Genomic DNA, 57,671 nt, shown 5'->3' on the forward strand with positions numbered 1-57,671 from the left:
GCAGCACGTTGCCGACGCGGCAGGGGGTGCAGTATCCGCAGCTTTCGTCGCAGAAGAACTCCATGAACTCGTTGGCGATCTCCAGGACGTTGCGCTTGGGGCCGAAGATCATGATCGAGCCGCCGGTGGCCAGATCGTCGTAGCAGATAGTTCTGCCGAACTCGGCCTTGCCGACCATCTGTCCGCTGGGCCCGCCGACCTGGACGGCCTGCGTGTCTTCAGCGCCGGCCATCTCGAGCACCTCCGAGAGCTTGACGCCGAAGGGGACTTCATAGACGCCGGGCATCATGCAGTCGCCGCTGATCGACAGGAGCTTGGTTCCGGGCGAGCCCTTGGAGCCCATCTGGGCGAACCAGCCCGGACCCTTTTCCATGATGCGGGCGGCACAGCAGAAGGTCTCGACGTTGTTGACGGTCGAGGGGCAGCCCATGTAGCCCTTCTGGGCCGGGAACGGCGGGCGGGTCTTGGGGTCGCCGCGCAGGCCTTCGCACGAGCTGATCAGCGACGTCTCCTCGCCGCAGATGTACGCCCCGGCGCCCATCTGGATTCGGATGTCGAAGTCGAAGCCCTGCTTGCCGGCGATGTTCTTGCCCAGCAGCCCCTTGGCCCGGCGCTCGCTGAGGGTGCGCTCCAGCAACCGCCGCAGGTAGGCGTACTCGGCCCGCAGATACACGATGCCTTCGCGGGCGCCGATGGCGTAACCGGCGATGGTCATGCCCTCGAACATCAGGTCGCTCTGCTCGGTGAGGATCACGCGGTCCTTGAAAGTGCCCGGTTCGCCTTCGTCGGCGTTGCACAGGACGTACTTGGTCGCCCCTTGGGCCCCTCGCGTGAAATCCCACTTCATCCCGGTGGGGAAGCCCGCGCCGCCTCGCCCGCGCAGTCGCGAGGTCTTCATGTCGCGAATGACTTCCTGGGGCGTCATGGCCACGGCGTTGCGAATGGCCGCTCCGGGCTCCATGCAACCGCAGATGATCGGTCCGGCCTTGCGGATATTGTTGATGACCATCGAGTGGACGAGTTCGTCGGCGTTGTTTCCGTCGCCCAGTTCGTGCTTGAGTTTGAAGTACTCGGCGCCGCCTTTGAGCTTGGCGGCGATCTCGCGGGCCATGTCGGTGTTCATTCTCGTGAACACCTCGTCGTTGACCAGGCAGGCGGGGGCCTGGTCGCTCATGCCGATGCAGGCGGTCCATTCCAGGGTGATGCGCCCGTCGGGGGTGGTCTGGCCCATCTCGATGCCCAGTTCCTGGCAGAATGCCTGGGCGATGCGGTCGACGCCTTTGATCTTGTCGATGACGTCGTTGCACAGGCGGATGACGACCTGGCCTTTGGGGCGGCTGGACAGGAACGAGTAAAAAGACACGACGCTCTCGACCTCGATGCGCTGCGTCGACAGCTCGCCGGCGATGAGGTCCATGGCCTCGCTGGTGACGCCGCCGGTCTGTTCCTGTACGCCGCGGACCACGTCCATCATCCGCGCGCGGTCATTGCCGCAAGAACGGCAGACGCTTTTGACGATGCTTTCCAGACTCTCGCTCATCGCAGTCCTCAGATTAATTGGTTGAGGTATCGTTTCGCACGTGACAGTCTGATAATAAAACAGGAAATCTATTCTAGCCACTAAAATCAAAGGTTCGCTGTGAAAAATTAAGGGCAACCACCTGTCGGGCATCAGGGCAACATTAACAGCGGGCGATTCGTCCGCATTTTCAAAGGGACCGCTGCGTCCTACGCTGGATCCGCTGAATGCAAATCTTTTGCATGTTTTTTCTTGTCGGATGAGACAAGGTGCCGTAAACTACGGCCCAGAGGTCCCTTTCGCGGCAATGCAGGAGAAGGAGCATGGACAAGAGCAGCATCCGTGTGCGCATGTCGGCAGTTCTATGTCTGATTGCAGCATTTCTAGCGATGGTTGCCGCCCCCGTCCGTGCCGACGAGCCTGTCATCGTAAGGATGGTCACCTCTGCCGTTGAAGACCTTGGGCTGCAGGAGGCAGGCGATCGAGGCCTGGTGCAGAACGCCGGGGCTACGTTCGCCTTGACCTATGGTTCTTTGCTCAATGCCAATCCCCAAGCCAAAGCCGCTTTCAATCTCGCGGCTGCCCGTTGGGCTGCGGTGCTGGGCGACGATGTCACTATCCACCTGACGCTGGATCTCGATTCCACGCTGGGGGCCAACGTGCTGGGCTCCACCAGTTCCGCGAAGTATTACTGGGGCTACACGGAAATTCGCGACATGATGGTGGCTAATGCCGGCGAGGTCAATAACGCTCGCGAGGCGGTATTGCTGCCGAATCTTCCCACGGCCGCGCAGTTTTCGGCCAAGGTGCCGACGGGCTGGGGACTCGACGGTTACATGTCGTTTACGTTGGCCAATTATCACGCTCTGGGGGGTACGGAGTTGCTGACGGCCTCGGATGGCACCATCAAGTTCTCGAGCAACTTCGCCTGGGATTACGACCCCAGCGACGGGATCGACGCCGACAAATACGATTTCGTGGGCGTGGCCATGCACGAGATGGGGCACGCGCTGGGCTTCATCAGCCATGTCGATTGGGTCGATTATATGTTCACCACGACCAATCCCGATTACAGGTTCATCGAACCGACGCCGCTGGACTTTTTCCGCTTTGCGGCCGCCGATGTTGCCGCGTCCGGGTTCGACTTCACCACCACCGCGCGATATCTGGCCCCTGGGGGGGAGCAGGTCTTTTACTTCGGCGATGGCATCGCTGAGCTTTCGACCGGTTCGGACTATGGCGATGGATGGCAGGCGTCGCACTGGAAGATGGGGAGTATGACCAACCTGATGGAGCCAGCTGTGGCTGCTGGACACCTGATGACCATCAGCCCGCAGGACCTGATCGCGATGGACCTGATCGGCTGGCAGATAATCCCCGAGCCGGCAACGCTGTCGCTGCTGGTCGCTGCCGCGATGGTCCTGCTGCGGCGGCGTCGGCGGGTCTGAGGGGATGCAAATCATCGCTTTTTTCTCTTGGCGCAGGGGCTATGGACGGATATATTCCCGCGCCAGAGGATAAGAGGATTCCCAGGAGCCGCGTTCTTCCAAGGAGATTTCGTCATGACACCCGTGAACGGATTCGCGCGCAACGTTTCATTATCGCTGTTGGTCGTTTTCGCCGCCTGCCTGCCGTGCGGGCACGCCCACGCCAACACCACCTTTGCCCTGACGTATGGCTCCGGGCTGGATTCCAATCCCGCAGCCAGGGCGGCGTTTGACCAGGCCGCGGCCAACTGGTCGGCGTTGCTCAAAGACCCCATCACTGTCAACATTCACGTGAACCTGACGTCGCTGGGCGGTACCCTGGCGGTTACCAATTCGATCTGGCATCTTGATGATTATTCGTCCATTCGCGACTTGGTTTCGGCCAACGCCGGAGAGGTCAACAACGCCCGCGAGGCGGCGTTGCTGCCTGCCTTGCCGACCAGCGCCGAATTTTCAGCTATCTTGCCCGTCGGCTGGAGCGTGGGCGGCATGTCCGTAACGCTAGCCAACTATCATGCCCTGGGCGGGACGTTGGACCAGGGCAAATTGGCCGGCGCGGTCGCGTTGTCGTCGGACATCGCCTGGGACTACAACCCCGCCGATGGCATCGGCGCCGCCCAGTTCGATTTCGTCGGTCTGGCCATGAGGCAGATCGGGCACGTGCTTGGGTTCATGAGCGACCTGGACTACATCGACGCCTACCTGGCGTATACCCCCGACTACACCATGCCGACGCCGCTGGACCTGTTCCGGTTTGCGGCCGCCGATGCGGGGTCGCCCACCTTTGACTTTACCAGCGCGGCGCGATACCTGACGCCCGGGGGCAGCCAGGTGTTCTATTATGGCGACGGCGTCGCGGCGCTATCCACGGGCTACTACAACGGCGATGGGGCGCCGGCGTCATTGTGGGAAGCGGGCGATATGTCCAATCTGATGGAACCGGCCGTGGCCGCCGGTCAACGGATGACTATCAGCCAGCAGGACCTGATCGCGATGGACCTGATCGGCTGGGACGTCGTGCCGGAACCGGCGACGCTGTCCGTGCTGGCGGCAGGTGCATTGCTGTTGATGCGTCGCCGTCGCAGTTGAATGCAGACCCTGGTAACTGAGCCCCTCCCCAGCTCCCCCGTCCGGAACGTCCGATAATACAGGTTATGTGTGGTTGTGGGGGGGGCAAGGTGCATGGATACGTCGGAATGGCCCGCGGGACTCGCCGCCCTGCGTCGCCAGAAGCGACCCTTGGTTGCGGCCGTGAAATGCATGGCACTTCCCCTCGTCAACGACGCCACAAGCAGCAGCTACGGCCGGCGTGATATGCGGGGCGGGAATTCGTCGACCACCTCCAGGCCGAGGTCGGCGATCATCTTGAGGTCTTCCTCGGCGCCGCGGCCCTTTGTCGTCAGGTAGTCGCCCACCAGGCAGCTCGTGCCGCCGGCGTAGAACATCCAGCTCTGGAGGTCTCTCAGGTTCAGCTCGCGTCCGCCGGCAATTTTGAGGTCGACATCGGGCATGGCCAGGCGGAAGATGGCGATGGTCGCCAGAATCTCCGACGGGCTCATGGGCGTGCGGCCGCCCATCGGCGTGCCGGGGATGGGGTGCAGAAAATTCAGCGGCGTGGCGTGCGGGCGAACCTCATCACGAAGGGTCATCGCCAGGTCGATGCGGTCGTCCCAGGTTTCGCCCAGGCCGAAGATGCCGCCGCAGCAGAGTTCCATTCCGGCGGCGCGGGCGGCGGCCAGGGTCGCCAGGCGGTCGTCAAACGTGTGGGTCGTGACGACCTGGGCGAACATCCGCCGCGATGTTTCCAGATTGTGGTTGTACCGAACGATCCCGGCGGCCGCCAAGTCCCGCGCTTGTTGGGGGGTCAACTCGCCCAGCGCGGCGCAGCACCGGATACCCGCCCCCTCGGGCGAGCCGATCGCCGCGGCGGCCTCGACGACCGTCTGCAGGTCGTCGGCGGACGGGTGGCGTCCCGAGTTCACCACGCCGATATGGCAGGCCCCCCGCCGGTGGGCGGTTTTCGCCGCCTCGACGATTTCGCCGCCGGCGGCGCGATGCGACGGGCACTGAGTCTTGTAGCGCGACGCTTGCGCGCACCACTTGCAGTCTTCACTGCAGCGTCCGGTCTTGCCCGCCACAATCGAGCAGAGTCGCACGGCGCGACCGAAGCGGCTGGTGCGGACCTGATTGGCCCAGTACAGCAGATCGTGCAGATGGTCCTGCCACAGGCCCGCCAGCGTCGTCAGGTCCGCGCGGTCGAGCGGTTGGCCGGACAGCGACCTGCGGCCGATGGATGAAATCTGTTCGTTCAAGGGCGTCGCTGTCAGCGGAAGGCCTGCGCGAGGTCCACCGAGTCAAGCAGTTCGATGGTCCCTTTGGCGGGGTCCAGGGCGTAGGCGTTGAGGCGTCTGGCGTCGACGTCGATGAGATACAGCGCGTCGGCGCTCTGAGCCACCTGCCCCACCGTCCCGGCCATGCCGTAATAGCGAGCGAAGACATTTCCGGCCTGGGCGGGCTGGCTGGTCTGGACGAACGTGGACAGGACGATGGCGCTGAGGACGACGGCCGAGAGCACCAGCGAGGCAATCAGGATATTCTGTGGGTTCTTCATGGTTGTCTCCCTGGGGGTGTTATTGGGCGGCGCCGCGGCGGTAGTCGACGTTCAGGTCGCGAGTTCCTCGCAGCATGATCATCTGATAGCGTCCGCCGCGCGGGGCGGCCAGGCTCCAGGCGCGCATGGACCGCTTTGCCAGGTCCACGACGATCAGCCCTTCGGAGGCGATCCCGATGCGGGTCGTGTACATCTGGTAGTCCGTCGTGCGGAAGCTTTCCTGGGCCTGGGACGGTTGGGTCGGTCCCCAGATCACCGCCGCCAGCAATATCACATTGAGGCAGACCAGCAGGATTATCAACTTGCTCTTCATGTCGTTTCTCCAAAAGGCCCAGCCGCTTGGCGGTAGACGATCCATCGCCCGCTGAGGCGGCTGCGGTTAGTCCAGGTACGTCCGGCGCGCATCGCGGAAGACGACCGCGCACGTGGCTGCCAGAAGCACGACCGTGTAAAACGTCGCCAGCACCGGCCAGAATGTGCTGTAGAGCGGGGCGGTGATTCCGTCGGTGAAGACCCCCACCGCCGTCGTTGCCGCCGACATCGCCATCATAATCAGCGCACTTGCCATGGCTGCTCCCTTGCGGCCCCCCCCACTGCCGCTGCTGCACGAAACGCTACTGCCTGAATTATACAATCCCGCGCCGGTCATGCAATCGCATGCCCTGCGATTGCGCAGCGGCGGGCTAATTCTTCGCGATCACGCTGCGCACGTGCGCGGCCACCTGGTCTTTGGGAATGCGGATCTGCTCCAGGCTGTCGCGGTCGCGAACGGTGACGGTGCCATCCTGCAGCGTCTGACCGTCGACGGTGACGCACAGCGGCGTGCCTGCTTCGTCCTGGCGGCGGTACCGCCTGCCGACGGCGCCCTTCTCGTCGTAAAAGCTCGACAGCCCGGCGTTGCGACACGCGGCGTGGATTTCCTGGGCGATCTCGGGCATGCCGTCTTTCTTGACCAGCGGGAAGACGGCTACTTTGATCGGCGCCAGCCGCGGATGGAACCGCATGACCACCCGCGTCTGCATCTGCCCGTTCTCGTCCGGGGCCTGGTCTTCGGCGTAGGCCTCGCACAGGAACGCCAGCACTCCGCGGTCGACGCCGCCGGAGGGCTCGATCACGTAGGGAATGAACCGCTCCTTCGTCTCGTCGTCGAAGTACGTCAGATCCTTGCCCGAGAACTTCTGGTGCTGCGTCAGGTCGAAGTCCGTGCGGTTGGCGATGCCTTCGAGCTCACAGATGCCGAATGGGAACTCGTACTCGACATCCGCGCACGCGCGGGCGTAATGGGCCAGTTCGTCCTTCTCGTGATTGCGCAGGCGGAGCTTCTCGCTCTTGAGTCCGTGCCGCACCCACCACTGGTAGCGTGCATCGCGCCAGTACTCGTACCACTTGTCGGCCTCGGACGGGTGGCAGAAGAACTCGATTTCCATCTGCTCGAACTCGCGGCTTCGGAAGGTATAGTTGCGCGGGTTGATCTCGTTGCGAAAGCTTTTACCAATCTGCGCGATGCCGAAGGGCACCTTCATGCGGCTGGTGTCCATCACGTTCTTGTAGTTGACGAAGATGCCTTGTGCAGTTTCGGGACGCAAGTAGACCTTGCTGGCTTCGTCCCGCACAGCGCCAGCGTGAGACTCGAACATCAGGTTGAACTGCCGCGCCTCGGTCAATTCGCCGCCACAGCGGGGGCATTTGCATTTCTCAGGGTTCTGGTGGGCAACGAATGGCCCTTCGACCTTCAGGCGGTTCTGCTCCTGAAGCTGCGTGATCCGCCGGCGGATTTTGGAGTTGGCAGACTCGGCCAGCGCTGCAATCAGTGCATCGCCATGCAGGTCGGCCGCCGACTCCGTCATCGTCTCCATCACCACTTCGTCGGTGTCGCTGAGCAGCCGCACAAAGCCGATACTGTCCGCCCGGAAGCGGCTCTTGCATTGCTTGCAGTCTACCATCGGGTCGGCGAACCCGCCGACGTGGCCGGAGGCTTCCCAGACCTTGGGGTTCATGATGATCGAGCAGTCGAGGCCGACCACGTCGTCGCGGCGGCGGACGATGTCTTCCCACCAGGCGGCCTTGAGGTTGAGCTTGAGCTCGACGCCCAGGGGGCCGTAGTCCCAGAACCCGCCAATGCCGCCGTAGATTTCCGACGACTGGAAAATGAATCCCCGGCGTTTACACAGGGCGACCAGCTTGTCCATCAGTTCATTGCTCTGGTTGGCTTTATCCGCCATCGTCAGTCTCCAGTAGCACGGGCATCTTGCCCGTGAGTCGCATGGGCGTCTCGCCCATGCTCTTGCCGTATGGCATGGGCGTCTCGCCCATGCTCCCGTGTGGCATGGGCGTCTCGCCCATGCTCCCGTGTGGCATGGGCGTCTCGCCCATGCTCTCCGGGTCGGTCAGGGACACGCACAACGGAGTTGTGCGTGGCACCCGTCTCACCCGTGAAGCGAGGTATCATAGATGTAATACCAGCGTTCCACAAGAGCAGACGCGGCGGTATACTCCCTGAACCCTAACCCCTACGACCTAAGCCCTATGATCATCGACATCCACACCCACGCGTTCCCTGACGCCATCGCCCAGCGGGCCATCGCCAAGCTCGAATCGCTGGCAAGCTGGAAAGCCGTCGGGGCCGGCACCATCGCCTCGCTCGTGCAGTCGATGAACGAAGCCGGCGTCGATGCTTCCGTCATCTGCGCCATCGCCACCAAGCCCGACCAGGCCGCCGGAATCCTCGAATGGTGTCGCGGCATCCGCAGCGACCGGATCATCCCCTTCCCCTCGGTGCATCCCGATACGCCTGACGCCGCCGCCTGGGTCCGGCGATTCGCCGACGAGGGCTTCCGTGGAATCAAGCTGCACCCGATGTACCAGGACTTTGCAGCCGACGATGCGCGGGCCGATGCGATCTACGCCCAGGCCGCCAAGCTCGGCCTGCTGGTGACGCTGCATTGCGGCCGCGACATCGCCTTTGCCCCCGACGACGATCGCGCGTCGGCGGCTCGCATGGCGGCGATCCTGGCGCGGCACGAGGGCATCAAGCTCGTCTGCACGCACCTGGGCGGGTGGAAGAGTTGGGACGAGTCTTACGAGCACCTCGTCGGCCGCAATGTGTATCTGGAAACCTCCTTCAGCCTCCAACTTCTCGGAGCCCATCGCGCGACGGAACTGATCAAAGAACACGGCGCCGGGCGCGTGTTGTTCGGGACCGACTGGCCGTGGCAGAGCCAGTCGGCCGACATCGAGTTCATCCGCTCGCTGGAGATCCCCGAGGCCGACAAAGCGGCGGTCCTGGGCGAAAATGCCGCCGCACTGCTCTATGGAGTGCGGCAGCCTTAGCTGCCGCTTTTAGAGTTTCTACCCCGCCAACAACTCCCAAAGCGGCAGCTCTGGCTGCCGCACTCCATATTACGCCTCGCCGCCCAGTTTCTTGAGACCGCCGAGGATGATGTCGTGGATGGCGCTGGCGGCGCCGTCAGCGTCGTGGGTGTCGGTGATGTAGTCGGCCACTCTCAGGACGGTCTTGGGGGAATTGCCCATCGCCACTCCGACGCCGGCCCATTCGAGCATCCCGACGTCGTTGAGGTTGTCGCCGATAGCCATGACCTGGCTCTGCATGACGCCCATCTCGGCAGCGACCATTTTCAGGGCTTCCCGCTTGGAGACGGTGGCGTGGGTGATCTGGAGCAGAGGCCCCTCGGTACAGATGGTCATCTGGTGCGGATGGCGCAGTTCGATTTCCTTCTGCAACTCGACGAGGCGTCCCGGTTCGCCCAGCAGGAGCAGCTTGGTCGCCGGCTCGACGAGCCACGTCTCGACCGGGCCGATCTCGTGCGGGTGGAATGTCTTTCCGGCCATCACCGCCAGAGCCGGGTCGTACGGTTCGCTATACCAGCGATCGAGGATCTCGCCGGAGATGACAACCTGGGGGTACTCGTCGCGGGCGGCCTCGACCACCTGCCAGCACATTTCCAGTGCCAGCGGACGATGCATGAGGATGCGGTTGGACGGCGGGTCGAAGACCAGGGCGCCGTTGTAGCTGATGGTCGGGCTGTCCAGGTCGAGGTGGCGATAGATCGGCATGAGCGACCGCGGCGGTCTGCCGCTGGCCAGCACCACATGCACGCCGCCCTGCTTGCGGGCCATCCGCACAATCGCCGCGGTGGTGGCGGTGATCTGCTTGGCGGAGTTCAGCAGCGTCCCGTCAATATCAAGAGCAACCAGATGAATTCTCATGGTAATGACTTATCGGCAAGACCATAATACCACAGCCGCTGCATAGAACTATCGTGCGGGCCCGGCAGAAAAAAGCAGCTGTGCGGGAACCGCCGGCGCGGTCGAACGTCATACGTATCGGCAGTTAAACCCGACAACAGACAGGCGCACCCGCAAATTTTATGAGAACCGCCCGACACATTATTGCCGCCGTCCTGGTCGCAGCACTCTGTGCCGGGGCCTTTGGCAGAAGACTCCTCGTCGCCGCCGACGGCGATGTTCCCGTCTCATCGGCGGCGGGCGCAAAAGCGCCCGCCCGCCTGCACCTGCCGCAGACCCGGCGGGTCAACATGGTCTGGGAAACGTCCGACGGGGCCTCGTGCCGGTGGGACATCCAGGCGTCGGGGAATATCGGCCAGGGCGCCAACAACGCCTATAGCGGCGGGATGTACTGCCAGATCTGGGGCAGCAATCTCGGCGCACGCGGGTTTGCCTGGTCCAACGACGCCGGCGACGAGATCGAGATCGGTCCCAGCCAGATGAACAGCATCACCTTCAGCCGGCGCATCAAGGTCTACAAAGACCGCGGCTTGGCCCGCTGGCTGGAGATCTTCGAAAACAACAGCTCCTCCGAGGTGGTCGTGCCGGTGTCGATCTACACCTGCACCAACTACAACATCGGTCAGACCCTCACCAGCACCGGCGGGGCAACGTTCGGGGCGAAAGATTCCGGCTTTGTCACCCAGTCCCAGGGCGGGCCTAACGTTCCCTCGCTGCTGCACCTGGTGTGCAGCCCCAACGCCGACGTGCTGCCCAGCGTCACCGTGCAGGGCAACCAGATCTACGTGCGGTACAATCTGCGTATCGCGGCGGGCATGACGGTAGTGCTGTGCCACTTCGAGTCGCAGAACAATTCCACGACCGAATTGAGCAAGCTGATGAAAGGCTTTCAGATCCGCCCGGCCTTGCGCGACCTGCCCGAACCGGTGCGCAACCTCATCGTCAACTGGAAGACCGGCGGCGCCCTGGAAGGGCTCGACCTCGACCGCAGCACCACGGCAGACACCGTCATCGAGGGCAACGACGACCGAAAGTTCGGCACGATCCTGAACAAGAACTTCACCCTCCAGACGCTCTACGGCCCCGTCACGCTCGATGCGGCCAAGGTCGTCGGGATGGTCCGCCTGGGCAGCCACGGCGACCGCGTGCGCGTGGCGACGACCGACGGGCAGGTGATCTGCGGTCAGGCTCGCGACGCCGGCGGTCCGCAAAGCCTCTCGCTGGAACTGTCCGCCGGCGGAACGCTTGCCATCCCCATCGACCGTCTGACGGAATGGTCTTACCGCATCTCGAAGGCGCGCCCGCAGGAGAGCCCCTTCGCCGGTCCGATGGCGGTGCTGCGCAGCGGCGACTGCCTGGCTTTTGATGCCGCGGCCCTGACGATGAAGTTCCAGACGCGCTACGGCACGGTCGACCTGGAAGGCGCCACGCTGGCGTCGGTCGATCTGGACAGCGAAGACGGCGGCGTCCATCGCGCGATGTTCCTTAACGGATCGGTCGTCGGCGGGCTGCTGCTGGGCGATGAACTGACGCTGCCGCTGCGCCTGGGGCGCCCGTTGACGGTGCGTCGCGACATGATCAAACGCCTGGTCTTCGCCGAGGAAGTCCGGGAAAATCCCGAGCTGTCGCGGGCGGTCCTGACCAACGGGGACCAGCTCCTGGGGCGGCTGGAGACGCCCAAGATCGTCCTGGAAACGCAGTATGGTCCGGCCGAACCGCCGGCAACGAGCGTGATGTCGATGGAGTTCAGCAAGTCGCACGTGGGATGGTGCAAGACGCTCTCGTGGGACGGTTCCACGCTTCGCGGGCTGCTGAGCGAGCAGCGCCTGGCGTTCCGCATCGTGCCCGGACCGGTGCTCACCGTGCATGTCGGCCAGTTCGTCAGCATCCAGCGTCCAGCGGCGATTCCACCGGACAAGGTCGTTGCGGTCGTCGACCGGCACCTGGCGCAGCTTGGCGCTGAGAGTTACAAGGACCGCCAGGCGGCCCGCGAGGCCCTGATGCAGATGGGCAAGAACATCGTCCCGCTGCTCAAAGTCCGCCTGGGCAAGGCTTCCGATCCGGAAGTGCGGACTGCCCTCGAGGCGATCATCGAGTCACTCGGCGGCGGCGAAGAGCCCAACGCCCCACAACCGATGCTCATTCCGCAATGGGGAGTCCTCCAATGCGGTTGAGATGGCTGGCGACAATCGCTCTAAGCGCGTGTCTCTGCGCCCCCGCCGCGGCCGAGGAAACCGCCGACGGCATCCACCTTGATGGCGCCACCCAGCAAAGCAACTGGCCGTGGGTCGTCAACGACGGCGAGGGAAATCGCTGGGACCTGATGCCCAACGGTTCCATCGGCAACGGCAACGGCTCCAACTCCTACAGCGGGGCGATGTACCTGCGCGCTAACGGGTCGGAGTTCAGCGCCAATGGCACGGCCGCGCTGAGCAAGGACGGCCGCGAGATCGAGATCGGCCCCTGGTCCATCGGGTCGTTCAGCGTCTGGCGGCGCATCTATATCGACCCCAAGAGCGGCTACTGCCGGTGGATCGACATTTTCGAGAATAAAACCGAGCAGCGCCAGACCGTCACGCTGGACTATCGCAGCATGACCAACTATCCGATGACGCTGTGCCAGACGTCGTCGGGCAAAGTCGGCGCCCCGACGCCGCAGGACTGGGCGATCGCCACCGGCCACAACAACACCGGCGCCGAGGCGATGGTGCATGTGTACTCGTCGGAGTCGTCCAAGGTTCGCCCGCGCGTCACGTACAGCGCCGGCAGCAATCAGTTGCGATACGCCTTCAAGGCCTCGATCGGCCCGGGCAAGACCTTCGCCCTGTGTTTCTTCGAAACCCAGCACAAGCAGCACCCCCAAGCCGTCGCAGCGATGAAGGCGTTCGACCCGGCGGCAGAACTGCGGAAGATTCCCCTGCCCCTTCGGATGATCATCGCCAACATGGGCGCCCGCGTGCAGATGATCGGCCGCCTGGCCCTGCCGCGCGACGGGAAGAACGACCAGGTCTCCCTGGCCAACGGCGACCAGCTCATGGGCACGCTGCTCAACAAGACCTATTCCATCGAGACGATCTTCGGACGCCTGGACCTGCCCGCCGAGGACGTGGTCGGCATGGCCCGGCCCGCCGGCGACGACCCGCAGGTCATGCTGGCGCTGACGGACGGCCAGGTGGTAGCGGGAAAATTGCTCTCGGGCCCGCTGCAGTTGACAACCGTCACCGGCAGCAAAGTCAGCGTCGAGATCGACCGCCTGGCGTCGGCGTCATACCGCCTTTCAAACGAGAAAGGCGAGACTTTTCCCGCCCTGCCCAGCGTTGTCGTGCTGCGCGGCGGACAGCGCCTGGCGTTCAAGCCCCAAAGCGCCGACTTGACCTTTCAGACCGCCTACGGGTCCTTCAAGCTCGACCCCGCCGACGTGGCCGCCTTGCACATGGACACGCCCGACAGCGGTCTGCACCGGGCCGTCTTGACCAATGGCTCGACGCTCACGGGTCTGCTGACGGCCAAGAGCCAGACGCTGGCCCTGGAGCTCGAAAAGCCTCTCACGGTTGACATCGCCCTGATCGAGCAGATGCTCTTCAGCCGTGGGACGCCGGCTTCGGCGCCGCAGTGGCAGACGGCGGTCGTGCTGAGAAACGGCGACCGCCTCTTCGGGAGCATTGCCCAGGCGACAATCCCTGTGCAGACGGCATCCGGGTCGATATCGGTGACGCCCCAGGATATCGACCAGGCGCAGTTTACCGGCGACGAGCCCGCCAGCGTCCAGATCACCCTTCGCAGCGCCACCAGCGTCAACGGGCAGATCGCAATAGAGACGCTGCAGTTTGATCTGGGCTCAGGAATGAAACTCGCCCTGCCGGTGTCGCATCTGCGGTCGATTGCGGCTTCGAGGCAGACGACGCCCCCCGCTGCCGACTCCCCGGCCATTCCCGGAGACGATCTGCAGACCGAGACGCCCGACGCGACCCCGCCGACAAAGGGACTCCGCCGCTCAATCCGCATGAGATCCGCCACTCAGCCCGTTACCGTGCCCGCCGTGCCCAAGATCGGCGGATAGCGCCCTCGCTGGGTGCCATGGCGGCCGTTGTTCAGCCGCCATGTCTTCGAGCGGCCGGGTGGCATGGCGACACCAGTTTCACCGGGGTCGCCATGTTCGCTCAAGACATGTTTTTCAAGCCCCATGGCGACTCGCATAAAACAACAACGCGTGTCGCCATGCCACCCAACGTTTCTCTGAGAAACGGCAGCTACTTCCTTCCGCAGCAACTCTTGAACTTTCGGCCGGACCCGCAGGGGCACGGATCGTTGCGGTTGGGGGCGGCCGCCCCGGGGGCGGGACGGGCGGGCTTGGCGGCTTTGCCTTCGCCGGCCAGTTTCGCCAGCGGCGGTGTCTTGCCGGCCTTGATGTACTCGGCCATCTGCGCCAGGATCGGCAGGGCGTGCGTGAAGAACGCCTTGTAGCCGTCGCAGAAATGGTTTACGCGTGCCGGGTCCGTGCCGATGGGCATGTGGTGCTTGGGGCATCCGCCGCGACAGAACTGCAGGAACTCGCAGGCGCGGCACGTGGCGGGCAGTTCGGTCTTGAGCAAAGCGAACTCGTCGAGCATCGCGTCGCGCACGAGGTCTTCCATCGGGCGGTCCATGATATTGCCCACTCGCCACTGCTTGTAGACGAAGTGGTCGCAGACGTACAGGTCGCCGTTCCACTCCAGCACGTGCGCATTGGCGCAGCGATCGGCGTAGCAGCAGGTGCTGGCCTGGCCATAGATGATCTGGTGCAGCACGTTGTCGATCAGCCGCTCTGAAACGGTACCGACGTCGCGCGTGGCCCAGATCTCGAACACATCCAGCAGAAACCGCCCGAACTGTTCGCCCGAGCACGAGAACGGCGTCGGCCGACCGTCGGGCGTTCGCTCGAGGATCGGGATGAACTGCAGGTACGCCACGCCGCGGTTGGTGAAGTAGCGGTAGATGTCGCCGGCGTGCGGGGCGTTGGCGCTGTTGAGCGTTACCAGCACGTTGAACTCGACCTTGTGCTTTCGCAGCAGTTCCAGCCCCGCCCACGCGCGGTGGAAGGTGGGGTTGTTGGCCTTGTCGCGGCGGAAGGTGTCGTGCCACTGCGGCGGGCCGTCGAGGCTCAGGCCAACCAGGAACTTGTGCTCGGCGAGGAACTCGCACCATTCGTCCGTCAGCAGCGTACCGTTGGTCTGCAGGGCGTTGGAGATGGTCTGCTCGCCGAGATTGTACTGCGTCTGCAGATCGACGGCCTTGCGGAAGAAGTCGATTCCAGCCAGCGTGGGTTCGCCGCCCTGCCATCCGAACTCACACTGCTGGGGCTGGGTCTGGATGTATTGGCGCGTGTAGCTGTCGAGCACGGCGTCGCTCATCATGAACTTCGTCGCGTCGGGGTACAACTCGCGCGGCTTGGCGGTGTAGTAGCAGTAGCAGCAATCGAGATTGCACGTCCCGCACACGGGTTTGCACATGATGTTGAACGGGCGGATGATTTCGGACATGCTCGCTATTCTAGCATATGCCTATGGAGTGCGGCAGCCTTAGCTGCCGCACTCCATACTACTCATGGCGCAGGGCCTCGATGGGGTTGAGGTTGGCCGCGCGGAGTGCGGGGTAAAGGCCGCTGACCAGGCCCACCAGCACGGCCATCATGAACGGCACGACGAGGGTGGCCGGGGTGACGATGGCGGTGAAGTCGATCCATCGCTCGATGATCAACGGGGCGAATCGACCGATGGCGATGCCGATCAGCCCGCCGACTGTGGTGAGCATCACCGCCTCGATAAGGAACTGGGCGATAATGTCGCGCTTCTTTGCCCCCAAGGCGCGGCGGACGCCGATCTCGCGCGTCCGCTCGGTAACGCTGGCGAGCATGATGTTCATGATCCCGATGCCTCCCACCACCAGCGATACCGCCGCAATCACTACCGACATCATGTTCCACAAGTGCATCTGCTGCTTCTGCTGGGCGATCAGTTCCAGCGGGACGACCAGGTCATAGTCGCCGCTGTCGTGAAAAGCCGCCAGCAACCCCCGCGCGACGGCCGAACCCTCGATAACCGACTGCTCGTTCTCCATCTGCATGATGATCTGGCTGAGTTCAACCTTCTCGATCGTGCGGCTGAGGCCGGTGACGCGGATGCTGACGTCGCCGAAGCGGTCCTGGTCGGCCGTCAGCGGGATGATGACGTTGTTTCCCGCCTCGTCGGCGCGTCCGGCCAGCGACGGCGGCAGGCGGTCCATCACCCCCACCACCACGAACGGCTCGCCGTCGAGTGTGAGGACCTTTCCCAGCGGGTTCTCAAAGGCGAACATCCGTTCTGCGAGACTCGCCGTAACCACGCAGTGGGCCTTGTGCTCCTGCTTGTCCAGTTCCGTGATGAATCGCCCGGCCAGGATGTTCAGGCGGGCGACGTCGAGATACTCGGGCTCGGTGCCCACGGCCGCCACCGTGAGATTCTGCCCTCGCACGTGGGTGTCCCGCAGTGAGACGCGTGCCACGACGCAGCGCGTGATGCCCGGAACGCTTCCCGAAAGCCTCGGCACGTCGCTGCGGAGCAATCCATAGGCGTTGATCTGGTTGCGTTCGCGCGAGGACCCGCCGGCAGTCTGGTCGGGCAGTTTGATCGTGTTGATAATGATGTTGTTGCTGCCCAGGGCGCGCAGGGTCATCGCCGCCTTGTGGGCGGCGCCGGCGTTGGCGGCAAGCATGATCACGACGCTGCAGACGCCGATGATGATTCCCAAGGCTGTCAGGATCGAGCGCACCACATGCACCGAGAGGCTGTGCAGCCCCAGCATGGCGATGTCGGTGACCTTGTGGAGGGCTTTCATTGGAGGCAGTCCGTTTCGACGCGCCCGTCGCGCAGGCGGATGACGCGCTGGGCCCGCTGGGCCACGGCGTCTTCATGCGTGACCATAATGATGGTGCGCCCGCGGCGGTGCAGGTCGTCGAAGAGGTTCAGGATCTCCTCGGTCGTGCGCGAATCGAGATTGCCGGTGGGCTCGTCGGCCAGCAGGATCAGCGGGTCGTTGGCCAGCGCCCGCGCGACGGCCACTCGCTGCTGCTGCCCGCCCGAGAGTTCCCACGGGCGGTGGTTCATGCGGTTGCCCAGGCCGACCATCTCCGCCAGTTCGCGGCTGCGCGGATGGCGCTGGGCGCGTTTGACGCCCTGGTAGAACAGGGGCACCTCGATGTTGGCGGTCACCGTCAGCCATCGAATGAGATTGAAGCTCTGAAAGATGAACCCGATGCGCGTATTGCGGACGTCGCTGAGGCGGTTGTCGTCCATGCCCGAGACGTCCTGGCCGCCCAGAAAATACTGCCCGCCGCTGGGGCGGTCGAGGCAGCCCAGGATGTTCAGCAGGGTGCTCTTGCCCGAGCCGCTGGGGCCCATGATCGCCACGTACTGCCCCTGCGTGATGCGCAGGGACAGACCCTCCAGCGCCGCCACCCGCTGCAGACCGATGGAGTAGATCTTCGAAAGATCCTGTAAAACGACCAGGTCGTCCGGACCGGGTTGGCTTGCGATGGCCATCATGTTCCTCGCCCGGCAGGCTTCGATTTCGCCCCGGCCGGTTGGCTGGCCGGTTGCGAGGAAACGGCCTTGGCGCCCTTGCCCGAGGAGACATTCTCCGGCCGCGTCAACAGCACCTCGTCGCCCTCCTGGAGTCCTTTGCGGATCTCGACTCGCTGGTCGTTCATCAGTCCCTTGACGACGCTGACGCGTTCGATCTGCCCATTCCTGACCCGCCGGACGAAGTGCCCGCTCTGCCCGTCCTGCGTGAAAACAGCCGAGATGGGCACCGACATCGCGTCGCTGAGCCGGGCGAGAATCATCTCGACCTGGGCGCGCGTTCCGGGCTTGAGGTCGGTCGGGGCCTCATCGAACTCGACGATGATGTTGAAGACCTTCTCGCCGCTGGACAGCCAGCCGCTCTGGCTGTCGGGCAGGGGCGAAACATGCATCACCCGCCCGCGCAGAGCCGGTTTGCCCGTCTGCGTCCGCGGGGTGATCAGTGCCTCGATGCCCGGCTTGACGTTGCTGACGATCGACTCGAAGACCTTGGTCTCCACCTGCAGTGAGCCCATGTTGGGGATGATCATGATCTGCTGGCGCGGGCGGATCTCCTCCCCCACCGCCACCGTGACGGGATTGCGCCAACTTCCGCTGTCATAGACCACCAGCCCGGGGCGGTCGGCCTTGACGATCAGGTCTTTGGCGCTTTCCTCCCGCTCCTGGAGTTTGCTCTTGCGCATCGCCAGGCTGCTCTTGGCCGACAGCGCCTGCGACTCGGCGACGAGGCGCTTGGTGCGGCTTTCCACTTCCGCCCGCACCAGCGCCAACTGCGCGTCGGCGACTTTGGTCTCAAAGGTCCGCTTCTGGCGAGGGTAGTCGAACTTCAGCAGGATGTCCCGCGCCCACTGGGCCTGCTGCAAGGCCAGTTTGAGCCGCTCCAGGCCCAGGCGGTCGGCCTCGATCTCATTGGCGCTGTAGGGGCTTTTCAACGCCGGGTCGGCGTTGACCTTGAGCTTGAAATCCAGCTTCGTCTGGGCCAGCTTCAGGTCGCGCTGGGCGATCTGAATGTCGCTTTCGGCCTTGGCCTTGGCGATGGGCCATTCCCCTTCGAGGTACTTCTGCAAATCCTGTTTGGCGTCCTCGACATCCTGCTTGGCCGTGCGGACGACATTGTCGGTTTCCTTGATGCAGAGCTTGTAATTTTCTTCCGCGGAGATGTTGGCCGTTTCTGCCGAGGCCACGTCGAGCTTAAGGTTGTCGATGCTCTCCATCAGCTCCTTGCACTCGAAGACCACGATGGTCTGCCCGTCCTCGACGCGGGCTCCCTCGGCGACCACTTCCTTGATAACTACCGGCCAGCGCAATTCGTTGGCAATGACTTTTCGATTGGCGGCACGGATCTCGCCCGACTCGGTCACCGAGATCACCAGCGGGCCGCGCGTGACTTTCGTCACCGGTCCCAGCGACGCCGGACCCTCGACCGTCCTGCCCAAGAGCAGCCAGCTGGCGATGGCCGCCGCGGCGAGGACCGGCGCCAGCAGCCACATCCGCCCGCGCGACGCCGCGGCTTTACTGGCCGAGGTAGTCGTACCGCTGGCGGAGGAGGTCAAACCGGAAGGGTTCTTTTCGCTCATGAATCTGCCCTTTCTCGTCGACGGAAAGCAGGCCCAGGCCGGCCAGAAAATTCAACCGCGTCGTCGTGTAGCTTACCAGGGCCGACGTCAGCCCGTCCTGGGCGCTCCGCAGGGCGTCTTCGGCCTCGAGCACGTCGCGGGCGGAAGCCTGCCCCTCGCGCTGCTGCAAAGCCGCCAGCGTGCGCCGCCGCCGGGCGATCTCGACATTTCGCACCTGCAGGTCGTAGCTGCGCTTGTTCTGCAGCAGCGCGCGGTACGCCCCGCGCACCTGGACGCGAACCTGGTCCTCGAACTCCGCCAGCGACCGCTGCGCCTGGTCCATGGCGATCACGGCAACGCGGTACACGTCGCGGTTGGGCACCTGGTCGATGTCGTAGTGCAGCGTCATGCTGTTGACCATCGTGCGGCGGTTCCACTGGATCCTCTGGAACTTCCGCGGCTCAGTGCCGGTGGCGGACAGGTCCACCTCAACGTCCAATTGCGGCAGGAAGTTGTCCGCCGCCAGCGTCACGTCGCGCTGGGCGTCGCGATAGGCGGCACGCTGCACGGCCACATCCGGCCGGGCCGCCAGGGCCACGGCGATGGCGTCCTCTTCCTTGAGCCCCACCGCCGGCGTTCCGGTTTTGACCAAAGCCTCCAGCGCGCCGGGATAATCCAGCTCGACGTTCGTCAGGGCCGGAAGTCCCAGCGTTACCTTGAAGGCGTCCAGCGCGTCCTGGTAGCTCTGGCGGAGCTGCTGGTACCGCACCTGGGCGTTGAGGAGGTTCTGCTCGGCCTGGTCCAGTTGGATCCGCGAGACCTGCCCGCCCTCGACCAGCACCCGCGTGACCGCCACCGTGTTCTCCAGGCGCGAGATGTTCTCGATCTCGTTCTCGGCCTGGTCGCGCCGCTGGAGCACGGAGTAGTACTGCTGCACGATCGAGGCTGCGAATGTCTGGCGGAACCGCGCGTAGGAAAAAACGTTGATCAGCAAGTTGCGCTCGAGGCGGTACTGTGGTTCATATGCCACGCCATTCCACGCCCCGCGCAGCAGCGGCTGCGTCACGTTGAGGTTCAGCAGCGAGCCGATCGGTGTGCCCTTGGTGCCCAGAAAATCCGTCGCCAGGTCGAGCGATGCCGCCGCGACCACCACGCCGCCGGTCATCAACCGCTGCGTCAGCGTCGGACCGATGCCCAGCGCGCCGGCCTCGGTGGTGCTGCCCTCGCCGATGCGCGTCTCGGAGGCGGACCCGTCGATGGATCCGGCCAGCAGCGGATAGTCCCAGGACCGCCGCGAACTGGCCACACCCAGGGCATCGACGTAAAGCTGCTCCTTGCGGGTCTGCAGGTTCCGGCTGTTGCGGAAGGCGATCTGCAAGGACTCGTCAACGGTAAGCTGGCGGGGCTTGGGTTGGGCCGGGCCTGCCGCCTTGCCGTCGAGGGCGATCTGTCCGCCTTTGTCCTGGGTATAAGGGTCATAGGCGATATCGAAATCCTTCTTTTCGCCCAAGGCGCGTTTCTGTGCGGTGTCGACGGCGCCATAGGCGGACTTGTCGGCCTGGCTCACCCACCACTTGTGTCCACAACCGGCCACCGCCAGCGACAGAATCGTCAGCGTGAGGCCCCCGATGGCATTACCAGCATGGCACCGCATGTCCTGACAATTAAACCACTACGCAGAGCGTGCGACATGCGCCAAATTGTGAAATTTTCACGCGGGCGTGTTAACGGATCGCAGAGCAAGCATGACTGCTGCTGGGCTGAGACCATGGCGACCCGCTGCGCGTGTCGCCATGCCACCCGTCGGCTGCGTGTGTCGCCATGCCAACTATTTCTTCTTGCGGCGGTTCTTCTGTCCCGGGTGGCGGGCTTTCTTGCCCACGGATTGTCGGGGAGGCATGTTCTTGGCCTTGCGGGGCTTGGGCGCCTTGTCGACGCCCCCTGCCGGGGCCAAATCCAGTTGCCGCCGGGCCGGGTCGACGTTGGCGATCTTCACCGTGATGGCGTCGCCGATGCGGTACTGCCTTCCGCTGCGCTGGCCTCGAATCGTGCCAAACTGAAGGCTCACGTCCCACCAATCGTCGCCAAGGTTGTCCATGCGGATCAGACCTTCAGTCGCGAACGGGTGCAGTTGCACGAACAGACCGAAGTTCGTCACGCCGGTAACGACGCCCTCGTAGTTCTCGCCGACCTTATCGGCCAGGAACTGCAGCACCAGCACCTGTCGCAGCTCGTCCTCGGCCGCCTGCGCCCGCCGCTCGGTCATCGAGCAGTGGTCGCCCAGGGTGACCAGTTCGGTCATGTCCGCCTTTTCGGCGGGTTTTCCCTTGCCGCTGCGGCAGTACTGGGCGAAGAGGCGATGCACCGTCAGGTCCGGATAGCGCCGGATTGGGCTGGTGAAGTGGCAATAGTCCTCGCTGGCCAGGGCGTAGTGCCCCACCCGCTGGGGCGAATACCGCGCCTGCTGCATCATCCGCAGCACAGCGAAGTTCACCGCATAGCCGGCCGGCGTTCCGCGAACCGAGTCCAGCAGCGCCTGGATCGCGTGGCGATCCATGTCGGCGGGAATCTTGTGTCCGCAGGCGCGGATGAACCGCACGAGTTGCTGGTTGTCCGGCGGGTCGGGCGCAGGGTGTACGCGGCGCAGCAGATCGTACCCCCGCCCGTCCAGGACGGCGGCCACCGCTTCGTTGGCGGCCACCATGAACATCTCGATGACGGTGTGGGTATAGGCGGTGTCGGCCTCGGCGACGTCGGCGAGGCGTCCCTGCTCGTCCAGGACGATGCGGACCTCGGGCAGGTCCAGATGGAGCATGCCTGCTTCGCGGCGGCGCTGCTCGATCCTTCGCGCCAGTTCGGCGGCCTGCTGCACGAGGGCGACGACAGGCTTGGCATAGCCGCCGGTTTTGCCGTCGATAATGTCCTGGGCCTGCAGGTAGGTCAGCCGCTTGGTGGAGCGGATGAGCGTTTCTGCCAGGCGGGTTCCGGCGACGTTGCCGTCTTCGTCATACGTGATGAACGCGCTCTTGCAGAACCGCGGTTGGCCTTCCTGCAGCGAGCAGACGCCGTTGCTGAGGATCTCCGGCAGCATCGGCACGACGCGGTTGGGGAAGTACACGCTCGTGCCGCGTCGCCGGGCCGAATCGTCCAGCGCCGTGCCTTCGCGCACGAAGTGCGACACGTCGGCGATGTGGACGCCCAGGATCCAATGCCGCCCCTGGCGCTCGAGGCTGATCGCGTCGTCATAGTCGCGGGCATCGGGCGGGTCGATGGTGATGACGGTCTGCTCGCTGAGGTCCTCGCGGCCGTCGGGCGCGGGGTCGAACGTATCGACCGCCCGGCGGGCATCGGCCAGCGCGCCGTCGTCAAAGACATCCTCGATTCCGCTGGCGCGGATAATGCCGATGGTCTCGGCCTCGATCTGTCCGGTGGCGCCGAGGTTTTCGACGATCACGCCGGTGGGAAACTCGCCCGGACCGCCGAAGTTGACGATCTCGACGAGGACCTTGGTGCCCTTGGGCGGTCCGGCCGTGCCGACGTCCCGCACGACGATCGGAGGCGTGGTCTCCTTGCCCTCGGGCATGACGAACCAGGCCCCCTCGGTGGACTCCAGGGTTCCGACGTAGCGATTGCGGCCGCGGCTGACGATCTCGACGATCTGCCCTTGATAGACGGCCTGTCCGTCGCGTTTGCCGCGGCGCTGGGCCGTGGCGACGACGCGGTCGCCGCTGCGAGCGGTTCCGACGGCCTCGGCCGGCACGTACAAGTCGCCGTGAGCGTTGGGGGTGTCGGGGATGACGAAGCCGAATCCGCGCCGGTTGGCGCGGAAGATTCCGACGACGCGGTCCGTGATCGCCGGCAGGGTCAGGGCGCTGCCGCTGCCGAGCACGAGGCGGCCGTCGTCGCGCAGAAGCTTGATCGCCTCGCGGAACGCGTCGTATTCGACGTCGGCCACGCCCATCTGGTGAGCGAGCTGGCGCGGTTTAAGGGGGTGATAGTCTCTGCGTGACAGAAACTTCAGAATCGCATCATAGTAACGTTGAGGCATAAAACTCCATAGCGCGGGCGTCTAGCCCGCCAGCGGCATGGGCAATCCCGCCCATGCATTTTCTCAGCAGCAGGGCCGCACGGTCCCGCTGTTATTTAGTTTATCTTCTTCAATAGGACCAATAGAACGAATAGGACCTATGTTTGCACATACTTCATCGCCAAAAAATGCGACGCTCAGGTGGAGGGAGACCTGAGCGTCGTTCCTGGCCGCACTCTCGTATGCAGGTGGAGGGAGACCCGCACATTCAGGGTGCAGCGGACAGCTTAAGTCATGTCGCACATTGCCACTATCGGGCAAAATATCGCGTTTACTGCATGCTTTCCTGCATCTGGCCGGGACACATGCGGCGAAATACCGCGATTTTGCGCTCATTCACCACGTCGAATTCGATCGGATCGTCCCCTGAATCGCCAGCGGTGTCATCACTCTGCGAAAGGTACTCAAGGATCGCGTTGCGGTGCCTGGCCAAAACCTGGCGATGCGTTCGCGCACGGCTGACGCAGAGGGGTAACGAAGGGCACACGGCCATATAGCCGCCACTGACTTCCCGCCGTGTCAAGACACATAGCCTCATGCTATGCTCCTTTCCGTGCGGGGCACGCGCAAAGCGTGTCCAAGCCCCTTGGCTCCTGCAACGCCCAATATGCTACCACCGGTTCGGGAATTTGCAAGTTCAAAATCCCCGAAAGTCGGAATCTCTTGCCAAGGCCACCCCCCCCCGCCTGCTGTGCCAGTGGTCTATTGCGGAGTCTCGGGCGGCGGGGCCAGAGCGGGCATGCCGGCCGGCGCCGCACATTGCAGCCGCAGTTTCTTCATCTCGCTGCGGACGCAAAAGTCTTTGATGATGGCGATGATCGCTGCGATTACTAGTATCCCGGGGGTCGGCATGCTGCCCTTTGTCAACATTCCCAATGTAACCAAAATGAACAGGGGCAGAACGATCCAGTAAAGCACCCGATAGCCGGTCCGCAGATCAAGGGTGACGCTCTTGCCGCAATTGGAGCACAGGAACTTCTTGAAACCCAGAAACGTGCTCTGGCGCTCGGCAGTTGATCGCATGCGGCAGTTGGGGCAGAGGAACTCTTCCATCTTGGCCATGCGATTCTCCCGCAGAAGCAGTTGTGAAATAATGACAGCGGCGGAAGTATACCTGCCGGGCTTGGGTTTGAGAATAGCAAGCCGCGACTTTCTTTTGTGGACTGACCGGATTAGCATCTGCGGCGTAACGCTAATATTTCACCGCGGAGATCGCGGAGGTCGCAGAGGATTCAAAAGACTTACAAGCCATTTGCTTCTCTGCGGTCTCTGCGATCTCCGCGGTGAATAGCCGGGTCAATGCGAAAGAGCACAGCCATGCGATTTGAAAACGTGGAATTGCACAATGTCGCTAAACTCGTTCCGGCCGACAGTGGCGGGCATGACCTTCAGCGCGTACCTGACGGCGTGCGGTCGGTCATGAACGACTGGGGCAAGACGTTCACCCGCCATGGAGCTGGATGCGAGATCCGCTTCAACGTCGTCCCCGGCAGCGTCGCCGCGATCACGCTGCGGGTGACCGAGGATAACGTCATCCCCCCGCTGGCCAGCGTCTTCATGGGCGAGTTCTGCTGCAAGGTCGTCCATGTCGGGCGCGAACCGACAACCATCACGTTCGACCCGGCCAAACTGGCGGTCTATCCGGAGAAGTTGCACCGTGTCGCGGCCTCGCGGGCGGTGCGGTTTGACGCCGGCCTCGTGCGGATCTGCCTGCCCCACCTGCATGCGGTGCGGCTGCTATCCATCGAGGGGGACCTGACGCCCCCGAGGGCGGAGCAACTCCCCCCTCGCCGATATCTCGCGTATGGCTCGTCGATCACTCACGGCGCGTACGCCATCACGCCCGAGTGTTCGTACGTGATGCTGACGGCCAAGGCCTTGGGCGCCGACCTGATCAACCTGGGGTTCGGCGGCGCGGCCCGAATGGAACCGGAAATGGCCGCCTACATCGCCGGCCGCGATGATTGGGATTTTGCCACGCTGGAGATGGGTATCAACGTCGGCGACTGGTCGACGCAGCAGTTCCGCGACACGATCGAACCTTTCGTGCAGACGATCGCAATGGCCCATCCGGACAAGTGGATCTTCTGCATCGACCTGTTCACCTTCGAGGGCGACTTCAACCCCGATCCGCCGACGGCGGTGAGCTTCCGCCAGATCGTGGCCGAGACGGTGACCAAGATCAACGGCCCCAAGGTGGTGCATCTCGACGGCCGTAAGTTGCTGACCGATCCGCGCAACCTGTGGATGGAGCTGGTGCATCCCAGCGCGGATGGGATGTTCGAGATCGCCTCAAAACTCGCCGAAGCGGTGGAAAGCAGTTCGAAGGGCGAAGTTCGAAGATCGAAGCAGGAAGTGAAATAAAGCGAGCGGGGGAAACGAATCCGTTTCCACTCGCTCGCGGTGCTTCTGTGGTCAGTTTTTCGATCAGTTGCGTCGCCGGCGAAGCATCGCCAAGGCGCCCAGCCCCAGCAGCGCCATCGTCGCCGGCTCGGGGATGACGGCCCCAAAGCGGTCATTGAAGTCCACGTTCAGCGTAAACTGGCTGTAGGGGTCGGTCTGATATCTTTCGCTGTATGGCGAATACGTTGACACTTGGATCTGACCCGCCGCCTCGTCAAAAGTCATAAGGCGCATGTATCCGATGCCGTATGTCCCTGCCTGGGATGCGGTATAGTCCTGGTAGTTCGCCAGCAATTCATATACCGGCAAGCCCGCGTCGTTAGTTGAAATCTGTGTGCGTTCACCAGCGTTGGGCTGTGAGATATCCTTAATTGTGTGAACGTGCCCGCAGAGCACCATGAAAATCTGCGAGTTTCCGTCGACCAGATCTCGCCAGATACCGCCTGTAGAATCGGCGACTCCCCTGCTCTCCTCGTCCGCGTGGTCGACCCCGGCTTCTGTCATATACCCGTGGGTGGTAACAATAGTGGGTATGCCGGGATTGGCGGCCACCACACCTCGTGCCCACGCCAGCGTATCAGCTACCGCCTGCGCGCTAAGACTGCCCAGATTGGTGAGACTGATGTTCATGAACTTGCGGCCGCCCGCTTGGAAGAACTGGTAGGAGCTAAACCCGGGAGCGTAGGCGCCGCCATACCAGGGCAGCCCCGTGAAGTGAGAACTTCCCAGATAGGTCCAGTAGTTGGCGCTACCATACATGTCGTGGTTGCCGCCGACGGTTGCCCAAGGCATGATGTTGTCAAGAGCATACAAACCGTCATTCTTGCCGGGCGTTGAATAGACGGCATTTGTAAAGATCGAGGCATCGGCCCCGCTGCTTCCGAAGTCGCCTTCGTGAGTGGTGAAGACGATATTGTTGGTTGTGGCATGATCATAGATCCACTGCACCTGGGCGTGGAAAGGGCTGCCCTGGCAGTTTTGGGAATCGGGAAGAACCGCGATCGTAAACGTCTCGGCCGAGGCGCCGACCGCTAAGCAGAAAAACAACACTGCGGAAGAAAACGCTTTGAACCTCATCGATACAGCCTCCGTTGCTTGGTTCGCGGTCCGGCGGACCGACGAACAAATCCGGCAAGCACCGCCTCCACGGGGCCTGCTATTTGGCCACCCTCCAGCCAACCTCACGGTTGCAGCGGCCGTAAATCAGCAATAATAAGATATCATCAATTTGCCTCCTGTCAATCTTTTCTTGGCGGCAAACCGTGGCCCGGGTGTTGGCGATTAAGGCAAAGGTCTCTTGGTCAGTTGCGGCGCTTGCGAAGCATCGCAATCGCGCCCAGCCCCAGCAGCGTCACCGTCGCCGGTTCGGGGATGGCAAAGACGATACTCTCGATCTGGCTGTTGTCCATGCGGTACGTGTTGAAGGTGAGCGATGTGGACGTCATGTCGAAAATGCCAAACGAGTAGGTCGACTCACTGTAGACGACACCGGGACCAGTGGTGGGCACATACAGAGGCGCGCCGAACGAACCTAGAACCATGTACTCGATGCCGTCAACCAACGAGTGCTGGTAGAAGTGCGAGTCGCCCGAAAGCACCATATCTACCCCGTTGGGCTCAAAAATCGCGTCGGCCATGTCCCTGAAGTCGGCATCGCCCTTATCGCCCCAATAATCTCGCCAGGCATAAGGCGGGTAGTGCGAGACCACGATCTTCCACGTTTGGGTCGATGCGGCTAGATCAGCGGCCGCGAAATCCCATTGCGCACTGCCCAAGCCATGCGGAATCATGCTGTTGAGGACCAGAATATGCGCGTCGCCGTAGTCGAAGGAGAAATAGTCCGGATCCCCGGTGGGCGATTGAGTGAATGCCTTCGTGACGCTGCCCCACGTTTCATGGTTGCCCACGGCGTTGACCCAGGGGGTCGTGGCGTTTAAGGCAGCCTGGTTGGGCTGGAACCATTCGGCGTTATAGGAAGCCCGTGTCGCATAATGGGCGATGTCGCCGCCGTAAACCATCATCTTGGGCGCATACGAGGCAATAAGCCCTGCAATGGTGTTATGGGCGGAATTGCTCCCCGCACGGGAGTCGGCGGCATAACCCCATCGCACACTTGTTCCGGCCAGAGGAGCGGTCCAGAAGGAATAGTCGGCGCTGACGGAGGAACCCTGCGTCACCCGATAGTGATATTCGGTGTTGGGCAAAAGCCCCGTGAGCTTAATATTATGCACGTACGTCGGCGCGTCGGTCGCTTGGGTGTTCTCGGTGGTGGCCGTCATTCCATACGAGGTGGTTGTGCCGAATTGCACGGTCGCCTCGATCGTGTCGGTAGCCTCCAGCGACACGTACACGCTGTCTTTCGTGACGCCTGCGACCCAAGGCGTGGGATAGGCCGCATCCGCCAGACATGCCGAAGTTAAAACCAGAAGTGTCAATGGGCATAAAAATACAAATCTGCTCATCACATTCCTCTCCTTATCAAGGATCGCTCACTTGGTACGTCGTGCCGCACAATTAATATACCACATGCTTGCACTTCATTAAATATCGAAGATGAAAAACAGAACCGTCATTTCAAGAGTTTCTCTCTGGCAAGCCGTGGCCGGGTTTGTTGGCGTACAGCAGATAGTAGGTCACCGGGACCACCACCAGCGTGAAGACCGTTGAGGCCAACAGGCCGAAGATCAGCGCCCACGCCAGGCCCGAGAAGACCGGGTCGGTGGCGATCGGCAGGGCCGCCAGCATCGACACCCCCGCCGTCAGCAGGATCGGGCGCAGGCGCACGACGCAGCTTTGCACGATGGCGTCTTTGAGACTCGCCCCGCGAGCCAGCGAGAGGTGGATGAAGTCCACGATGATGATCGAGCCGCGGGTCACGATCCCCGCCAGGGCGATCATCCCGATCATCGCCGTGGCGGTGAAGAATGTCGGCGTGGCGAACCCGCCGACGCTGCCGCCGCTGACGACGTTCAGCAGCCAGAAGCCCGGCATGATTCCGATGATCGTCAGCGGAATCGCCATCATCACCACCAGCGGTATCGCGAAGCTGCGCGTCTGGTGCACCAGCAGAATATAGATCGCGATCAGCGCCGCGATAAACGCCAGGCCCATGTCGCGGAACACGTCCAGCGTCACGTCCCATTCACCCTCGCCGCTGAAATTCACGTTGATGTCGGAAGGCACCGACCAGGCGATGCCCCCGCCGTTGGACAGGTATGATCGAGACCCCATTGGGCGCGGCAGGCCCGAGGCCATCGCTTCACTGCTGGTGCCTTTACGGCGGTCTGTCTGGATATCCAGCACCGCCTCGGCCGGCGCCCGCCCGGCCATCTCGGCCAAAACGTACATCACCGGTCGCAGGTTCTTATGGTAGATGGTCTGGTCGACAGCGGCGGCGTCCCATCGTCCCAGTTCGGCCAGAGGCACCATCGCCCCCGAGGCGCTCTTGAGCGAGACGTTGGCCAGGTCCTGCTCACTGGATCGCAGCTCTCGCGGCAGGCGCAGATCGATCGTCAGCGGATTGCGTTCTCCGCTTTCCTGCACGGTCCCCGCCGTAGCGCCGCCCAGGAGCATCTGGTGCGTGCGGGCGATCTCATCTACCGAAATGCCGTTGAGCGCCGCCTTCTGCTGGTCGGGCACGAACCGCAGCTTGACCTGCGTGGCCTCGGCCATATCGTCGACATCGACGACGCCGGGCTCTCTGGCCAGCCGCCGGCGAACGACGCCGGCCGCGGCGACCAATCTGTCGTAAGGAGTATGTTCCTGCCCGTACACTTCGGCGACCACCGTCGAGAGCACCGGCGGACCCGGCGGGGGTTCGACGATCTTCAGCCGCGCCGCGTGACGCGCGGCGATCTGCCCCAAGTTCTCGCGCATCCGCAGGCCCAGGGCGTGCGACTGATCGTGGCGGTGCTTGCGGCCGACGAGATTGACCTGGATGTCCGCCACATTCGATCCGCGTCGCAGATAGTAGTGGCGCACCATGCCGTTGAAGTCCATGGGCGCGGCCAGACCGACATAAGAGGTGTAGTCGGTGACCTCGGGCACGGTCGCGAGGTACTGCTCGATGTCGCGCACAGCCGCGTCGGCCCGTTCGAGCGTGGTGCCCTCGTCGAAGTCCAGCACGAGTTGCAGTTCGTCCTTGTTTCCGTAGGGCAGCATCTTGAGCGGCACGACGCGAAGCATGGCCAGACCGGCGGCGAACATCAGCAGCAGGCCCATGACGGCCAGGAACGTCCAACCGGCGCGGCGGGTTCGCAGGAGGCGGTTCATGATCGGGCGGAACAACCGGTAGAGCAGGGATTTGGACAGATCACCCGATTCATGGTGCTCGCCCGCGGGCGCCCCGGCGCCGCGGGCGTTGTACCGCCGCCGCAGCAGATGGTACGCCAGCCAGGGCGTCAGGGTGAACGCCACCGTCAGCGACATGAGCATGGTGACCGGAACGTTCAGCGCCATCGGCCTCATGTACGGACCCATCATTCCGCTGATGAACAGCAGCGGCAAAAAGGAGGCGATGATGGCCAGGGTCGCCGAGATCAGCGGCGGGCGAATCTCGCTGACGGCTTCGAGCACGATTGCGCGGGAGGCCTTGCGGCGCATCGTGAAGTGGCGAACGATATTCTCCACGTCGACGATCGGATCGTCGACCAGCAGGCCCAGCGACAGGATCAGCGCAAACAGCGTCACGCGGTTGATCGTCATGCCCGCCAGCAGGTTCACCCCCAGCGTCAGACCGAAAACCACCGGCACCGCCAGGGCGACGATCAGGCTCTCGCGCCACCCCATCGACACCGTCAGCACCACCACCGCCAGCACCAACGCGACACCCAGGGCCTCGATCAGGTCGTTGACCTTGTCGTCCGAACTGAGCCCGCTGTTCCGCGTGATGACCACATCAACGTCGGCCGGCACGACCTCGGCCTTGAGCCGTTCGGTCGCTGACAAAATGTCCCGCGCCACCGTGACGGCGTTGGAGCCCTTCTTCTTGGCCAGGGCGATCGTGACCGCCTGGCTCGCACCGGCGGAGGCTTGCCCCCGCGCCGAGTCCCCAACCAGTGTGCCCGTCGCACCCTGGCGGGGCGCAAACCCGCGGCCGCCGCCCCAGGAGTGACGCACGTACGAGTTGACCTCGTCCGGCCCGTCCTCGATGCCGGCCACGTCCTTGAGGTAGACCGGAGCGGCGTTGAAGACTCCCACCACCAGTTGCCTCAGATCGTCGACTCGCTGGAACACCTTGCCGCTTTCGACGACGTACGCCGTGTCGGTGCGCGTGAAATCGCCCGCCAGGCGCTGGGTGTTCGATGCGGCCAGCGCCCGGTGAATCTCCAGCGGCGAAACGTTGAAGCCCCGCATCCGTTGGGGATCGAGGTACACCTTCATCTTGCGCGGCTGGCCGCCGATGACGTACGCGCGGGAGACGTCGCTGACGGCCGCGAGACGTGCGACCATCTCCTCGCCGAGGCGGCGCAGGGTGTAGCTGTCGTTTTCGGCGCCGCGGAGGGTAAGGGTGACGATGGGCACGTCGTCGATCTCGACGGGCTTGACGACCCAACCGGTCACGCCCGCCGGCGCGAGATCGACATTTTCGTCGATCTTCTTGTACAGCTTGACGAGGCTGCGCTCGCGATCCTGGCCGACGCGGAACCGGACGGTGATGATCGCCTGGTCCTGGCGCGACATCGAGTAGACGTACTCCACGCCGTCGATCTGGTAGAGCATGCGCTCCAGGGGCGTGCTGACGAGCTGCTCGACCTGAGCGGCGCTGCGACCGGGAAAGCTCACGTACACGTCTGCCATCGGCACGACGATCTGCGGGTCTTCCTCGCGCGGCGTGACCATCAGGGCCGTCAGCCCGATCGCCATCGAGAGGATCAACAGGATCATCGGCAGATTGCTGTCGAGAAACGTCCGGACGATTCCGTTGGTGAACCCGCCGGGTAGTTCGGAAGTTTCCTGGGGCGGCGGCTCGCTCATGACTTGGCCTCTTCTGCCGGCAGAGCGACCTTCTCGCCCGGCTTGAGACCCGCCAGTACTTCGACCTGCGGTTTTCCATCAACAACAACATTGCGGCCCAGTTGAACGCTACGGCGCTGCACGCCCTGGGAGTCTGCCACGTTGACCATGGTCAACTGCCCCACCTGCACTACCGCCGCCGGCGGAATCACCAGCACTTTGCGGTTGCCCAGCGGTACGCGGAGTTTGGCGTACATTCCCGGCCGCACGCCGGCGCGACACGGTCCGACGACCTTGACCTGGAAGGTCCGCGTGAGCGGGTCGGCCAGGGGGACGATCTCGCTGATCTTGCCGGTGCAGACGCCGCCGAGGTCGTCGAAGAGCACGTCGATTTCCTGCCCCGCCGCCAGGCGCTTGATAAGCCCTTCCCTAACGTTTGCGATCATCTGCATCCTGTCGTAGAGGCTCACCAGCACCTGCCCCGGGGCGACGGTATCTCCGATGTCGATTCGCTTGTCGACCACGACCGCGTCCATGGGCGCTCGAATCTCGGTGTAGGCGAGATTCTGCGTCGCCTCGTCGAGTGCCCGCTGGGCGGCCACGACCTCGCCCTCCAGCCCCTCCAGGCGGTATTTGGCGCTATCGACTTCGCCGGCGGTGGCCACTTTCTTGTCGAAAGCTTCCTTCATGCGCTGAAGATTTTTCAGGGCCTCGTCGCGAGCGGCCTGGGCGATTCGGATCTTGGCCTGGGCCATCTCGCGGCGGTTCTGCCAGGTGGACGGGTCGAGCTTGACCAGCACGTCGCCGCGGTGAACTTCCTGACCGGCGATGACGTTGACCTCAATGACCTTCTCCGGTTCGCGCACCTTCGATGCCAACGCCGTCTCCCGCAGCGGGCGAATGGTGCCCGGGGCTTCTTCGGACAGTGGAATCTCGACCATCCGCGCCTCGACTGTGCCCGAGATGCGCTGCCCCAGACCCGCGGGCGCCGCTACGGCAGGTCCTGCCTGTCCGGAGGTCTCCGGACCAACCTTGGGGCTGAAGACCCCGTCGAGGTAGAGCATCAGAAGGACCACCATCGCGGCCAAAACCAGCACCAGGACGCTCTTGAACACTACAGCGGACCATCGTTTCATCATCGGGGCTCCTTGGCCGTATGCCGCCGGCGCGGCGGTGCGGCATCAAGTGCATGATAGCCCCGCTCGGGCGTCAAGAGCAAGTGCGGCGCCCGCGTCGCGTCCACTGATGATGTCCTGGCAGGTGCCATGGTGGCCGTTTTCAAGCCGCCATGGCACCCCGGGCGGCTTTAGTTCTTCTTCTTGATCGTGATGTAGTTTACGCGCGTGCGGTCGCCGGGGGCGGCCTTCTGGTGCGACTTCATGGTGATGCGCCCGTCGGTCACTTTGACTTCCTTGGTAAAGGCTTTATGGTCTTCCTGGCCGAGGCTGATGCCTTCACAGAGAGTCACGCCGTTGACGTAGATGGTGCCGTCGGGCATCTTGTAGTCGCCGTCGCCGACACAGACCGTCACGTCATAGGTTCCGTTTTCCACGGTGATCGACCACGTGACGCCGGGCATGAAGAATATCTGCGTGCCCTGGCGGCGGTCGGCGCCGCGTCGGGCCCGCGTGGCGTCCTTCATCGGCTGGCTCCAACCGTAGGAATAACCGCTCGGTCGCATGCCGAAGGGTTCGCCGAAATCGCCCACGCAGCCGTCGGGCACCTTGCCCGGCGGCTGGAAGTTCACTGTCACGTCGGTGGCGCCCTTGCTCTCGATACGTTCGAAGGATCGCGAGACGACCTTGCCGGCGGCGCCGTCCTTGACCAGCGTCAGACGCACCTCGCACGAGCGGCTGATCGGGATCGATCCTGCCGCCTTGGGCGAAGCGGGCGTGGGATCGCTCCCGTCGAGGGTGTAGTGTACCTCGCCGCCGGCCAGCGGTTTGCGGACCAGCACGTTGAGCGTTCCGGTGAACTGCAGGTCTGCCGTTTGGAAGACCGGCAGGTCCGTCTGGGGCTTGAAGCCGACGCTGGTCTCGATCCATCCGCCGCAGGTGCAGCCGCCCGAGGCCTCGGGGCTCAGCAGCATACCGCTCCCGGCAACCACGCTCAGCCAGCAGTCCGGGCGGAGGCGGTAGTAGTTCGAGCTCTGATTGACGCTGTTGGACCACATTGTCGTGTGGTTGGCGCGGAAGAACACGCCGTAGCGCGAACAGGAATACGTGCCGCAACTGCCGCCGGGCATGTCGCGCAGCTCCTTGCCAGTGGCCAGATCGAACGTCTTGGGCCGCGCGTACACGACGCCGTCGACCACGGCCGTATGCGTCATGTGCGCCCCGTGGTCGCCGCGCCCGTTGGCGGTCTTGTGCCAGAGTTCCTTGCCGGAACTGTCGGAGAAGACGAACACGTGGTACGTGTATCCGACGTTGGCGCCCAGGACGAGGTACTTGTCGCTATGGGCGAAGAAGTACACGATCGCGCCGCCGGGGCTCTTGAAGGGAGCTTCCCAGACGGCCTTGCCCGACGCCAGATCCAGAGCGACGATGGTCTGGTCGCCCCAGAGATTGCCGCTGCGGCTTTCGATGAAATACGCCCGCGTGTCTGTCATGGCGATGGTCGAGTTGATGATCGTGCCCTTGGCGTGCTGCCAGAGCGTCTTGCCCGTGACCGGGTCGAGGGCGAACAGTTCGCTCGAGCAAACCTTGCGGCTTGACGCGTCGTCATACCATCCGCCGCGGCCGGTGTAGTTCGTCGCCGGTCCGCCCTGGTTGACGCTGCCGACGAGCACCTTGCTCTCGCGGCCGATGTAGCCCCACCAGTCGCCCTTGGTGGGCATGGCGAAGGTAGAGGCGAGTTTTCCGGTGGCGCCGTCGATTTTCCAGCAGGTGTTCTCGACGGCTACGTAGAGGAACTGGTCGTCCGCGCACCAGTTGCCGCAGTCGTCGGGCATGTTCATGCGGATCATGTTGGGGATTTCGAGCGACCAGAGGATCGTGCCGTTGTGGGAGTCCATCGTGACGATCCGGCGCAGACCCTGGGCGTAAAGGCGCCCACCTGCCGCCAGGGGCGCGGGCTTGCGGGGCTCGCGGTCGGGCTGATATCGCGGGCCGGGGCGCCCCACCCACTGCACGGGCAATTCGGCAGTCGAGGTGGCCCCGCGAAGTTCTTCGCTGCCGTACGAGGTGTTGTCGGCGTTTCCGTACTGATGCGACCACGCGCCGGTTCCGGCGGGAATGGCTTTGGCGGTGACGGCGGGCTTGCCGCCTTCGCCGATGGCCACAGCCGCAAAACCCGGCTTGACCAGGCGGGCGACTTCAGACGCCGCATACGGCTGGTTGGGCGCGGCGATCACGAGGTTCGCCACGTCGCTGACCAACTCTACGTCATTGGCCTTGGGGGCGTGATGCAGCGAGACCCGCATCCCATATACCCCGGCGGCGATCAGGGCGGCGCGCCCTTTCTCGATGGCGGCCGCGTCTGTGTCGTACCCGATCACGCACAAGCTGCTGGCCTTGGCGATCTCGAAGGCAAGCTTGCCATCGCCGCACCCGAGCACCACGCACACGCCATCGCGAGCGGTCGTCTGAGCCAGGACATTCTGGGCAACGCTGGAAACCGGCGACGTATCGGCCCCGTAAGGCTGAGCACCCGCGTCGATCTGCGGGACGGTGTAATTGAATGTGGTGTCGAGCCCATGCACCCCGGTAGACCGCCCGGCGACGCGGATGATGTACTGATATCCCGCGCGCAGTTCCAGGCCGGTCATCTCGGCGGAGTGATCGGTGGTCTTCTGGGCCTTCTCGACCTTCTTGAAGTTCTGCCCGCGTCCGTATTCCAGCACGGTCGTGGCCGGTTCAGCGGTCTGCCAGAAGACCATCGCCTTGTCCGGGGCGGTGAACTGCACGTACGGGCCTACCGGCAGCTTGATAGGCGAGGGATCCGCTGCGCCCATCGCGGCGCCGCCGACGGCGGGAGGCGACTCCCCGCCGCTCTTGCCCCCGCGACCGAAGCAATACACGTGCCCGGCTTCGGTGCTGACGATCAGCCGCCCATCGGCGGCAGCAAGGCCCCATACCGTCCCGATCACCGGGGCCGTCCAAAGTTCCTTGCCATCGGCGGCATTGTACGCGGCTACGCGATCGGCCCCGCCGCCGAAGACCACGCCGCCGGCGACGATGACCACGCGGGCCTCGGGCAGGTTAGTGCTCCACTTGGATTCTCTTCTTCCAGCGGGAACGACGATGCCCCGCCCGCCGGCGACGAACGTATCGCCGGCGACCGCCACGTCGTACGCCCCGCCGATGCCGCCCAGCGACTGGCCCTTGTTGCCCGGTCCGCTGAGGATGTTGCCGCCGGGTCCGATCATGATGAAACTGCCCGACGACGCCCCGCCGAGGTCCTTGCCGTCGCTGCGCCGGAACCGCATGCCGGCCGAGCGCCCCTGCGGAATGATGAAATCCGTGTCCGTCAGCACGCCGGCGGCCTCGAGCGAAAACTGCTCGTACACGCGCACGTACCGTCCATCGCCGGTGGGTTTGCCCGTGGCGGCGTCCAGCGCGCAGACGTACGATCGCTCCCACGGCAGCATGCTGAAGGCGCAGTAGGCGGTGCCTTTGTCGACCATGACGCCGGTGCGGCAGGGCTGCACGGCGACGGCGCGGTTGTTGTTCATGATGCGCCGCACGTCGGCCTGGGGCGAGAAACGCCAGACTTCTTTTCCGTCGGCCAGAGCCAGGCAGTACGCGAAACCGTCATCACTGCCGAAGTAGACTTTGCCGGCGTCGACCGTGGGCGCCACGCGCACCGGGGCGCCGGTTGTGAAACGCCATCGTTCCTTGCCGGTAGCGGCATCTATGCAGTGCACCGAATCGTCGGCCGTCGAGCCGAACAGCACCGCCCCGCCGGCGGCGACGGCATAGAACGCCGGATCGTAGTTGCGCATGTCGCCGGGATTGCCGCCGTGGTAGGCGTCGATATGGGCCGCCCCGTCCCACGCCCGCTGGGGCAACTGCCCGCTGTGCCACGCCCAGAGCAGCCCCAGCGAGGCGACGTCGATCTTCTCGTCGGTAACCGAACTGCGGCGGTAATCATGTCGATACGTCGGCCAATCGCCCGCCGCGGCGGCCGAGACCAGGCCAAACAGAGCGACCATCGCAATCGAAAACAAGCGGCATCGGTTCATCGGCGATTCCTTTCGGGACAATCACACCACCTATATTAACCCCTCGCGCCAGAGAAAAGATTGCCAAATGCCCAAGGAAGTAATTCGCCGCCGAGGTCGCGGAGGCACAGAGGAGGGAGGCCGTACAGGGCGCCGTGGCGGGAGGGCAAAGCCCGCCAGCCACGATTTCTCCAGTGTGAGCGTTCGGGGATCGTGGCTCTCCGGGCCTTTGGCCCTGCGCGCCACGGCACCCCATCTCTGCGCTAACTGGCTTGCCGGGCGATGGCGGTCACTTCGTCGACCAGGGCCTGCGCGGCGGCGGGCTGGGCGGCTTCGGCGATGATGCGCATGATCGGTTCGGTGTTGCTGGCGCGGACGCAGACCCAGCCTTCGGGCAGGTCGATGCGCAGACCATCAGCGTCGTTGAACTCGGCGCCGCTGCGTGTGGCGAAGGCTTTGCGCACGGCCGCGGCGACCAGCACGTCCGCCCCGAGCGGGCAGGGAATCTTCGTCTTGATCATGGTGTATCGAGGCAGGGCGGCGACCAGTGCGCTGAGCGGGCGGCGCTGCTCGGCGATGTACTGCAGCACATACGCCATGGCCACCAGGCTGTTTCGCACGGGCACGACGGCAGGCTCGATCACGCCGCCGCCGCCCTCGCCGGCCAGCATGCATTGCGTCCGCAACATGCCCTCGACCACGTTGGCCTCGCCGGTGGGCGTTCGCACGACAGCGCAGCCGGCGGCCGCGGCGATATCGTCGACCATCCGCGACGTAACGAGATTGGTGGCGATGCGCCCCTTGCGCTGCGTCAGGACAAAAGCCGCCGCCAGGGCCAGCGTGTACTCCTCGCCGATGAACGTGCCCTTCTCGTCGACGATGGCCAGGCGGTCGGCGTCGGCGTCCTGGGCGAAGCCCACGTCGGCGCCGCTGCGGACGACGACGTCGCAAAGCTCCGTGACGTTTTCGGCGATGGGCTCGGGCGGATGGGCGAACTGCCCCGATGGCTCGGCGTTGATATGCGTCAAGCGGCAGGACAGCCGCTGCAGCAGCATGGCGGCCTCTTGCCCGCCGGCGCCGTTGACGCTGTCGACGGCGGCGCTGAGATTGCCCGCGGCGATGGTCCGCGCGTTGCAGTGGGCCAGCACGGTCTGCACGTGCGTTTCGGCCGCGGAGGTGTCCTGCCCCAGGGCCCCCTGCTGATGCGGGGGCAGAATGTCGAAGCCTCGCTGCTGCCAGATGCGTTTGAGGCGTTCGGCATCGACCGCCGCCAGGCCCGTGCCGATGGGCTGGAGGAACTTGATGCCGTTGTACTGGGCGGGATTGTGCGAGGCGGTGATGATGACGCCGCCATCGGCGTGGAGGCGGCGGGTCATCAGCGCCACCGCCGGCGTGCTGGCCAGGCCCACGTCGACGACCGAGACGCCGCTGGCGATGAGCCCCTGCACGATCGCGTCGCGAAACATCGGGCCCGAGGGGCGGCTGTCGCGCCCGATGACTGCCCGGCGGCCGGCGCCGAGCATGGCCCCGAACGCCAGACCGAAATCTTTGGCCACCTCGGCTGTGAGCGTCTTGCCCACCGTGCCGCGAACGCCGGAAACGGTTACCATTAAGCGGTCCATGAAAACTCCTTGAAAGCTGTGAGTTGAGGGTGGTGAGCAAAAACAAAGCCTCTCGGCGGTTCTCACCACTCACCACTCACCACTCACAACTAACTGAAGACAACTGAAGCATACCCTACCGTCGTATCGTCTTCATAGTCCGGATATTTGCGGTGTACGACTTCATAGCTGTTGGTGTACTCCAGGCAGACGCCCCGCGTGGCGCCCAGGGCGCGACAGGCGGCGATGGTCGCGGCGACGGCGCCGCTGCCGCAGGCGCTGCGATGCACATCGGCCTCGGCCAGCACCGCCTGGGCGTCCATCGCTTCGATGCGCTGCAGCATGCGGTTGTCGTTGCGGCGAGCCCACTGCTCGCCGGCGGCGCCGCGGCCGTGAGGGCTGCCGAAGTGCCCGCCATAGTGCGTCAGGTCGGTGCTGCCGACGACGCAGGAGTTTGGGAATGCGGCCAGAACGCCGCCGATCACCTGTCCGATGTCGATCGCCTCGGGCGCGGGGGGGACGGCGATGGGCACAATCTTCGCCCGCGGACAGATCACCTGGATAAACGGCACCTGCACCTCCAGCGAGTGCTCCTGATCGTGCGCGTGGGGATTGGCCCGCAACAGCGTGTCCGCCCCGGGCGCCGCGAGGATGGCTGCGGCCACTTCGTCGTCAATGGCGATCTGCCCCAGCGGGCTGACCCAGACGCCCGACTCGAAGACCTCCCCAACCGCGGCATGTCCGCGATGGTCGGCCCCGAGCAGGATGAACGTCCCCCCGCCGTCTGCCGCGGCCAGCGAAGCCCCGCCGGCCAGCGTCTTGAACGTCAGCGCCGCCACGGCGCCGCTGTAGACCCATCCGGCATGGGGCGCCAGCCCGCCGCGCGGGTCGCCGGGCGCTGAGGGGGGCAAGGCGGCAGCCTCGAACAGGCGCATCACGTGATGGCGACAAGACGAGGGCGATTCCTCGTAGAACGCCCCGGCGTGGAACGGATGTCGCATGTTGGTCGCCACGGATGGTCTTTTCCCTTTCAGCGATTATCCGCGCATTGTATCATGCCTGTATATTATTAGGCTAGGACCCATCATGAGCCCGCAATCCGAACGACAGAGCGAACAAGCCGACGCCCTGGCTGCACTGGCTGGCGGGCAATCCCCCACCGCCGCCCCGCAGTCCAAACCCGTGTCGGCGGTGAATCTTTCGGCCGCTTCACGCCGGGCGACGCCGAGCAAGCAGGCGCGCGAGGCGTCATTCCAGGCCAAGTCCGCCAAGGCCCAGGCCTATCAGTTCAAAAACTTCATGATCCCGATGCTCCTGGCGGCGGCGGTGCTGTTGTTGCTGCTGGGGGTACTGGCGGCTTTCAATCTGCCCGCGGCGGACTATGCGGCCGACCATCCCGACGAGGTCATCTGCAAAGGTTGGTTCAAGCCCTTGGTGATCGCAACGTTCCCGCTGGCGCTGATCCTGGTCGCCGGAGCGTTGGTTTTCTGGCTGGACGTTCGCGCGCACCGGAAAGGAACCGCCGCCGTCTGAAATCCGCCTGGCGAAGCAAGTCCGGGGGGAGGGAGAATACCGTCTTGAAAACTGCCACTGAAAGGCCCTGGGGATCCCTAAGCTGGCCCAACCGCATCAGTCTGCTGCGACTGCTGCTGGTGGCGCCGTTCATCGTCCTGCTGCTCAGCCAGGGCGATGACGGATGGCCGTGGGCACGCCATGTCGCCATCGCGATCTTCGTGGTCATGGCCGTCAGCGACATGGTCGACGGGATTCTCGCCCGCCGGCTCCAGCAGAAGACCCGCCTGGGGGCCATTCTCGACCCGCTGGCCGATAAGATCCTCATCATCTCTTCCGTGCTGGTGCTCTCGCAACCGGCCAAGGCTGTTCCCGACGCCATGCTTCCCAACTGGGTGGTGGTGGCCGTGGTGGGCAAGGATTTGTGGATCGTCATCGGTTTTCTTGTGGTATATTTGGTCACGGACAAGCTGCGGGCCGAACCCAGCATCAGCGGCAAAGCCTCTACGATGGCACAACTGCTGATGGTCGGTTTCGTCCTGGTAGCACCGGAACTCGATGCAGCGGCCCCGGGACTGGCCTTGGGCAAATGGATCGTCCGGGTCCTGATGTATGCGGTGGCGGTCCTGGCTGCACTGGCCGTCATCAGCTACACCCGCAAGGGCCTGCGGACCATCGCCCAGCATCAGAAACCACTGGAAAACCATCGCGCCACCCATGACCAACCCCATGCACCCGATTGAAGACATCCTCAATGAACTCCGTGCCGGGCGAATGATCGTCCTGGTCGACGATGAATCTCGCGAAAATGAAGGGGACCTGGTCTGTGCGGCCGAGAAGGTCACCCCCGAGATCATCAACTTCATGGTTCGCGAGGGCTGCGGCGTGGTCTGCATGCCGATCAACTCCGCCCACGCCGAGCGCCTGGGCCTGCATCCGCAGACCCCCGTGAACACCTCGCTGCACGGGACGGCTTTCACCGTCACCATCGACGCGGCGACGGGGATCACCACCGGCGTGTCGGCGGCGGACCGGGCGCGGACCATCCAGATCGCCGCGCGCGACACGAGCACCCCGGCCGACCTGGTCCGCCCCGGGCACATCAACCCGCTGCGGGCTCTGGACGGCGGCGTCCTGGTGCGCGCCGGACAGACCGAGGGCGCCGTCGACCTGGCGCGACTGGCCGGGCTCAGGCCCGCCGGCGTCATCTGCGAGATCATGAACCCCGACGGCACGATGGCCCGCCGCGACGACCTGGAAAAGTTCTGCCAGCGCCACAGCCTCAAAATGTGCAGCGTCGCCGACATCATCCGCTACCGCCTGCGACAGGAGAAGCTCATCAGCCGCGCCGTCGAGGTCGACATCGAACTCGAGGCCGGCAAGTTCCACCTGATCGCCTACACCTCGGTGGTGGACATCGAGCCGCACGTGGCGATCTGCATGGGCGGCGTGGGAGAACTCGACGCCCAGGGCGTGCCCGTCGTCCACGACGACCCGGTGCTCGTGCGAGTCCACAGCGAATGCCTCACCGGCGATGTCCTGGGCAGCCTGCGATGCGACTGCGGCGGGCAGCTCCAGACGGCGCTGAAAGCCGTTGCGGCCGCCGGAAAGGGCGCGGTGGTCTACGTGCGACAGGAAGGGCGGGGCATCGGCCTGGTGAACAAGCTGCGGGCGTACAAGCTGCAGGTCGAGCAAGGCATGGACACCGTTGAGGCCAACCTGCACCTGGGCTTCGAGCCCGACCGCCGCGACTACGGGATCGGCAACCAGATCCTTCGCGACCTGGGCCTGACGCGCCTGCGCGTGATGACCAACAATCCCCGGAAGATCTACGGCCTGGAAGGCTTCGGTCTCAAGATCGTCGAGCGGGTCGGAATCGAATTGCCCCCCCACGCCCACAACCGCGACTACCTGCAGACCAAGAAAGACAAGATGGGCCACATTTTGGAGCAGTTGTGAGTGGTAAGTGGTGAGTGGTGAGTTTCTTCACTCAACACGCACCCCTGCTTCTAAAGTTTCTCACTCACCACTCACCATCCACAATTCACAACTTCTTCTACGGCGCGCTGTCGGACGCCCAAAACCATGTCAGCGACTGACCGTTGAAGTAGCGCCCCGTTCCGCTGCCGCCGCCGATAAAGTTCGTCTTCGTGGCCGGCAGAACGTCTTCGGCCGTGGCCGCAGCGCCGGCGGCCGAGGGAATCCACTTCACATTGCCGCCGGCATAGAGGTGGTTGCTGCCGGCAAAGACTCCGCCGTCGCTGTGGTTGTACACCGTCGGGCTGATCCCCGTGTCGGTCGTACCGCTATTTTCGGCCACGTCGGCCGCAATGACATAGTTGCTGTTGGTGCGCATGGGGCTGCGACTCAGCGCCGTGGGCGTTCCGACCCCCGACGGGACGGGGTTGAGCCCGTATGTCCAGATATACGACGTGAGCACCGCGTTTCCCCAGTTGCCCGGCACGGCGGCGTTACGCGATGGATCGGTCGTGGGATTGATGTAACACACCGGGCGGCTGGGGCACTTGACGATATTGCTCAACTCGCCCATTCCCGCCCCGACCAGAGCGTTGTAGACTGCGGGCGATTTTACCCCCGCAGACATCCCGTGCTCCCCCGCGGCCCCTTCGTTGTACTGCATCGCGTAGAGAATCGCCCCGAACGGCGTCGTGCGGGGAATGTACGGCCGCGGGTAATATCCGCCGGTGCTGATGGCGTAAGCGTTAAGGCGCATCCCCATGGTGTTGAGGTTGGAGGCGCATTCGGTCCGCTGCATCTTGCTCAGGATGCTTTTGATAACCGGAACGAGCAAGGTGACCAGGAGCATAATGATGCCGATCACGATCATCAGCTCCATCATGGTAAACGCTCTGCGCCGAGCCATCGCGCCGCTCCCTTTCCTCTGCCACAACGGGCAGATCAGGCAGGCCTGTCCTCCCAGAAGAAGTATAACGCGTGGGACAGGGGCGGTCAAGAAAGCCCAGGAAGCTGAACTGAAGTGGCGGGTGTCACTGAAAGCCGACAGCAGATAGCAGACAGGGACATTGCTAACGCCTCCCCGCCTTATTAGAATCACTTCCATGGACAGACTGGTATCCATCCTGGAGCGGTTCGGGCGCCCGCGCGTGGCTCTGGTGGGCGACTTCATGCTCGACCGCTACATCTACGGCAACGTCGACCGGCTCAGTCCCGAGGCCCCCGTGCCCGTCCTCAACGTCGGGCGCCGCGAGGTGCATCCCGGCGGGGCCGCCAGCGTCGCCGCGGCGATGCTCGCCCTGGACGCCGAAGTCTGTTGCGTCGGCGTGATCGGTAAAGACTCCCACGGCGAAGAGCTCGTGCGCCTGCTGGGCGAAGCCGACACCATGTCGCTCATGCGCCTCTACGACCGCTGCACCACCGTCAAGTGCCGCTACGTCGGCCTGGCCCAGCACCGCCACGCCCAGCAGATGCTGCGCGTCGATGAGGAGCAGGCCGGCGAACTGCCCGAGGAGGTAGGCAACCGCCTCGTGGCGGCTTTGCGGGGCGTGGTGCAGGGCTGCAAGGTCGTCGCCCTCCAGGACTACGATAAGGGCGTTCTAACCGACACGACGGCGCCGGAGTTCATCAATGTCGCCCGCAAGGCCGGCGCCGATGTCGTCGTCGATCCGGCACGGATCAGAAGCTACCGCCGCTACCTCGGCGCCACGCTGCTGACGCCCAACCGCTACGAAGCCGAACTGGCCAGCGGCGTGACCATCACCGACGAAGAATCCATGGCCCGCGCCGCGCGGGAGATCATCCGCGAGGCCGAAGCCCAGGCCGTCATCATCACTCTCGACCGCGAGGGCGCCTTCCTCTTTACCCGCGAGGGCGTCGCACGCCGCATCGCCACCAAGCCCCGCAGCGTCTACGACGTTACCGGCGCCGGCGATGAAGTGCTGGCGATGATGGCCGTGGCTATCGCCAACCGCTGCAATCTCACCGACGCCGTCGAACTGGCCAACGTCGCCGGCGGGCTCGAGGTCGAACGTTTCGGCGTCGTGCCCATCACGCGGGACGAGGTGCTGGCCGAGTTGCACAAGATGATCGGCCTGCGAGGCAGCAAGGTGCTGGCGCGCCGCAGCCTGCTGCATGAACTGGCTCGCCTGCGGCAGGGAGGGCATACGATCGTCTTCACCAACGGATGCTTCGACCTGCTGCACATGGGGCACGTACGGTACCTCGCCCAGGCCCGCACCATGGGCACCGCCCTGGTCGTGGCGATTAATTCCGACGAAAGCGTGCAGCGGCTCAAAGGTCCCAGCCGCCCGATCATTCCCGCCGCCGAACGCGCCGAAATGCTCGGGGCCCTCGAATGCGTCGACTACGTCACGATCTTCGACGAGGATACGCCCGAGACCCTGCTGGAACTGATCAAGCCCGACATCCTGGTCAAGGGCGGAACCACGGCCGTGATCGTCGGGCAGGACATCGTAGAAAACTACGGCGGACGCGTGCTGACGCTCCAGCAGGTCGAAGGGCTCAGCACCACGGCGATCATCGGACGGATAATGGAACAGTCCGGCGGGCAAGCCTAGATTTTGAGATCTCAGATTTGAGATTCCAGATTGCGGAGAATGGATTCCATGAGCAACAAAGCGATTTTTCTCGATCGGGACAAGACCCTCATCGCAGACCCGGGATACCTGGCCGACCCCGAGGCCGTCAAGCTCCTGCCCGGGGTGGAGCTGGCCATCAAGTCTCTTCGCCAGACCGGGTACCTGATGGTCGTGGTGACTAACCAGTCCGGAATCGCCCGCGGGCTGTTGACTGAAGAGGCGTTGGACAACATCCACGCCCAACTGCGCCGCCTGCTGGCCGACAAGAACGCCCACGTCGACGCGATCTACCACTGCCCCTTTCATCCTGAAGGCACCGTCGAAAAATACGCCTGCGAGTCCGACCTGCGCAAACCCAATCCGGGGATGCTGCTCAAGGCCGCCGAAGAGCACGACATCGACCTGGCCCAGAGTTGGATGGTCGGCGACAGCGCCCGCGATATCGAAGCCGGACAGCGAGCCGGCTGCCGAACCATCCGCATCCGCACCCCCGGCACTGAAAGCACCGCCGACGGCGGCGATGACGAAGGCGTCCAGGCCGACTACACCGTGCGCAATCTCGTCGAAGCCGCCCGCGTCATTCTTCGAGCGCCGGCCGTCGCCGCGGCGGTCCCCGAGGCTGCGCCGCCGGCCGCCCCCGCGACGCTGCCCCGAGCGGGCCTGGCGGCCATGAGCCGGCAAACCGCCGCTCCACGCACCATGCCCTCCCTCGCCGCCGCGCCCGCAGCCGCACCGCCTGCCGACGAAACAGTTGACGACGAACCCGAAACCGCCGTCGATGCACCCGCCCCCGCCAGCGAACAGCACGTGCGACTGGAAATTCTCCGCCACGTCCGCCAGATGGCCCAGACCGCCCTGACCGAACGCGAAGACTTCAACGTCTGGCACATGCTGGCCATGTTCGCCACGATCATGGCCATAATGGCGCTGGGCGGGGCCGTCTGGAAGTTCTTCCAGGACGGAACCGGCAACGTGGGCGTCAGCCAGTTCTGGGCGACCGTCGCGGTAGCGCTGCAGATGATGGCCTTGACTTTTTTCGTCGTCCGACGGCTGAAGTAGGCCCTGGACCGTAGAATAGATTGAACATCAGAAGCAGGAGCCCCATGATGATGAGATATCCAGTGATTGGCGTTTCAGTTTTGGCGATCGCCCTGTCGCTTTCGGGCGGGTGCAAGGACAAACAGCAGACGACCCAGCCCCCCGCCCGCACGTTGAACGTGCCCAAACCCGCCACCGACGCCATGGACGCCCCGCACGCCGCGCAGGCCGGAAAACTCATCAACGGCGGCGTGAGCTATCTGCTTGCTGCGCGAACCGCAGACGGCGGCTGGAGCCTCGGCGGTCCTGACGCCGACCCGGCCATTACCTCGCTGGTTCTCAAGGCGCTGCTGGGACACGGCGATTTCAACAGCAGTTCCCCCGAGGTGCAGAAGGCCTTCGCCGCCGTCCTGAAGTACCGCCAGAGTGACGGCGGCATCTACGACCCCAAACTGGGTTTCCAGAGCTACACGACTGCCACGGCCGTCACCGCGCTGGCCGCGGCGAAGGATCCCAAGTTCAACGAGGCGATGGCCGGCGGCGTGAAGTTTCTCCGCACGATCCAGATCAAGGTCGGCAACAAGGCGCCCGACGGAACGGTGATTGAAGACTCCGACGTGCGACGCGGCGGCGTGGGCTACGGCACCAGCGGCGAGCCGAACCTCAGCGTGCTGAACTTCTGGACTGAAGCCATGAAGGACGCCGGCGTGGGGCCCGAAGACCCGGCCATGAAGGAGGCCCTGCTCTTCCTGACCAATCTCCAGAACCGCAGCGAGTCGAGCACGCGGCCGGTCGATGCCGCCGTCAATGACGGCGGATTTCCATACGATCCCAAGGAAAGCAAGGCCGGCGCCGGTCCGGGCAGTCAGGGGCTTCGCAGCTATGGGTCGATGACGTATGCGGGCTTCAAGAGCATGCTCTATGCCGGCGTGACCAAGAACGACCCGCGCGTGCGGGCGGCGTTCGACTGGATCCGCACCTACTGGCGCCTGGACGCCAATCCCAACATGCCCCAGGCCCAGTCGCAGGAAGGCCTGTACTATTACTACATGGTCTTCGCCAAGGCGCTGCGGGCATGGTCTGAGCCGGTCATCACCGACGCCGAAGGCGCCAAGCACAACTGGCGCCACGAGCTTGTCGACGCCCTGGCCCAGCGAGTCCGCCCCAACGGCGCCTGGAAGAACGACGCACCTCGGTGGATGGAAGGCAACGACATCCTGCCCACCACCTTTGCGGTGATGGCGCTGCAGGAAACGCTGCAGAAGTGACTCCAATATCCAATTGCCAATTTGGAATTTCCAATTGAAGAAATGCCCCCAATGGGAACTGCTTTTCAATTGGAAATTGCAAATTGGAAATTGGAAATCCCCAGGGCCTGCGTTAATCTTCCTCACATCGATCGGACCTATGGAGACTTGCGATGGACATCAGACCCTTCCGCGGCTGGCGCTATAGCGCCGCCGATCTCAGTTCGTTGATCGCGCCGCCGTACGACGTGCTCTCTGCCGCCGACAAGCAGGCCCTGCTGGCCGGGTCCGACCGCAACATTGTCGGTGTCGACATGCCGCACTACCCGCCGGCCTCGGCCGGACCCGATGAAGTCTACTCCCAGGCAGCGTCCACCTTGGAGAGGTGGATCACCGACGGCACGCTCAAACGCGACAGCCGCCCCACCCTCTACGCCTATGAGCAAACGTACGCCTGGGCCGGCCGCACGTATCACCGCCGCGCCCTGCTGTGCGGCGTTCGCGCCACGCCGCTGGGCCAGGACGTCATTCCGCACGAACACACCTTCGCCGGGCCCAAGGCCGATCGCCTCAAACTCACCGAGCACACGCACAAACAGCTTTCGCCGATCTTCGGTTTCTACGACGACCCCGCCGGCGTCATCCGGGAGACCCTCTGGGCCACGGTAGACGCCGACCACCCCGCCGCGGCCGGAACACTCAACGGCGTGGGCGAGAAGATCTGGACCGTCACGGACGCGGCCACCATCGACGCCGTCGCCGCCGCCTTGAGGCCGGCGCCGGTGTTCATCGCCGACGGGCACCACCGCTACACCACGGCGATGAACTATCGCGACGCGCTGCTGGCGGCCGGCGTCATCGACGCGCGCCACGAGGCCAACTACGTGCTCTTTGCGCTGGTGGCTTCGGACGATCCGGGGCTGCTGATCCTGCCCACGCACCGGATGGTCAGCGGCCTGTCTCAGGCGTTCTCGCTGTCGGCCCTGCGATCGGCCGCCACGGCCTTTGAGTGGCGCAAGGCCCCTCAGATCCCCGCCGACCTCAGCGATGCCGACAGCTTCCTCAAGGGCTTCGCCGGCGGCGCCATCGGCGCAACCGATGGTCGCGAGTTGTGGGTGGCCGTGCTGAAAGATCCGGCGGCGATGGAACAGGCCGCCCCCCAGCAGTGCCCCGCCTGGCGCGAGTTAGATGTCGCCGTGCTGCAGACGCTCATCGTCGATGGCGCGATGGCGTCTTTCCGCACCGACGCGACGGAGATCCGCTATACCCCCGACGCCAACAAGGCCCTGGCCGCCTGCACCGCCGGCGAATCGCAGCTTTCCCTGCTGCTGCAGGGCACGCGGCTCGACCAGGTCAAAGCCGTCGCCCTGGCCGGACAGTCGATGCCCCACAAGAGCACGTACTTCTACCCGAAACTGGCCACCGGCATGGTTATCAAACCGCTGGAATAGCCGCCCCCCGCGCCGCCGAAACAGGGCATATTCATTCATTCCTTAATTAACCCTCCCGGCCTGCTGGCCGAATATGCCTTTGGAGACATGGGCAAGCAGAGATTCCGGGCGCGGCAAATCCGTGCCTGCTGCTGATCCTATTGCCGAAGGAAACCGATGCGACCCTTGAGTGCGATCAGACTGCCCCGGCGACTTGAACGTGTCCGGTCGATGATGTCGCAGTACTTCGTCTCGGTGGCGATTCTCGCCATGGGGGCGGCGCTGTCGACCTGTCTGTACTTCATCGCCGACGAACTCGAACACCAGCGCGCCCTGCTGGCGTTCAACCAGAACGCCAACGACCGCATCCGGTCCATCAAGGCCTCCCTCGAAGTCAACCGCCTGGTCCTCAACTCGCTCAAGGCCTTCTACGCCGGCACCGACAACGTGACAGAGCAGGAATTTCGCCAGTTCATGCAGCCGCTGCTTAAAAGCGTTCCGGACCTTCAAGCCGTCGGCTGGGCGCCGAGGATCGCCCGCGATCAGCGCCCGCTCTTCGAGCGGACGCGCCGGCGAACCATCACCGAACACGCCGCCGACGCCAAATTGGTTTCCGCGGCGGAGCGGCCTTACTACTTTCCCCTGGAGTACATCGAGCCCCTCGCCGGGCGCGACACGGCGATGGGGTTCGACGCCGGATCGTGCCCCAAACGCCTGGCGGCGATGAATGAAGCCTGCGACAGCGGCCACCCCACCATTACCGGGCAGATCCGCACCGTCACCGACGCCGGCGACGAGATCAGCCTGCTGGTGTACGTGCCGATCTTCCGAAACGCCACGCCCACCGCGACGGTGGACCAGCGCCGAGAGCATCTGGCTGGGTTCGTCGTCCGCCTGGTGCGGATCGACAGGACCGTCCAGAGCGCGCTGACGTCGCTGCCGCCGCGCAACATCGACGTCCACCTGTTCGACCTGTCCGACAACCGCGGGCCCGAATGGCTCTACTCGCAGTTGAGCCCCGCCAGCCGATACGCCGGCATGGGCGAGCGCTTGGACGTCAAAGACCTCACCACCCAACTCTGCCGCACCGAAACGCTTGACGTTCCCGGGCGGCGATGGCAGATCGTCTGCACGCCCGCCTCGGGACAGCTGGAAGTGGCCGAGACCTCTCTGCCCTTGATGGTGCTCCTGGGTGGTCTGGCGGCCACCGCCACGTTGACCGCTTACCTGGTCGCCACGCGCCGCAACGCCGTCCGCACCGCCGGGATGGCCAGCCTGCTCTCGCAGGCCAACGCTTCCCTGGAGCAGGAGAACCACCATCGCCGGCAGGCCCTGCACGAGCTGCAGTCGTCCAAGGACTTTCTCCAGAAGATCATCGACGCCCTGCCCGACCCGCTGATGGTCGTCGGCCTCGATCACCGCGTCGCCCACGCCAATCGCGCCGCCAGCAAGGCCACCGGCGACAATCCCTCATCCCAGTGCATGGCCCGATGCCGTGCCGCCGAAACGCCCGACGAATCCCGCGACAGCGCATCCAATCCCTGCCCGGTCAAGGCCGTCGTCCAGACCCGCCGGCCCGTCACGGTGCGACACGCAAACCCCACCCTTGATGGCGACCGCATCGTCGAAATCTGCGCTTCGCCAATCCTGGACGCCCAGGGACGCGTGGTGCAGATCGTCGAGTCGCATCGCGATATCACCGAAATGGTGCGCGCCCACGAAGAGATCAGCCGCCTGGCGCGATTCCCCGCCGAAAACCCCAACCCGGTCATGCGAGTTTCGGCACGGGGAATCCTCCTCTACGCCAACGAGGCCGCCGCCGATCTGCTGGCGGGCCTGAACTGCCGCGTCGGAGCCCCCCTGCTGGCGCCGTGGAAGGGCGCGTTGGACGAGTCGCTGAAGATCCAGAAGGCCCGGGAGATCGAGTTCGTCTGCGGCGAGCGAATCTATTCGCTGACCTTCTCCCCCGCCCCCGACGGGGCGTACTCCAACATCTACGGCATGGACATCACCGAACGGCGTCGCGCCGCGGCAGCACTGCTCCAGTCGCGACAGGAGGCCGAGGCCGCCAACAGCGCCAAGAGCCAGTTCCTGGCCAACATGAGCCACGAGATCCGAACCCCGATGACCGCCATCATGGGCTTCACCGAACTGCTGGCCGATCCCAACCAGTCCCCCGCCGAGCGGGCCAACTGCCTGAGCATCGTCCGCCGCAACGGCGAGCACCTGCTCGAGGTCATCAACGACATCCTGGACCTGTCGAAGATCGAAGCGGGCAAGATGGCCCTGGAGATCAAGCCCTGCAACCTGACGGCCATGCTGGCCGACATCGCCAGCGTGATGCGCGTCCGCGCCGGGCAGCACGGCGTCACGGTGGCCATCGAGTACGCCACGGCGATTCCACAGATCATTCAGACCGACACGGTGCGCCTGCGTCAGGCGCTGGTGAATCTTGTCGGCAACGCCGTCAAGTTCACCGAAAAAGGCAGCGTCCGCATCGTCGCGGCCCTCGTCGGCGACGCCGCCGCCGATCCGAGCATCCGGATCGAGGTCATCGACTCGGGCATCGGGATCAGCCCCGACCAGATGGGACGGCTCTTCCAGTCGTTCCAGCAGGCCGACGCCTCGACCTCCCGCAAGTACGGCGGAACGGGACTGGGCCTGGCGATCACCCGCCATATCGCACAGATGCTCCAGGGCTCCCTCGATGTCGCCAGCGAACTGGGCAAGGGCAGCACCTTCACCCTGACCATCCCCACCGGAAACATCGCCGGCTCGATCATGCTCAGCAAGCCCTGCGAGGGCCTTCACACCAGCACCGAGCCCGTCTCGGTCAGCATCGATCTGACGGGCCTGCGCGTCCTGCTGGCCGAGGACGGCCCGGACAACCAGCGACTCATCACCACCCTCCTGCGAAAAGCCGGCGCCGACGTGGACGTGGCCGAAAACGGACGCCTTGCCGTCGAGGCCGCAATGAACGCCAATTACGACGTCATCCTCATGGACATGCAAATGCCAGAGATGGACGGTTACGAGGCCACCCGCGCCCTGCGCCGCAGCGGGATGACCACCCCCATCCTGGCGTTGACTGCCCATGCCATGACCGCCGATCGCGACAAGAGCATCGCCGCCGGCTGTGACGAGCATCTGACCAAGCCCGTCAACCGCGCGGCGCTGCTGACCGCCGTCCGCACGCACGCCACCGGCACGGCGCCGGATCGCGCCGCCCGCCCCGCCGCCGCGGCGCCCCAACCCCTGGCGTCGGACTACGCCGACGACCCGGACATGTGCGAGATCATCGGCAAGTTCGTCGAGGCCTTGAGCGACAAGTGCGCCTTGATGACGGCGGCGCTGAAGAACGTTCAGACGGCCGACCTGACGCGCCTGGCCCATCAACTCAAGGGCGCCGCCGGCGGGTATGGGTATCCTACGCTGACGGACGCGGCCCGCCATCTCGAGACCGCGGCCAAGGCCAACGACATCGAGGCCGCGACGCTGGCATTCAAACACGTGGCGGATCTATGCAGGGCCATCCAGATCGGGTGGCCGACACCAGGGCGGGTGGAACCATGACCATGAAGGTACTCATCGTCGACGATTGCGCCGAAGCGCTGCTGATCGCCAAGGCCCGTCTGGCCCAGGAGTCGCTGGAGGTGGTCTGCGCCTCGAGCGGGCGCGAGGGCCTGGATACCGCGGCCGCAACCATGCCCGACCTGATCCTGCTCGACGTGGACATGCCCGACATGTCGGGGTTCACTGTCTGCGAGATGCTCCAGCAGTCGCCGGCGCTGTGCATGGTTCCGGTGATCTTCCTGAGCGCCTCGCAGGACGCCCACGACAAGGTGCGCGGGCTCGATCTGGGGGCCGTCGACTACGTCACCAAGCCCTTCGACGCCTTCGAGCTTCGCGCCCGCGTGCGTGCGGCTTTGCGAACCAAGCGCCTTCAGGACCTGCTGCTGACCTGCACGCAGATCGACCCGTTGACCGAGCTGGGCAACCGCCGCGCCCTCGATGCGGGCCTGCAGCAGGAATGGGCCCGCGCCGAACGGACGGGCTCGCCCCTGGCGGTGGTGATGGCCGACATCGACTATTTCAAGCGGATCAACGACCAGTTCGGTCATCACGCCGGCGACGACGTGCTCTCCCGCGTCGCGGCGGTGCTGCGCAACCAATGCCGCCAGTGCGACCGCCTCTTCCGTTATGGCGGGGAGGAGTTTGTGATCCTGCTTCCGGCGGAAACCGCCGCCTCGGCCTCCAACGTCGCCGACCGCTGCCGCCGCACGGTCGCCCAGTGGCCCGTCAAGACAATCCGCGGGATCATCGAGGTCACACTCAGCTTCGGCACGGCCGACTCGCGCCAGGCTTCCTGTACACAGGAACTGCTCGACCTGGCCGATGCCGCCATGTACGACGCCAAGCACCAGGGGCGCAACTGCGTCCGCGTCGCCCACCAGCCCACGCTTCGCACGGCGATCTGACCGGGCCGCTCACGAGGGCATGATGCGGAAGGGTTGAGGCGACGTGCCGGTCACGTAGTAGTAAATCGCGCCGTGAATCACCGGCGCCAGCGCCCCCAGCACGTCCCCGGCAATGAGCCCCACCATGAACGGTTTGGCCGAGAGATACATGCGGCTGCCGCCGGTTCGGGTGACCAGCGTCCGGATCAGCCATCCCAGCAGGAACGACGACGCCAGCGTGGTGCTCTGCCACGTCCCGAGCATGCAGAACAGCACCGGGTGGATCGGCCACCACGTCAGTTTCAACCGCAGCACCGTCATCACCAGCACCGCCGCCAGACCGGCGCCGAAGGCGATCACCGTCGGGCGGTCCGGTCGCAAACTCGCCCACCGACCCAGCCCCGGCGCCGGGTCGCCGATCAGCGCGGGATCGGCGTCGGCCTCGGCCTTGAGCCGGGCCAGGCCGTTCATCGCGAAGTTGGGCACCATCGACCAGGTCCAGCCGTCGCTGACGGTCCGGGCTCCATGCTTGTACTGAAGGCCGAGCGTCACCGGCAGGGCCACGGCGATCGCCAGAGTCAACGCGACTGCGGCAAAGATCCCCACGCGGCCCTGGGGCACGCCCTTGAGCTGCGCCAGGCGCAAACCGGTGACCATGAAGGGCATGACCGCCTCGCGCGGATCGACAAACAGCAGCGTCGAGACCAGGAACAGAATCGCCACCGACTGCAGATCCATCACCGCCAGGCCCACGAACCCCAGAAGAACCTCGCAGGGGAAGTAGTAGGAGTGGATGAAGAACGCCCCGGTCTCGGCCACGATCCGGCTGATGACCGTGTACAGCACCACCGCGCCGACGGCGTACAGGATCGCGATGGGCCAATAGACGCCGTCCTTTGGCACCACCAGGAGCAGGACGAAACAGGTGATGAACACCAGGAAAATCCGCGCCGCCCACACCGCCCACGCCGGTTGATTGCGACCCACCGGGAGAAACGGCAGCAGCGCCCGGCCGAAGACGGCTGACAGATACCGCCGCCCAGTATAGACCAGGCTCATGAACAGGCCGGTGTACGCCCCGCAGTGAATCGCCCCGCGCAGGGACCCGGCGAAGAACCCCTTGTTGAGCACTACCCCGCGGTCGAACGCCGCCGTGTTGGCGAAAGCCCACACGTATGGCGCCAGGCCCAGCGACAGCGACAGGTCGGCCGACAGAAAATACGCGAACCCCACCGCCGTCGGGAAGAACGGCTGGCTCATCAGCCAGGCCATGTTCCCCTCCGCTTGCCAGCCGATCAGTTCCCCGATCGGGGCCAGGTTGACCCCCATCGGAATCTGGATCAGATTCAGCGGGTAATACTTGAAACTGTAGTTGTTGAGGTGGATGAGCAGGATGCCCACGGCGGCCACCCAGAATCCGCCGCGGCGCAGAATGCCGCTGCCGGCGCCGTCGGGTCCGGGCAGCAGCGTGTCGGCGAATTGTGCGATGGGATACCGCAGGCGTTCGTTCAGCGCCCACTGCCCGTGCAGCACTACCGCCAGGGCGATGGTGCCCAGCCACAGGCTCAGCAGCAACGGCAGCCAGAACATCAGCGGGCGTTTCCAGACGCGCCAGGGTATGTCGCGCGACGGCTGGTCGGTTTTGTCCTGTTCGCCGGCGGGAAGCGAGGTGAATGCCTCGACGTCGGAAGCGCCGGGTTCCGTGAGCATCCGGCTGGGCACCAGGCTCAGCAGCCTGGTGCGCTTCCAGTTTACGTCGGTCTGCCCGCGCGCCGCCGGGAGCATGATGACGTTGGTGAAGTAGTGCATCAGCCCGCGTCCGGGGATCGAGCAGGCGACCATCGCCAACGCCATCACCACCGCCAACTCGCCGCCGCTGAGGGCCCACGTGCTGCGCATGATCCGCACGAGCGGGTTGACGACCAGCACGACCAGCAGCACCCCGCCAAAGACCGAGATGGGCATGTAGTTGCCCGTCAGATACGTGCCCCGCAAGATGTAATCATTGAAAAACGCCACGCCGCAGATAAACGCGGCCAGCGCCAGACCCAGCAGCACGCATCGAAAGGTCATGTGGTTCCTTGCAGTTTCGGGCGGTACGATGCGAATACACGCGGCGGATGCCTGCCCTATCTAAAACCGCCCGCAAGCACAGAAAGGCCGGGGAATTTGAGAACGGGGCGCACAGCCTTTCCAGGCTGTGAATGAACAGGCTGGAAAGCCTGTTCCACCGCCTATTGCGCCGCGATGGCCGTGGCGATGGGTCGCACCACGCCGGGAACCACCACGCGGCGGACCATGTCTTCGCAGGTGCGGCACTGGCGGGGGAAATCGCGAGCGACATCCATCACCTGCCCCATCCGCGGGAAGTTCCGCACCGCGTAGTACACGCTGATGGGGTCCGGGCTGTAACGCCCCGTGCGGACCTGGTAGCTGTTATTGCGCGTCGCCAGGTACAGCCGCCCCTGCATGCAGCAGTCTTCGTCCAGCGCCATGACGATGTTCGGCTCGCACTCGATCGTCGGCCCCAGCGACTCCTGCAGCAGCGCCCCCAGCGGCGAACCGTCCAGCAGCGCCGCGGCTACCACCTGGTCGCGATTACCGCGATACTCGAGATTGAAGCCGATGAGGATCTCGACGCTCTCGATGTCAATGCCGGTCACGCCCAGGAAGTACGTGCTGCGGTCCAGCAGCCACGAGTGCATCTGGAAGACCGTCTCCAGGTCGTCGGGGTTGAACCAGCCCGCCGTCATCTGGTTGCCGCTGATCTCCAGCCACTGGTACGTGCCCTGGTCGCGGTCGCCCTCGAGCACGAACCCGGCGCCCTTGGCCGGACCGCTTTCGCCCTCGGGCATCTCCTCGCGGCGGTAGAAACTCGTCATCAGCGGAAACTTCTTGCGGACGGCCTCGCAGAAATGCAGCACCGTCTCGCCGCTGGTGGGCAGGTCCACCACCGTCTGGAGGCTCAGATTGACAAACACGTCGTCAACGGATGCGGAAAAGTTCAGTGCCATGTTCGTATCCTACGCGCCGGGGCGGTTCTTCTTGCTCAGCACGCGAATGTTGGAGTCCATCTGCACGACCAGGCTCTCGGCCGGGACCGATTCGGTCACGTACACGTTGCCGCCGACCGTGACGTTGTGTCCGACGACTGTCTCGCCGCCGAGAATCGTGGCGTTGGGGTAGATCGTCACGTTGTCTTCGATCGTCGGGTGGCGCTGCAGGCCCTTGATGATGCGTCCGCGCTCATCCTTGGGGAAGCTCTTGGCCCCGAGCGTGACGCCCTGGTAAACCTTCACGTTGTCGCCGATTCGAGTCGTCTCGCCGATCACGACGCCGGTGGCGTGGTCGATGAAGAAGCTCTTGCCGATCACCGCGCCGGGGTGGATATCCGCCCCGGTGGCGCCGTGGGCGTGCTCGGACATGATGCGAGGCATCAGCGGCACGCCCAGCACGAGCAGTTCGTGGGCGATGCGATAGACCGTCACGGCGTAATAGCCCGGGTAGCAGTAGATCACTTCGTCGGTGCCCTTGGCAGCCGGGTCGCCGTCCCAGGCGGCCTGGGCGTCCAGCGCCAGCATGTCGCGGATCGCCGGCACGCGGGCCAGGAAATCGACGGCCATCTTTTCCGCGTCGCTGCGGCATGTGTCAGGGTCGGCGCACGTGGGGCACTGACGCTCGGTGCAGACGCAGGCGTAGATCTCTTCCTCGAGCTTTTCGCGAATCTCGGCTACCAGGTGCTCGATGTGCGAACCGAGGCTGCCCTCGGTCAGCCCGCGCTCGCCGAAGAAGCCCGGAAACAACAGCCGCCGCATGTCCTCGACGATCTGCACGATCTGCCCGCGGTTGGGCTGGAACCCGTGCCCGATCCGCTGCGTTCGCGCATCGGTCTGGTAGTTGGCCACGATCGCCGCGGTCAACCGGTTCAAATCACCTGTTACTGTTTTTCCCATGCTCGCACCCTTAGGACAAACATCACATTCTATATAGGCAATGGCCCGATGTCACGAGCGAACATTTCCCACCAAAGGAAGGGGAAGAAACCGACGACGCTTGCCACGCCCTAGCCTTGGCGAATGCCCAACGGGTTGTCCGGTTCCCAACAACCGCGCGGAGCAAGCTCCGCCGCTAACATCGCGCAGAACGTTCTATTCGTCCTCGTCGTCGTTCTCGTCCTCGTCGTCGGTTGTTTCTTTGTTTTCCCCTCCCCCGCGTTATACTTGATCAACAATGAAAGGCTTCCCTACAAGACGTCTGCGCCGCCTGCGAGGCAGCGCGACGCTTCGCGACATGCTCGCGGAAGTGCGCGTGCATCGCAGCGATCTGATCGCCCCGCTGTTCGTGCGCCAAGGCGAGGGCGTGCGAAATCCCATCGCCGCCATGCCGGGACAGTTCCAGTTCTCCGTCGACACCGCACTGGAAACCGCCCGCCGCTGGGCCGGCCTGGGCCTCCCTGCCGTGCTGCTGTTTGGCCTGCCCGCCGGCAAGGACGAGATTGGTTCTGCCGCCTGGGACGCCGGCGAATCGGTGCAGCGGCTGATCGCTCAGATCAAGGCCGCCCTGCCGCGGATGCTCGTGATCACCGACGTGTGCCTGTGCGAGTACACCGCGCACGGCCATTGCGGGCCTCTCGATGCCCGCGGCGGCGTCGATAACGACAAGGCCCTGGAGCTGCTGGCCCGGACCGCTCTTTCGCACGCCCGCGCCGGGGCCGATATCGTCGCCCCCTCAGCCATGATGGACGGCCAGGTGCATGCCATCCGCCAGGTGCTCGACGCCGAAGGATTCGCCGGCACCGCCATCATGGCCTACGCCGTCAAGTTCGCATCGAGCCTGTACGGCCCCTTCCGCGAGGCGGCCGGCAGCACCCCCGCCGCCGGCGACCGCCGCGGATACCAGATGGACTACCGCAGCCCCCGCCAGGCGCCGCTGGAAGCCGCGCTGGACGCCGACGAGGGCGCCGACATCCTCATGGTCAAGCCCGCCGCCACGTACCTCGATATCATCGCCGACCTGCGACGCCGGTTCGATCTGCCCGTCGCCGCGTATCACGTCAGCGGCGAGTACGCCCAGATCAAAGCCGCAGCGGCCGCCGGATGGCTCGACGAAAAGGCCGCCGCCCTCGAAGTCACCTCAGCGATCAAGCGAGCCGGCGCTGACCTGATCATC

43 protein-coding genes (2 of these 43 cut by a window edge) are annotated in these 57,671 nt (G+C 64.5%); 16 read left to right on the plus strand and 27 right to left on the minus strand.

Annotated elements, in window-relative coordinates; all coding sequences use genetic code 11:
• Window positions 1-1,540 carry the 5' portion of an NAD(P)H-dependent oxidoreductase subunit E gene (locus tag ABFD92_18710; protein MEN6506573.1) on the minus strand. Its footprint begins 272 nt before the window's first position, so 1,540 of the gene's 1,812 nt are visible here — the first part of the coding sequence; it begins with the start codon at window positions 1,538-1,540; its stop codon lies beyond the left edge, outside the window.
• A 302-nt stretch (window positions 1,541-1,842) separates the two neighbouring features.
• Between ABFD92_18710 and ABFD92_18715 the strand changes: the two genes are divergently transcribed.
• Complete coding sequence (locus ABFD92_18715; GenBank protein ID MEN6506574.1) at window positions 1,843-2,967, plus strand: NF038122 family metalloprotease; 1,125 nt, start codon at window positions 1,843-1,845, stop codon at window positions 2,965-2,967.
• A gap of 114 nt (window positions 2,968-3,081) precedes the next feature.
• Window positions 3,082-4,095, plus strand: coding sequence for an NF038122 family metalloprotease (locus ABFD92_18720; GenBank protein MEN6506575.1), 1,014 nt, complete (start codon window positions 3,082-3,084; stop codon window positions 4,093-4,095).
• A 209-nt stretch (window positions 4,096-4,304) separates the two neighbouring features.
• Here the strand turns inward: ABFD92_18720 and bioB are convergent, their stop codons facing one another.
• From bioB to ABFD92_18750, 6 genes are all read right to left on the minus strand, one after another.
• Window positions 4,305-5,318, minus strand: a complete 1,014-nt coding sequence (bioB, locus tag ABFD92_18725; GenBank protein MEN6506576.1) for a biotin synthase BioB — start codon at window positions 5,316-5,318, stop codon at window positions 4,305-4,307.
• Window positions 5,319-5,329: 11 nt separating this feature from the next.
• Entirely contained in the window at window positions 5,330-5,617 is a 288-nt protein-coding gene (locus ABFD92_18730; protein MEN6506577.1) for a hypothetical protein, read from the minus strand.
• Between the two features lie 19 nt (window positions 5,618-5,636).
• Window positions 5,637-5,930 carry a hypothetical protein gene (locus ABFD92_18735; protein MEN6506578.1) on the minus strand — a complete coding sequence of 98 codons (294 nt, stop codon included), beginning with the start codon at window positions 5,928-5,930 and terminating at the stop codon, window positions 5,637-5,639.
• 66 nt (window positions 5,931-5,996) lie between these two features.
• On the minus strand, window positions 5,997-6,185 hold the full coding sequence (locus ABFD92_18740; GenBank protein MEN6506579.1) for a hypothetical protein: 189 nt from the start codon (window positions 6,183-6,185) through the stop codon (window positions 5,997-5,999).
• Between the two features lie 115 nt (window positions 6,186-6,300).
• Window positions 6,301-7,839: a glycine--tRNA ligase gene (locus ABFD92_18745; protein MEN6506580.1), complete on the minus strand. Its 1,539-nt coding sequence runs from the start codon at window positions 7,837-7,839 to the stop codon at window positions 6,301-6,303.
• Complete coding sequence (locus ABFD92_18750; GenBank protein MEN6506581.1) at window positions 7,829-8,038, minus strand: hypothetical protein; 210 nt, start codon at window positions 8,036-8,038, stop codon at window positions 7,829-7,831. Before ABFD92_18750 ends, ABFD92_18745 begins: the two co-directional genes overlap by 11 nt.
• A gap of 105 nt (window positions 8,039-8,143) precedes the next feature.
• Between ABFD92_18750 and ABFD92_18755 the strand changes: the two genes are divergently transcribed.
• Window positions 8,144-8,947, plus strand: a complete 804-nt coding sequence (locus ABFD92_18755; GenBank protein MEN6506582.1) for an amidohydrolase family protein — start codon at window positions 8,144-8,146, stop codon at window positions 8,945-8,947.
• A gap of 69 nt (window positions 8,948-9,016) precedes the next feature.
• Here ABFD92_18755 and ABFD92_18760 read toward each other — a convergent pair whose 3' ends face one another.
• The gene (locus ABFD92_18760) at window positions 9,017-9,844 is read right to left on the minus strand and encodes a Cof-type HAD-IIB family hydrolase (protein MEN6506583.1); all 828 of its coding nucleotides are present in this window, start codon (window positions 9,842-9,844) and stop codon (window positions 9,017-9,019) included.
• Window positions 9,845-10,005: 161 nt separating this feature from the next.
• Here ABFD92_18760 and ABFD92_18765 point away from each other — a divergent pair, with 161 nt between their 5' ends.
• Entirely contained in the window at window positions 10,006-12,057 is a 2,052-nt protein-coding gene (locus ABFD92_18765; GenBank protein MEN6506584.1) for a hypothetical protein, read from the plus strand.
• Window positions 12,048-13,943, plus strand: a complete 1,896-nt coding sequence (locus tag ABFD92_18770) for a hypothetical protein (protein ID MEN6506585.1) — start codon at window positions 12,048-12,050, stop codon at window positions 13,941-13,943. The genes ABFD92_18765 and ABFD92_18770 overlap by 10 nt, the downstream gene beginning before the upstream one ends.
• 190 nt (window positions 13,944-14,133) lie before the next feature.
• Here the strand turns inward: ABFD92_18770 and ABFD92_18775 are convergent, their stop codons facing one another.
• The 8 genes from ABFD92_18775 to ABFD92_18810 form a co-directional block, all read right to left on the minus strand.
• A complete protein-coding gene (locus ABFD92_18775; GenBank protein ID MEN6506586.1) occupies window positions 14,134-15,402 on the minus strand; it encodes an anaerobic sulfatase maturase in 1,269 nt (422 codons plus the stop codon).
• Between the two features lie 58 nt (window positions 15,403-15,460).
• The gene (locus tag ABFD92_18780; protein MEN6506587.1) at window positions 15,461-16,735 is read right to left on the minus strand and encodes an ABC transporter permease; all 1,275 of its coding nucleotides are present in this window, start codon (window positions 16,733-16,735) and stop codon (window positions 15,461-15,463) included.
• Window positions 16,732-17,439 carry an ABC transporter ATP-binding protein gene (locus tag ABFD92_18785; protein MEN6506588.1) on the minus strand — a complete coding sequence of 236 codons (708 nt, stop codon included), beginning with the start codon at window positions 17,437-17,439 and terminating at the stop codon, window positions 16,732-16,734. The genes ABFD92_18780 and ABFD92_18785 overlap by 4 nt, the downstream gene beginning before the upstream one ends.
• Window positions 17,439-19,055, minus strand: coding sequence for a hypothetical protein (locus ABFD92_18790; protein ID MEN6506589.1), 1,617 nt, complete (start codon window positions 19,053-19,055; stop codon window positions 17,439-17,441). Before ABFD92_18790 ends, ABFD92_18785 begins: the two co-directional genes overlap by 1 nt.
• Window positions 18,991-20,688 (minus strand): TolC family protein, encoded by a 1,698-nt coding sequence (locus ABFD92_18795; protein ID MEN6506590.1) that lies wholly within the window; start codon window positions 20,686-20,688, stop codon window positions 18,991-18,993. The genes ABFD92_18790 and ABFD92_18795 overlap by 65 nt, the downstream gene beginning before the upstream one ends.
• Before the next feature lie 174 nt (window positions 20,689-20,862).
• A complete protein-coding gene (gene rnr / locus ABFD92_18800; protein ID MEN6506591.1) occupies window positions 20,863-23,082 on the minus strand; it encodes a ribonuclease R in 2,220 nt (739 codons plus the stop codon).
• A 310-nt stretch (window positions 23,083-23,392) separates the two neighbouring features.
• Window positions 23,393-23,659, minus strand: coding sequence for a hypothetical protein (locus tag ABFD92_18805; GenBank protein MEN6506592.1), 267 nt, complete (start codon window positions 23,657-23,659; stop codon window positions 23,393-23,395).
• 164 nt (window positions 23,660-23,823) lie between these two features.
• Entirely contained in the window at window positions 23,824-24,183 is a 360-nt protein-coding gene (locus ABFD92_18810; GenBank protein MEN6506593.1) for a hypothetical protein, read from the minus strand.
• 255 nt (window positions 24,184-24,438) lie between these two features.
• Between ABFD92_18810 and ABFD92_18815 the strand changes: the two genes are divergently transcribed.
• Window positions 24,439-25,485 carry a GDSL-type esterase/lipase family protein gene (locus ABFD92_18815; protein MEN6506594.1) on the plus strand — a complete coding sequence of 349 codons (1,047 nt, stop codon included), beginning with the start codon at window positions 24,439-24,441 and terminating at the stop codon, window positions 25,483-25,485.
• 63 nt (window positions 25,486-25,548) lie between these two features.
• Here ABFD92_18815 and ABFD92_18820 read toward each other — a convergent pair whose 3' ends face one another.
• From ABFD92_18820 to amrB, 7 genes are all read right to left on the minus strand, one after another.
• Window positions 25,549-26,601: a metallophosphoesterase gene (locus tag ABFD92_18820; GenBank protein MEN6506595.1), complete on the minus strand. Its 1,053-nt coding sequence runs from the start codon at window positions 26,599-26,601 to the stop codon at window positions 25,549-25,551.
• A 224-nt stretch (window positions 26,602-26,825) separates the two neighbouring features.
• Window positions 26,826-27,986 (minus strand): metallophosphoesterase, encoded by a 1,161-nt coding sequence (locus ABFD92_18825; protein ID MEN6506596.1) that lies wholly within the window; start codon window positions 27,984-27,986, stop codon window positions 26,826-26,828.
• Between the two features lie 112 nt (window positions 27,987-28,098).
• Window positions 28,099-31,500, minus strand: coding sequence for an efflux RND transporter permease subunit (locus ABFD92_18830; GenBank protein ID MEN6506597.1), 3,402 nt, complete (start codon window positions 31,498-31,500; stop codon window positions 28,099-28,101).
• Window positions 31,497-32,618 (minus strand): efflux RND transporter periplasmic adaptor subunit, encoded by a 1,122-nt coding sequence (locus ABFD92_18835; protein ID MEN6506598.1) that lies wholly within the window; start codon window positions 32,616-32,618, stop codon window positions 31,497-31,499. The genes ABFD92_18830 and ABFD92_18835 overlap by 4 nt, the downstream gene beginning before the upstream one ends.
• Before the next feature lie 167 nt (window positions 32,619-32,785).
• Window positions 32,786-36,661 (minus strand): PQQ-binding-like beta-propeller repeat protein, encoded by a 3,876-nt coding sequence (locus tag ABFD92_18840; protein MEN6506599.1) that lies wholly within the window; start codon window positions 36,659-36,661, stop codon window positions 32,786-32,788.
• Window positions 36,662-36,903: 242 nt separating this feature from the next.
• A complete protein-coding gene (gene glmM, locus ABFD92_18845; protein MEN6506600.1) occupies window positions 36,904-38,262 on the minus strand; it encodes a phosphoglucosamine mutase in 1,359 nt (452 codons plus the stop codon).
• Window positions 38,263-38,351: 89 nt separating this feature from the next.
• Window positions 38,352-39,242, minus strand: a complete 891-nt coding sequence (gene amrB, locus ABFD92_18850; GenBank protein ID MEN6506601.1) for an AmmeMemoRadiSam system protein B — start codon at window positions 39,240-39,242, stop codon at window positions 38,352-38,354.
• A gap of 85 nt (window positions 39,243-39,327) precedes the next feature.
• On the opposite strand from amrB, the gene ABFD92_18855 reads away from it, so the two are divergent.
• Genes ABFD92_18855 through ABFD92_18865 form a run of 3 tightly spaced genes read left to right on the plus strand, consistent with a single transcriptional unit; the run spans window position 39,328 to window position 41,712 of the window.
• On the plus strand, window positions 39,328-39,774 hold the full coding sequence (locus ABFD92_18855) for a hypothetical protein (protein ID MEN6506602.1): 447 nt from the start codon (window positions 39,328-39,330) through the stop codon (window positions 39,772-39,774).
• Window positions 39,775-39,818: 44 nt separating this feature from the next.
• Window positions 39,819-40,496, plus strand: a complete 678-nt coding sequence (locus ABFD92_18860; protein MEN6506603.1) for a CDP-alcohol phosphatidyltransferase family protein — start codon at window positions 39,819-39,821, stop codon at window positions 40,494-40,496.
• Window positions 40,471-41,712, plus strand: a complete 1,242-nt coding sequence (locus tag ABFD92_18865; protein ID MEN6506604.1) for a bifunctional 3,4-dihydroxy-2-butanone-4-phosphate synthase/GTP cyclohydrolase II — start codon at window positions 40,471-40,473, stop codon at window positions 41,710-41,712. The genes ABFD92_18860 and ABFD92_18865 overlap by 26 nt, the downstream gene beginning before the upstream one ends.
• 97 nt (window positions 41,713-41,809) lie before the next feature.
• Here ABFD92_18865 and ABFD92_18870 read toward each other — a convergent pair whose 3' ends face one another.
• Window positions 41,810-42,637 (minus strand): type II secretion system protein, encoded by an 828-nt coding sequence (locus tag ABFD92_18870; protein MEN6506605.1) that lies wholly within the window; start codon window positions 42,635-42,637, stop codon window positions 41,810-41,812.
• A gap of 196 nt (window positions 42,638-42,833) precedes the next feature.
• On the opposite strand from ABFD92_18870, the gene rfaE2 reads away from it, so the two are divergent.
• The 6 genes from rfaE2 (at window position 42,834) to ABFD92_18900 (ending at window position 52,523) form a co-directional block, all read left to right on the plus strand.
• A complete protein-coding gene (gene rfaE2 / locus ABFD92_18875; GenBank protein MEN6506606.1) occupies window positions 42,834-44,309 on the plus strand; it encodes a D-glycero-beta-D-manno-heptose 1-phosphate adenylyltransferase in 1,476 nt (491 codons plus the stop codon).
• Window positions 44,310-44,357: 48 nt separating this feature from the next.
• The gene (locus ABFD92_18880) at window positions 44,358-45,389 is read left to right on the plus strand and encodes an HAD family hydrolase (GenBank protein MEN6506607.1); all 1,032 of its coding nucleotides are present in this window, start codon (window positions 44,358-44,360) and stop codon (window positions 45,387-45,389) included.
• A gap of 47 nt (window positions 45,390-45,436) precedes the next feature.
• Window positions 45,437-46,636 (plus strand): hypothetical protein, encoded by a 1,200-nt coding sequence (locus ABFD92_18885; GenBank protein MEN6506608.1) that lies wholly within the window; start codon window positions 45,437-45,439, stop codon window positions 46,634-46,636.
• Window positions 46,637-46,788: 152 nt separating this feature from the next.
• The gene (locus ABFD92_18890) at window positions 46,789-48,066 is read left to right on the plus strand and encodes a DUF1015 domain-containing protein (GenBank protein MEN6506609.1); all 1,278 of its coding nucleotides are present in this window, start codon (window positions 46,789-46,791) and stop codon (window positions 48,064-48,066) included.
• 210 nt (window positions 48,067-48,276) lie between these two features.
• A complete protein-coding gene (locus ABFD92_18895; GenBank protein MEN6506610.1) occupies window positions 48,277-51,618 on the plus strand; it encodes a CHASE domain-containing protein in 3,342 nt (1,113 codons plus the stop codon).
• Window positions 51,619-51,620: 2 nt separating this feature from the next.
• Entirely contained in the window at window positions 51,621-52,523 is a 903-nt protein-coding gene (locus ABFD92_18900) for a diguanylate cyclase (GenBank protein MEN6506611.1), read from the plus strand.
• 9 nt (window positions 52,524-52,532) lie between these two features.
• Here ABFD92_18900 and ABFD92_18905 read toward each other — a convergent pair whose 3' ends face one another.
• The 3 genes from ABFD92_18905 to ABFD92_18915 all read right to left on the minus strand — a co-directional run bounded on the left by ABFD92_18905 (window position 52,533) and on the right by ABFD92_18915 (window position 56,455).
• Window positions 52,533-54,575: a DUF6785 family protein gene (locus ABFD92_18905; GenBank protein ID MEN6506612.1), complete on the minus strand. Its 2,043-nt coding sequence runs from the start codon at window positions 54,573-54,575 to the stop codon at window positions 52,533-52,535.
• Between the two features lie 161 nt (window positions 54,576-54,736).
• Window positions 54,737-55,516 (minus strand): hypothetical protein, encoded by a 780-nt coding sequence (locus tag ABFD92_18910; GenBank protein ID MEN6506613.1) that lies wholly within the window; start codon window positions 55,514-55,516, stop codon window positions 54,737-54,739.
• 9 nt (window positions 55,517-55,525) lie between these two features.
• Window positions 55,526-56,455 (minus strand): serine O-acetyltransferase, encoded by a 930-nt coding sequence (locus ABFD92_18915; GenBank protein MEN6506614.1) that lies wholly within the window; start codon window positions 56,453-56,455, stop codon window positions 55,526-55,528.
• Window positions 56,456-56,732: 277 nt separating this feature from the next.
• Here ABFD92_18915 and hemB point away from each other — a divergent pair, with 277 nt between their 5' ends.
• Window positions 56,733-57,671: the 5' portion of a porphobilinogen synthase gene (hemB, locus tag ABFD92_18920; GenBank protein MEN6506615.1), read on the plus strand. 36 nt of this gene lie beyond the right edge of the window; only the first 939 of its 975 coding nucleotides appear in the window; it begins with the start codon at window positions 56,733-56,735; the stop codon falls past the right edge of the window.

It is taken from the genome of Planctomycetaceae bacterium (genome assembly GCA_039680605.1).
In the GTDB taxonomy this organism is placed as follows: Bacteria; Planctomycetota; Phycisphaerae; order SM23-33; family SM23-33; genus JAJFUU01.

Excerpts from the sequence above, each read along its gene's own strand:
- ABFD92_18715 (MEN6506574.1), top strand. The coding sequence starts at position 1,843 with ATGGACAAGAGCAGCATCCGTGTGCGCATGTCGGCAGTTCTATGTCTG.
- ABFD92_18720 (MEN6506575.1), top strand. The coding sequence starts at position 3,082 with ATGACACCCGTGAACGGATTCGCGCGCAACGTTTCATTATCGCTGTTG.
- ABFD92_18730 (MEN6506577.1), bottom strand. The coding sequence starts at position 5,617 with ATGAAGAACCCACAGAATATCCTGATTGCCTCGCTGGTGCTCTCGGCC.
- ABFD92_18735 (MEN6506578.1), bottom strand. The coding sequence starts at position 5,930 with ATGAAGAGCAAGTTGATAATCCTGCTGGTCTGCCTCAATGTGATATTG.
- ABFD92_18740 (MEN6506579.1), bottom strand. The coding sequence starts at position 6,185 with ATGGCAAGTGCGCTGATTATGATGGCGATGTCGGCGGCAACGACGGCG.
- ABFD92_18745 (MEN6506580.1), bottom strand. The coding sequence starts at position 7,839 with ATGGCGGATAAAGCCAACCAGAGCAATGAACTGATGGACAAGCTGGTC.
- ABFD92_18755 (MEN6506582.1), top strand. The coding sequence starts at position 8,144 with ATGATCATCGACATCCACACCCACGCGTTCCCTGACGCCATCGCCCAG.
- ABFD92_18760 (MEN6506583.1), bottom strand. The coding sequence starts at position 9,844 with ATGAGAATTCATCTGGTTGCTCTTGATATTGACGGGACGCTGCTGAAC.
- ABFD92_18765 (MEN6506584.1), top strand. The coding sequence starts at position 10,006 with ATGAGAACCGCCCGACACATTATTGCCGCCGTCCTGGTCGCAGCACTC.
- ABFD92_18770 (MEN6506585.1), top strand. The coding sequence starts at position 12,048 with ATGCGGTTGAGATGGCTGGCGACAATCGCTCTAAGCGCGTGTCTCTGC.
- ABFD92_18775 (MEN6506586.1), bottom strand. The coding sequence starts at position 15,402 with ATGTCCGAAATCATCCGCCCGTTCAACATCATGTGCAAACCCGTGTGC.
- ABFD92_18780 (MEN6506587.1), bottom strand. The coding sequence starts at position 16,735 with ATGAAAGCCCTCCACAAGGTCACCGACATCGCCATGCTGGGGCTGCAC.
- ABFD92_18785 (MEN6506588.1), bottom strand. The coding sequence starts at position 17,439 with ATGGCCATCGCAAGCCAACCCGGTCCGGACGACCTGGTCGTTTTACAG.
- ABFD92_18790 (MEN6506589.1), bottom strand. The coding sequence starts at position 19,055 with ATGAGCGAAAAGAACCCTTCCGGTTTGACCTCCTCCGCCAGCGGTACG.
- ABFD92_18795 (MEN6506590.1), bottom strand. The coding sequence starts at position 20,688 with ATGCGGTGCCATGCTGGTAATGCCATCGGGGGCCTCACGCTGACGATT.
- rnr (MEN6506591.1), bottom strand. The coding sequence starts at position 23,082 with ATGCCTCAACGTTACTATGATGCGATTCTGAAGTTTCTGTCACGCAGA.
- ABFD92_18805 (MEN6506592.1), bottom strand. The coding sequence starts at position 23,659 with ATGAGGCTATGTGTCTTGACACGGCGGGAAGTCAGTGGCGGCTATATG.
- ABFD92_18810 (MEN6506593.1), bottom strand. The coding sequence starts at position 24,183 with ATGGCCAAGATGGAAGAGTTCCTCTGCCCCAACTGCCGCATGCGATCA.
- ABFD92_18815 (MEN6506594.1), top strand. The coding sequence starts at position 24,439 with ATGCGATTTGAAAACGTGGAATTGCACAATGTCGCTAAACTCGTTCCG.
- ABFD92_18820 (MEN6506595.1), bottom strand. The coding sequence starts at position 26,601 with ATGAGGTTCAAAGCGTTTTCTTCCGCAGTGTTGTTTTTCTGCTTAGCG.
- ABFD92_18825 (MEN6506596.1), bottom strand. The coding sequence starts at position 27,986 with ATGAGCAGATTTGTATTTTTATGCCCATTGACACTTCTGGTTTTAACT.
- ABFD92_18830 (MEN6506597.1), bottom strand. The coding sequence starts at position 31,500 with ATGAGCGAGCCGCCGCCCCAGGAAACTTCCGAACTACCCGGCGGGTTC.
- ABFD92_18835 (MEN6506598.1), bottom strand. The coding sequence starts at position 32,618 with ATGATGAAACGATGGTCCGCTGTAGTGTTCAAGAGCGTCCTGGTGCTG.
- ABFD92_18840 (MEN6506599.1), bottom strand. The coding sequence starts at position 36,661 with ATGAACCGATGCCGCTTGTTTTCGATTGCGATGGTCGCTCTGTTTGGC.
- glmM (MEN6506600.1), bottom strand. The coding sequence starts at position 38,262 with ATGGACCGCTTAATGGTAACCGTTTCCGGCGTTCGCGGCACGGTGGGC.
- amrB (MEN6506601.1), bottom strand. The coding sequence starts at position 39,242 with ATGCGACATCCGTTCCACGCCGGGGCGTTCTACGAGGAATCGCCCTCG.
- ABFD92_18855 (MEN6506602.1), top strand. The coding sequence starts at position 39,328 with ATGAGCCCGCAATCCGAACGACAGAGCGAACAAGCCGACGCCCTGGCT.
- ABFD92_18865 (MEN6506604.1), top strand. The coding sequence starts at position 40,471 with ATGACCAACCCCATGCACCCGATTGAAGACATCCTCAATGAACTCCGT.
- ABFD92_18870 (MEN6506605.1), bottom strand. The coding sequence starts at position 42,637 with ATGGCTCGGCGCAGAGCGTTTACCATGATGGAGCTGATGATCGTGATC.
- rfaE2 (MEN6506606.1), top strand. The coding sequence starts at position 42,834 with ATGGACAGACTGGTATCCATCCTGGAGCGGTTCGGGCGCCCGCGCGTG.
- ABFD92_18880 (MEN6506607.1), top strand. The coding sequence starts at position 44,358 with ATGAGCAACAAAGCGATTTTTCTCGATCGGGACAAGACCCTCATCGCA.
- ABFD92_18885 (MEN6506608.1), top strand. The coding sequence starts at position 45,437 with ATGATGAGATATCCAGTGATTGGCGTTTCAGTTTTGGCGATCGCCCTG.
- ABFD92_18890 (MEN6506609.1), top strand. The coding sequence starts at position 46,789 with ATGGACATCAGACCCTTCCGCGGCTGGCGCTATAGCGCCGCCGATCTC.
- ABFD92_18895 (MEN6506610.1), top strand. The coding sequence starts at position 48,277 with ATGATGTCGCAGTACTTCGTCTCGGTGGCGATTCTCGCCATGGGGGCG.
- ABFD92_18900 (MEN6506611.1), top strand. The coding sequence starts at position 51,621 with ATGAAGGTACTCATCGTCGACGATTGCGCCGAAGCGCTGCTGATCGCC.
- ABFD92_18905 (MEN6506612.1), bottom strand. The coding sequence starts at position 54,575 with ATGACCTTTCGATGCGTGCTGCTGGGTCTGGCGCTGGCCGCGTTTATC.
- ABFD92_18910 (MEN6506613.1), bottom strand. The coding sequence starts at position 55,516 with ATGGCACTGAACTTTTCCGCATCCGTTGACGACGTGTTTGTCAATCTG.
- ABFD92_18915 (MEN6506614.1), bottom strand. The coding sequence starts at position 56,455 with ATGGGAAAAACAGTAACAGGTGATTTGAACCGGTTGACCGCGGCGATC.